Here is a 56386-nt window from a genome sequence, read left to right on the forward strand (position 1 = left end):
AAGGCGGGGGTGAGGAATTCCAGGAAGTCCATGCTCGTCTGTCTCTTTGTTCTCGAAGCGAAAGAGCCGATTGTCCGCGAGGAGCAATCGGCCCGGGGATGTGGAAAACCGCAGTCTTACAGCAGCGACTTCAGCAGCTTGCCCATCTCGGACGGGTTGCGCGTCACCTTGAAGCCCGATTCCTCCATGACCGCCAGCTTGGCGTCGGCCGTGTCGGCGCCGCCGGAGATCAGCGCGCCGGCGTGGCCCATGCGCTTGCCGGGGGGCGCCGTGACGCCGGCGATGAAGCCGACCACCGGCTTCTTCATGTTGGCCTTGCACCAGCGGGCGGCGTCCGCCTCGTCGGGGCCGCCGATCTCGCCGATCATGATCACGGCGTCGGTCTCGGGATCGTCGTTGAAGGCCTGCATCACGTCGATGTGCTTCAGGCCGTTGATCGGGTCGCCGCCGATGCCGACCGCGCTGGACTGGCCGAGGCCGATCTCGGTGAGCTGCGCCACGGCTTCATAGGTCAGCGTGCCGGAGCGCGAGACCACGCCGATGCGGCCCTTGCGGTGGATGTGGCCGGGCATGATGCCGATCTTGATCTCGTCGGGCGTGATCAGGCCGGGGCAGTTGGGGCCCAGCAGCAGCGTCTTCTTGCCGCCCTTGGCTTCCTTCTGCTTCATGCGGTTGCGCACTTCCAGCATGTCGCGCACGGGGATGCCTTCGGTGATGCAGATCGCCAGGTCCAGGTCGGCTTCCACCGCTTCCCAGATGGCGGCCGCGGCACCCGCGGGCGGCACGTAGATCACGGAGACCGTCGCGCCGGTCTGCTGCTTGGCTTCCTTCACCGACGCGTAGATCGGGATGTCGAAGATCTTCTCGCCCGCCTTCTTGGGGTTCACGCCGGCCACGAAGCAGTTCCTGCCGTTCGCGTACTCCTGGCACTTCTCGGTGTGGAACTGGCCGGTCTTGCCCGTGATGCCCTGGGTGATGACCTTGGTGTCCTTGTTGATGTAGATCGACATGTGTGTTCCTTATGCCTTCACCGCGGCCACGACTTTTTGCGCGGCTTCGGCCATCGTGTCCGCGCTGATGATCGGCAGGCCCGACTCGGCCAGCATCTTCTTGCCCAGTTCCTCGTTGGTGCCCTTCATGCGCACGACGAGCGGGACTTGCAGGTTCACGGCCTTGCAGGCGGTGATGATGCCCGTGGCGATGGTGTCGCACTTCATGATGCCGCCGAAGATGTTGACGAGGATCGCCTTCACCTTCTTGTTCTTCAGCATGATCTTGAAGGCCTCGGTCACCTTTTCCGGGGTGGCGCCGCCGCCCACGTCGAGGAAGTTGGCCGGCTCGGCGCCGAACAGCTTGATGGTGTCCATCGTCGCCATCGCGAGGCCCGCGCCGTTGACCAGGCAGCCGATGTTGCCGTCGAGGGAGATGTAGGCGAGGTCGAACTTGCTCGCTTCGATTTCGGCGGCGTCCTCTTCGTCCAGGTCACGCAGCGCCACGATCTCGGGGTGGCGGAACAGCGCGTTGCTGTCGAAGTTGAACTTCGAGTCCAGCGCCATGACCTTGCCCTTGCTGTCGCGGTTCAGCGGGTTGATTTCGACCAGCGAGGCATCCGTGTCCATGTAGCACTTGTAGAGCTTCTGGCAGATGTCGATGAACTGCGTCTGCGAGTCGGCCGGCATGCCGATGCCGCGCGCGATCTCCTCGCCCTGGGCCTGGGTCAGGCCCGCCAGCGGGTCGACGAACACGGTGATGATCTTCTCGGGGGTGGAATGCGCCACTTCCTCGATGTCCATGCCGCCTTCGCTGGAGGCGATGAACGCGATCTTCTGCGTGGCGCGGTCGGTCACGACGGAGAGGTAGTACTCCTGCTTGATGTCCGCGCCGTCCTCAATGTACAGGCGGCGGACCTTCTGGCCTTCGGGACCGGTCTGGTGGGTCTTGAGCTGCATGCCCAGGATCTCGCCGGCCAGGCGCTTGACGTCGTCGACGCTCTTGGCCACCTTGACGCCGCCGCCCTTGCCGCGGCCGCCGGCATGGATCTGCGCCTTGACCACCCACACCGGGCCGCCCAGCTTCTGCGCCGCCTCGACGGCCTCCTGCACGGTGAAGGCCGGGATGCCGCGCGGGACGGGCACGCCGAAGTTGCGCAAGATCTCCTTGCCCTGGTACTCGTGAATCTTCATGAGGTCTCTCTCGAGAATGGAATGACGGGGGGTTGCGTCACGGCAGGCAGGAATACGGCGGAGTAGGCCGGCTGCACGGAGCTGCGGTGAACTGTATCATGGTGCAATGCACCATTTTCGGCGTGCCGCTTACCATCACCATAAGCAACATCTATAGGACGAGAGATGCCCAAGGTCTTCATCGACGGCGAAGCCGGCACCACCGGCCTGCAGATCCGCGAGCGGCTCCTGAAGATGCCGCAAATCGAACTCGTGAGCATCGCGCCCGAGAAGCGCAAGGATGCCGCGGCCAAGCGCGAGCTGATGGCGGGCGTGGACCTGGTCATCTTCTGCCTGCATGACGATGCGGCGCGCGAATCGGCGGCGATGATCGAGGAGATCGGCAAGTCCGGCGGACGCAAGCCGCGCATCATCGACGCGTCGACGGCGCACCGCGTGGCCGAAGGCTGGGTGTTCGGCTTCCCCGAGCTGGCGCCCGGCCAGCGCGAGGCGGTGAAGAACGCCGACCGCGTGAGCAACCCCGGCTGCTACTCCACCGGCGCCATCGCGCTGCTGCGCCCGCTGGTGGACGCCGGCGTGCTGCCGACCGACTACCCGGTGGTGCTGCCGTCGGTGAGCGGCTATTCGGGTGGCGGCCGTTCGCTGATCGAGGCGCACGAAAGTGGCAACGCGCCGGCCTATGAGGTCTACGCGCTCGGGCTGAAGCACAAGCACCTGCCGGAGATCATGAAGTACACCGGCCTGGTGCGCCGGCCGATCTTCATCCCCGCGGTGGGCAACTTCAAGCAGGGCATGCTGGTGCAACTGCCCCTGCACCTGAACACCCTGCCCGGCAAGCCGACGCCGGACGACCTGGAGAACGTGCTCAGGCGCCACTACGAAGGCAGCGAATGGGTGACGGTGGAAGCACCGACGGAAGACGGCAAGCTGGAGCCGACCGCGCTGAACGACACCAACAAGATGGAGCTACGCGTCTACCGCAACATGGACTACGCCCATGCGGTGCTGGTCGCGCGCCTGGACAACCTGGGCAAGGGCGCCAGCGGCGCGGCGGTGCAGAACCTGAAGCTGATGCTGGGCATCTGACGCCGCGATGAAGACCCTGATCAAGAACCTGCTCGGGACCGAACGAAGGCAGAAGGAGACGCTCAGGGCAGCGATCGCAGCGGCAGACGCCGCCGGCCAGCCCGCGGAAGCCATCGCGGCGCGTCGCGCCTGGCTGGCCGTGGAGCCCTCCGATGCAGCGACCTGGCTCTCCCTGGCGGAGCGCCTGCGCCGCGAAGGGCAACGCACCGAAGCCGTCGACGCCTATGAGCGGGCCCTCGCGGCGGGCGCGGATGCCGTCCCCGTCCTGCTGTCCCTGGGCGCGCTCCAGACCGAACTCGAACGCTTTTCCGACGCCGAGCAGTCGTTCCGGCGCCTCGTCGCCATCGATCCGAAGCACGCGGACGCGTGGTGCATGCTTGGCGTCGTCACGAAGGAGCAGGCCCGCTACGAGGACGCGCTGCGCCATTTCGGCGAGGCCCTGGCATTGCAGCCCGCTTTCGCGGAGGCCCACTTCAACCTGGGCCTGGCGCAGTTCGAGCTGGGCCGGCTGCAGGAGGCCAGTGCCAGCTTCATGCGTTGCGCCGAACTGCGCCGCGGCAAGCCCTGGACCGGCGACCGTGCCGCGCTCCTGGGACACGATCCGCTGCCCCGGCTGGAGGCGATGGACATGGGCGTCAACGAGGTCAAGTTGCGACACGACTGCGAGCAGCTGGAATACCTGCTGCAGGGCGGCCACCTGCCCGCCGCCTTCACGCCGGTGCTGGACGACTACCGGGCGCTGTGGACGGAGATCCGCGGCAAGGTCGACGAGCACTCGCTGGTCCCGTTCGATCCCGGGCGGCACCCCCTCGTGGCGCGCACCTACAAGCGCCCGATCCACATCGCCCAGGTCGCCCCGCCGGACGTCCCGATCATCAATCCGGCGCTGGACTTCGAGGACATCCAGGACCGGTACCTCGCGGCGCAGCCGAACGTGCTGGCCATCGATGGCCTGCTCACACCCGAGGCGCTGCAGGCCATGCGGCGGTTCTGCCGGGAGAGCACGTTCTGGAACAACATCAAGTCCGGCTACCTCGGGGCCTACTTCTTCGACGGCTTCTGTTCCGAGCTGCTGCTGCGGCTGGCCGCCGAGCTGCGGCGCAGCATGCCGCGGGTGATCCGCGACCTGCCCCTGCAGATGATGTGGGGCTACAAGTGCGATTGCACGCTCCCGGGGCTGGGCCTGCATGCCGACGCGGCAGCGGTCAACGTGAACTTCTGGATCACCGAGGAAGAAGCCAATCTCGATCCGGAGGGCGGCGGCCTGCTCGTGTACGAGCACAACGCCCCCGAAGCCTGGGACTTCCGGAAGTTCAACCACGATTCGGGCCAGCTCGCCGAGTACCTCAGCTCCATCGGCAGCGTGCCGACGCGGTATCCCTATCGTGCCAACCGGGCCGTGATGTTCGACTCCGACCTGTTCCATGCCACCGACCATCCGCGCTTCCGCGAGGGTTACCTGAACCGCCGCATCAACATCACGCTGCTGTACGGCAACCGCCTGGGCTGAGGTACGGACGATGTTCCTGAAATGGCTTTCCCGCCGCGCTCCGGGCGCCGCGCCGGGTTCCGACCCGCTGCAGCAGGCGCGCGCGGCGCGCACCCGTGGCGACTACGACGCCGCGCGTGACGCGTGCATGGAAGTGCTGCGCGAGAGCCCGCAAGGGCAGGCCGATGCCATGGCGCTGCTGGGCGCGATCGCCGCCGACCAGGGCCAGCTGGAAAACGGACTGGAATGGGTGCGGCGCGCGCTCGCTGCGGACCGCAACTGCGTGGCGGCCCATTTCGCCCGGGGCCTGCTGCTGGAAGGGGCCGAGCGCATCCCGGAGGCCGAGGCGAGCTACCGCCAGGTGACGATGCTCGACCCCACGCACGCGAAGGCCCACACCAACCTGGGCTGCATGCTGCACCTGCAGGAGCGGCTGCCCGAAGCGGTGGCGTGCTACCGCCGGGCCCTCGCGCTCGAGCCCGGCCAGCCCGAGGCCTTGCGCAACTACGCGCTGATCGCGGGGTCCGTGGAGCAGCTCGGGGAGGCCGTGGCCGGCTTCGAATCGCACCTCGCGCGCCAGCCCGGCGACGCCTGGGCCCACTACCAGCTCGCGCATCTCCACTTGCGCCTGGGACAGCCCGAACGCGCGCTTGGCGGGTATGACCGGGCCATCGCGCTGCAGCCCGAACAGGCGGACTTCCATTTCGCGCGCGCGCAGGTGCTGCTCCTGCTGGGCCGCTACCCGGAGGGATGGCGCGAATACGAGTGGCGCTGGCGCATGGACCGCTTCAACGGCCCGATGCGCAGGTTCAGCCAACCGCGCTGGGACGGGCGGCCGCTGGAGAACGGGACGCTGCTCGTGCACGGCGAGACGGGACTGGGCGACACCCTCCAGTTCGTGCGGTACGCAGCCCTCGCCGCCGCCCGCGGTGTCCGCGTGGTGGTCGAGTGCCAGCCGGCCCTGACGACCCTCGTCGCCGGCGTGGAGGGGGTCGCGCAAGCGGTGTCGCAAGGCGAGCCCCTGCCTCCGTTCGACGCCCACCTGCCGCTCATCGCATTCCCTGGCCTGTTCGAGACCACCATCGACACCATTCCCTGGCGAGGACCGTACGTCCGTCCCGATCCGCTTCGCGAGCGCGAATGGGCGGCGCTGGTCGCCGGCAGCCGGCCGCTGCGCCGGAAAGTGGGGATCGTGTGGACCGGCAACCCGCAGAACCGCGGCAACCGCGAAAGATCGGTCACGCTGCAGCAGCTGGCGCCGCTGACGCAGGCGGGCGAGATCACCTTCTTCAGCCTGCAGAAGGGCGTCGCTGCGCAGGAGCGAGGACCGGTCCCGGAGGGCATGCACTTCGTCGACCTCACCCCCCAGATCCGCGACTTCGTCGACACGGCGGCGCTGATGGCGCAGCTCGACGGGGTCGTTGCCGTGGACACTTCGGTGCTGCACCTTGCCGGGGCCATGGGCCGGCGCACCTGGGCGCTCGTGCCGTACTCCCCCGACTGGCGCTACCACGCAGGGCGGCGGGACAACCCGTGGTATCCGACCATGCAGCTGTTCCGGCAGGAAACGGACGGGGACTGGAGCGCCCCGCTGGAAGCGTTGCGCAAGGATCTCGCCGCCTGGGCCGGGCAGTAGGCCGGAGGCGCCGGGGGCGTCGGTGCCGCGGCTAGAGCTGCAGCGTGAGCCACTCCGTCACCTGCTCGGCGTACTCGGGCGGCCAGCCGCCATCCTTCAGCTGCCAGAGGAAGGCGTTGGCGAGCTTCGACTTCTGGTAGACGTTCAAGCGGTGCGTGGCGCGAAATTCCTGGATCTTGCGCGTCGCCTTGACCATGACCTTGGTGGCACGCTTCGTCTGCTTGACGTTGAGGGCATCGAGTTCGCCGCGATGTTCCTGCACCATGAAGGCGGCCAGCTCCCTGCCGAAGGCTTCCGCTTCGCCCACCCGAAACCAGCTGAAGATCTGCATGCGCGGATTCTGCCTCATGGGCCAGGGCGGCCCGCGCCACGCCCGGCTGCCCGGCATGGCCGCGTCATTCGTCGTCCGGCGTGTTCAGCACCCGACGCACGACCTCCCCGCCGAAGCCGCGCGCCGCCAGGAAGCGCGCCTGCTTGCCGCGTTGCGCGGCGTCGACCGGCAAGGTGCCGAACTTGCGGCGCCACACTTCGCGGGCGCGCTCGTACTCGGTGGCGTTCAGGCTGGCGACGGCCACCGCCACCCGCTCGGCGTCGATGCCCTTGGCCTGCAATTCCTGCCGCACGCGCCCGGCACCGAGCCGTGGCCCGCGCCGGTGCAGCAGGGAGTCGACCACGCGCTGTTCGTCGAGGAAGCCCTTGGCCTGGAGTTCGTCCAGCGCCTTCTTCACTTCGGCGGGGTCGGGCTCCTTGGCCGCCAGCTTGCGTTCCAGCTCGACGCGGGAGTAGTCCCGCCCGGCCAGCAGCTTCAGCGCCCGCCCCTTGACCGACAGTTGCCCGAAGGCCATCGCGGGCCGGCCCTTATTCCGCCTCGGCGACGTCGGCGGGCAGCAGCGGGATCTCGAGCTGCTCGCGCACCTTGTTCTCGATCTCGCGGGCCAGCTCGGGGTTCTCGCGCAGGAACTCGCGGGCGTTGTCGCGGCCCTGGCCGATCTTCTCGCCGTTGTACGCGTACCAGGCGCCCGACTTCTCCAGCACCTGGTTGGCCACGCCCATGTCGATGACCTCGCCTTCGCGGCTGATGCCTTCGCCGAACAGGATGTCGAACTCCGCCGTCTTGAACGGGGGCGCGACCTTGTTCTTCACGACCTTCACCTTGGTCTCGTTGCCGATCGCTTCCTCGCCCTTCTTGATGGTGCCGGTGCGGCGGATGTCCAGGCGCACCGAGGCGTAGAACTTCAGCGCGTTGCCGCCGGTGGTGGTCTCGGGGCTGCCGAACATGACGCCGATCTTCATGCGGATCTGGTTGATGAAGATGACCATGCAGTTGGTCTTCTTGATCGTGGCGGTCAGCTTGCGCAGCGCCTGGCTCATCAGGCGGGCCTGCAGGCCGGGCAGCGAATCGCCCATCTCGCCTTCGATTTCCGCCTTGGGCACCAGGGCGGCGACGGAGTCGACGACGATCAGGTCGACGGCGCCGGAGCGCACCAGGCTGTCGACGATCTCGAGCGCCTGCTCGCCGGTGTCGGGCTGGGAGATCAGCAGGTCGGACACGTTCACGCCCAGCTTCTGGGCGTACTGCACGTCCAGCGCGTGCTCGGCGTCGACGAAGGCGCAGGTGCCGGCCTGGCGCTGCATCTCGGCGATGACCTGCAGGGTCAGCGTGGTCTTGCCGGACGATTCCGGCCCGTAGATCTCGATCACCCGGCCCCGCGGCAGGCCGCCGACGCCCAGGGCGATGTCCAGGCCCAGCGAGCCGGTGGAGACGACTTCGATGTCCTCGATCTTCTCGCCTTCGGCCAGGCGCATGATGGTGCCCTTGCCGAACTGCTTCTCGATCTGGGCCAGCGCGGCCTGCAGGGCCTTGGCCTTTTCGGTGTCCGCGGAGGGGGCGATCTTGGTACCTTTGACCTGGGCATCCATGGGTTTCTCCTTGCGCATCAATGACTTGGGTTGGTTGGCACCCACTGGTTCAACGAACAGGCTGGATGCATGGCCAGTAATGTAACGACCGAGGTGCCGCGCGGACAACAGGTTTTTTGGTCAGTTTGCCTTACGATCTGGCGATGACCACGGACGCCGGCTGGCGCCTCACCCACCTCGGCCGCCTGCTCGGCCACGCGATGCGCCGCTTCGACGACCGCGTGCTGCACCTCATGGCACACAACATCGACGTGCCGCTGGCCCTGTCCAACCTGGCCGCGCGGGCGCAGATCAGCGCCGCGCACATCCACATCACCCGCCACCTGGACCTGCAGGGCACGCGCCTGACGGACCTGGCGCAGAAGGCCGGCATGAGCAAGCAGGCGATGGGCGACCTGGTGGACCAGTGCGAGGCGTGGGGGCTGGTCACGCGCGAGCCCGACCCGCGCGACGCCCGTGCCCGTGTCGTGCAGTTCACGCCGACGGGCCTGCTGTGGCTGCAGGCTTTCCGCGAGGCGGTGGCGCAGGCGGAGCGCGAGTTCCGCGCGGAGGTCGGCGCCGACGTCGCCACGGTGGTCAAGATCGGCCTGGAAGCCTATGCCGGCGGTAACGCATGATGTGCGTCAGTCGGGCGTAGGTCGCCCGGCCTAGAATTTCCGCGAAGCGCCCGCCACGAAGGCGCCCCACCAGGAGACAAGCATGCGGATCCTCATCGCCGAAGACGACCAGGTGCTGGCCGACGGCCTGCTGCGCAGCCTGCGCGCGTCGGGCGCCGCCGTCGACCACGTGGGCAGCGGCTCCGAGGCCGATGCCGCGCTGATGACGAACAACGAGTTCGACCTCCTGATCCTGGACCTGGGCCTGCCGAAGATGCACGGCCACGAAGTGCTGCGCAAGCTGCGCGCGCGAGGGTCGACGATGCCGGTGCTGATCCTCACCGCGGCCGACGCGATCGAGGAACGCGTGAAGGGCCTCGACCTGGGCGCCGACGACTACATGGCCAAGCCCTTCGCGCTGTCCGAGCTGGAAGCGCGCGTGCGGGCGCTGACCCGCCGCGGCATGGGCGCGACCAGCAGCACCATCAAGCACGGCCCCCTGCAGTACGACCAGGCCGGCCGCGTCGCCACCATCGACGGCAAGATGGTGGAGCTCTCGGCGCGCGAACTCGGCTTGCTCGAGGTGCTGCTGCAGCGGGCTGGCCGGCTGGTGAGCAAGGACCAGCTCGTGGAGCGCCTGTGCGAATGGGGCGAGGAAGTGAGCAACAACGCGATCGAGGTCTACATCCACCGCCTGCGCAAGAAGATCGAGAAGGGCCCGATCCGCATTGCCACCGTGCGCGGGCTGGGCTACTGTCTGGAGAAGATCCCATAGGCAGCGCATGAAGATTTTCCAGCGCGAGCAGCGCTCGCTGTTCGGCGAGATCCTCGACTGGATGCTCACGCCGCTGCTGCTGCTGTGGCCCGTGAGCCTGGCGCTCACCTGGCTGGTGGCGCAGAGCATCGCCGGCAAGCCCTTCGACCGCGCGCTCGAATACAACGTGCAGGCGCTGGCGCAGCTGGTGACCGTGCAGAACCAGCGCGTCGCCTTCAACCTGCCGCAGCCGGCGCGCGAGATCCTGCGCGCCGACGATTCCGACCACCTCTACTACCAGGTGCTCGGCTCGCGCGGCGAACTGCTCTCCGGCGAACGCGACCTGCCGCAGCCGCCCGCCGGCGAAGCACCGGGACCCGGCGAGACACGCCTGCGCGACGACGAGATGCGCGGCCTCGACGTGCGCGTGGCCTACACCTGGGTGCGGCTGGACCTCCCGGGCGCCCAGCCGGCGCTGGTGCAGGTGGCCGAAACGCGCGAGAAGCGCTCCGTGCTGGCCACCGAGATCATCAAGGGCGTGATGCTGCCCCAGCTGGTGATCCTGCCGCTGGCGGTGCTGCTGGTCTGGCTGGCGCTGGTGCGCGGCATCAAGCCGCTGTCGGAGCTGGAGGAACGCATCCGCGCGCGCAAGCCCGACGACCTGAGCCCGCTGGACGAAAAGGTGGTGCCGCTCGAAGTCGCGCCGCTGGTGTCGTCAGTGAACGACCTGCTCACGCGCCTGAAGGGCTCGATCGCCACGCAGAAGCGCTTCCTCGCCGACGCCGCGCACCAGCTGAAGACGCCGCTCGCCGGGCTGCGCATGCAGGCGGACCTCGCGCAGCGCGAACACTTCAACGCGGAGGAGCTGAAGCAGTCGCTCAAGCAGATCGGCCGCTCCAGCATGCGGGCCACCCACACGGTCAACCAGTTGCTGTCGCTGGCGCGCGCCGAAAGCAGCGGCAAGGCCCTGGTGCGCCAGCCCTGCGACCTCGCCGCGCTGGCGGTGGAGGCGGTGCGCGACACGGTGCCGCGCGCGATGGAAAAGCACCTGGACCTGGGCTACGACGGCTCGCAGCCGGGTGCGCCCGGCGTCACGGTGCAGGGGAACGCGACGCTGCTCAAGGAGATGATCCGCAACCTGCTGGACAACGCGGTGAACTACACGCCTTCGACGCCGCAGCAGCCGGGCGTGGTGACCGCGCGCGTGCTGGCGGACCCGTTCGGCCAGGTGCTCCTGCTGCAGGTGGAGGACACCGGCCCGGGCATCCCGGTGTCCGAGCGCGAACTGGTGTTCCAGCCGTTCTACCGCACGCTGGGGACCAACGTCGACGGCTCCGGGCTGGGCCTGCCCATCGTTCTGGAGATCGCGCGCCAGCACGGAGCCTCCATCGAGCTGGACGACGCCCGGCCGGGGCAGGTGCCGCCCGGCACCCGCGTGACGGTGCGCTTCGACGCCGCGGCGGCGCAGACCACCGCGGACGAGGCCGCTCAGGCCGCCTTGTAGAGGTTGATCTGCAGGCGCTCGCGCTCGATCGCGCGGGCCACGCCGGGCAGCTGCGCGACCTTCTGCACGTGCGCCCAAAGCGCCGGATAGCCCTCGGGATCGATCTGCGCGAAGCCGCCCCAGCGCAGCAGGGTGAGCGCGTAGGCGTCGAGCGGGCCGAACTTGTCGCCGCCGAGGAAGGGCTGGCCTTTTTCCGCCGCCTTGCGCGCCATGTCCTCGATCTCCTGCAGCAGCCCCGCGTAAGTCTTGCCGTTGAAGGCTTTCAGCTCCGCCTGGGTGTCCGGGGTGCCGGCGAACTTGTGCGGCATGAACACGTGCGTGAAGGTCGGGTGCACGGTGTTGTTCATCCAGGCCAGGGTCTCCAGCACCTTGGCGCGCGCGAACGGGTCCTTCGGCAGGAACTGCTGCTCGGGGAACTTGGCGTCCAGCCAGGTGACGATGGCCACGATCTGCGTGATCGTGGCGTCGCCGTCGACCAGCACGGGCACCTGGCCCCGCGGATTGACCGCGCGGTAGGCAGGCTCGTTCTGCTCGCCCTTGTGCAGCTTGACCATCACCGGCTCGAACGCCGCGCCGGCCGTCTCCAGCAGGCTGTGCGGCACGAAGGAGCAGGCACCGGGGGAGAAATACAGCTTCATGGACATCACGGTCTCCAGGGTCAGCGGCAGGGCCGCAGGGGTTTCGTGCTCAGCACGGTCTTGAGTTCCTCCAGGCGCGGCCGCAGGGCATCGTCCACCGCCGGCAGCAGAAGGCGCACGCCGCGCTGCTCGGGGCGCTCCTGCACCACCCGCGCCGTGCGCACGCCGCGCTCGGCCAGCCCGGCCAGCTGCTGCTGCGCGGACGCCTCGCCGGTGTGGCTGCCGAGGGACAGCCCCGGCTCCAGCTGCGGATTGCCCACGGGCTCGAACGAGATCCCCAGCTGCCGCAGCTCCGCGCGCTTGCGGGCCACCTGCTCGACGCCGGCGTACGGCCCCATGTAGACGATCCAGCGGGCGGGTTCGCTGGCGGGCTCCAGCGACCAGCTGCCTTGGGGCCAGCCCTCGACGGTGGTCCGCACGACGCCCGCCATGGTTTCGTCCAGCGCCGGCGTCGCCAGGCATTCGGGCGGGCGCGGGGCCTGGGCCAGCTGCGCCTCGACCCGCCGCATGTCGTCGGCGGACAGCACCCGCACGGACTCGGGCCGGACCTGCTGCGCCACGCGCTGCGGCTCGGATTGCTGCGCCGGCCCCACGCCCCAGGCCTGCAGCAGGCCCTGCGACCAGGCGTAGAAACCGCCATTGGCCAACAGGAGGAGCAGGACGATGAGGCGCAGCATGGGTGGGACGTCAGGGCGCGGCCGGGCGCACGCTCACTTCCGAGCTGGCCACGGCCTGCAGGCCGGCCGCAGTATGCACCAGCAGGCTGCCGTCCTCGCCGACCCCGTGCGCGGTGCCGGCAGTGCCGTCGCTCAGCGTGACCGCGCGGTCGCGCAGCAGGTCGCGGGCGTCGAAGCGGGCGTGGAAGGCGCGGAAGCCGGCCTGCTCGAAGGCCTGGAGGTCGCGCACGAGCGCCGGGAACAGGCGCGCCAGGGCCGCCGGTGCGTCGGCCTGCGGCCACAGGTCCCGCAGGGCGGCCGGCGGCGTCGACAGGCCTTCCGCCGTCCGCGGCGCGAGGTTGAGGCCGATGCCGATGACGGCGTAGCGGGCGCCGGCGCCCTCGCCGAAGCTGGCGGTCTCGATCAGGATGCCGCCCAGCTTGCGGCCTTCGACCCACAGGTCGTTGGGCCACTTCAGCCGGACCTGGGGGTGCAAGCTCTCGGCGACGCTGGCGCCCACGGCCAGCGACAGCCCCGCCCAGTCCGCCGGCGCCAGCGGCAGGCCCAGCGAGAAGGTCAATGAATCCCCGGGCGCGCTCTGCCAGGCACGGCCCAGCCGGCCCCGGCCGGCGGTCTGCCGCTCGGCCACCAGCAGGACCGGTTCGGCCTGGCCGGCGCGCGCGCGCCGCATCAGCTCGGTGCTGGTCGAGTCGACCTCCGGCAGGACCTCCACCGTGAAGCCGGGCAGCAGCGGCGCCACGGCTTCCCAGATCGCTTCCGCCGGCCAGCGCATGGTCAACGCCGGCGCTTGGGTGCCAGCAGCGTGCCCCGGCAGTTCTTGCTGCCGCACCAGCAGGGGTACTCCGCCTTCAGCTTCTTGGTGTACGGCTCGTCGATGATCAGGCCGTAGTCGTAGTTCAGCTCCTCGCCGGCCCGGATGTTGCGCAGGCTCTTGATGAACACCCGGCCTTCTTCCTCGTCCGCCTCGCAGTTGGGGTTGCAGGAATGGTTGATCCAGCGGGAGGCATTGCCGCCGTGGGCGGCGTCGATCACCCGGCCGTCGTCGATGTGGAAGTAGAACGTATGGTTCGGGTCTTCCGGGTTCCAGGGGTGGCGGCGCTGGGCCTCCTTCCACGTGATGATCTCGCCCACATATTCGATGAGCGTCTCGCCCTCCGGGATGTCTTGCAGGGCGAACACGCCCTTGCCGTGCACGCCCGACTTGCGGACCTGGATGCGGCGGTTGGTCTTGGGAGGCGACTTTGCGGGCATTGAGAAATTTCTGTTAACTTGGATTCGTACGCGTACGCGCGTGTGCGCGTGCGCGTACACGCGCGAGGAACAGCGCCGATTGTAAGAACACCCAAGGAGGGGCCGCCGCAAGGGGGCCTGCTGGATCCGTGAGCAAAACATTGGTCATCGCCGAAAAGCCGTCCGTGGCCCAGGACATCGTCCGCGCGCTGACGCCCGTGGCCGGCAAGTTCGACAAGCACGACGAATACTTCGAGAACGAGAAGTACATCGTCACCAGCGCGGTCGGCCACCTGGTCGAGATCCACGCGCCGGAGGAATTCGACGTCAAGCGCGGCAAGTGGAGCTTCGCCCACCTGCCCGTCATCCCGCCCTATTTCGACCTGAAGCCGGTGGACAAGACCAAGTCGCGCCTGAACGCGGTGGTCAAGCTGGCCAAGCGCAAGGACGTGACGGACCTGGTGAACGCCTGCGACGCGGGCCGCGAGGGCGAACTGATCTTCCGCCTGATCGAGCAGTACGCCTTCGGCAACGAGGGCGAGCCGGCGGGCAAGAAGGCGGCACCGGCGCGCAAGCCGGTGCGCCGGCTATGGCTGCAGTCGATGACGCCGCAGGCCATCCGCGACGGCTTCGACAAGCTGCGCAGCGACCAGCAGATGGCCGGCCTGGCGCACGCCGCCCGGTCGCGTTCCGAAGCCGACTGGCTGGTCGGCATCAACGGCACGCGCGCGATGACGGCCTTCAACTCGCGCGATGGCGGCTTCTTCCTGACCACCGTGGGCCGGGTGCAGACGCCGACGCTGGCCATCGTGGTCGAGCGCGAGGAGCAGATCCGCAAGTTCGTCAGCCGCGACTACTGGGAGATCCACGGCTCCTTCCTGGCCGAGGCGGGCGAGTACCCCGGGAAGTGGTTCGACCCGAGCTGGAAGAAGGACCCGGAAGACCCGGAGAAGCGCGCCGACCGCATCTGGAACGAGAAGGATGCGCGCGCCATCGCCGATGCCGTGCGCGGCAAGGCGGCCACCGTCACCGAGGAATCCAAGCCGACGACGCAGGCCGCGCCCGGCCTGTTCGACCTGACGTCGCTGCAGCGCGAAGCCAACGGCCGCTTCGGCTACTCGGCCAAGACGACGCTGGCACTGGCGCAGTCGCTGTACGAACGCCACAAGGCGCTGACCTACCCCCGGACGGACTCGCGCCACCTGCCGCAGGACTACGTGAAGGTCGTGCACGACACCATGGGCATGCTGGCCGACAGCGGCATGCGCCACCTCGCGCCCTTCGCGGCGCAGGCGGTGAAGGAAGGCTACGTCAAGCCGATCAAGCGCGTGTTCGACGACAGCAAGGTGTCGGACCACTTCGCGATCATCCCGACGCTGCAGGCGCCCAGCGGCCTCTCGGACGCCGAACAGAAGCTCTACGACCTGGTGGTGCGGCGCTTCCTGGCGGTGTTCTTCCCGAGCGCCGAGTACCAGGTGACCACGCGCATCAGCGAAGTCGTGGGCCACAAGTTCAAGACCGAGGGCAAGGTGCTCGTCAAGCCGGGTTGGCTGGCGATCTACGGCAAGGAAGCGGCGGCCGAAGTCGAGGACGCCAAGGAAGGCGACAAGGGCCAGAACCTCGTGCCGGTGAAGCCGGGCGAGATGGTCCGCACCGAGACGGTCGAGGCCAAGGGCCTGAAGACGCGCCCGCCGGCGCGCTACAGCGAAGCGACGCTGCTCGGCGCCATGGAAGGCGCCGGCAAGTTCGTCGAGGACGACGAGCTGCGCGAGGCCATGCAGGAGAAGGGCCTCGGCACGCCGGCCACGCGCGCGGCCATCATCGAAGGCCTGATCAACGAGAAGTACATGCTGCGCGAAGGCCGCGAGCTGATCCCCACGGCCAAGGCCTTCCAGCTGATGACGCTGCTGCGCGGCCTGGGCGTGGAGGAGCTGAGCAAGCCCGAACTGACCGGCGAATGGGAGTACAAGCTCGCGCAGATGGAGCACGGCAAGCTGTCGCGCGACCAGTTCATGCACGAGATCGCCGACATGACGAAGCGCATCGTCATGAAGGCCAAGGAGTACGACCGCGACACGGTGCCGGGCGACTACGCGACGCTGAAGACCCCCTGCCCCAACTGCGGCGGCGTGGTGATGGAAACCTACCGCCGCTACAACTGCGTGGGCGGCAAGGGCAAGGAGCCCTGCGGCTTCTCGTTCACCAAGATCCCCGCCGGGCGCGCGTTCGAGCTCGACGAGGTCGAGACCTTCCTGCGCGACAAGCGCATCGGCCCGCTGCAGGGCTTCCGCTCCAAGGCGGGCTGGCCCTTCACCGCCGAACTGGCCCTGAAGTTCGACGAGGAAGAGAAGAACTGGAAGCTCGAGTTCGACTTCGGCAAGGAAGACAACCCCGCGGAGACCGGCGAGGTGGTCGACCTTTCCGCGCAGGAGCCGCTGGGGCCCTGCCCCAAGTGCGGCGCCCGCGTCTTCGAGTGGGGCAGCAACTACGTCTGCGAGCGTGCCGTGCCGACCCAGGAACATCCCACGCCCACCTGCGACTTCCGCAGCGGCAAGATCATCCTGCAGCAGCCGGTGGAGCGCGAGCAGATGGCCAAGCTGCTGGCCACCGGCAAGACCGACCTGCTGGACAAGTTCGTCTCCATGCGCACGCGCCGGCCCTTCAAGGCCTTCCTGGCCTGGGATGCCGACGCCGGCAAGGTGAACTTCGAGTTCGAGCCGCGCGCCAGCAAGTTCCCGCCGCGCAAAACGGCGGGCGCCGCGACGAAGACGACGGCGGCCTCCCGCGCCGCCGGCAAGAAGGGTCCGGCCGTGAAGGCGACGGCGAAGGCCGCCAAGGCGGTGGTCGCGAAGAAGGCCGCGCCCGCGAAGAAGGCGGCGGCGAAGAAGGCCGCCGCGCCACGCAAGACGGGGCCGGGCCTGAAGCCGAGCGCCGAGCTGGCGGCGGTGGTGGGCAGCGAGCCGCTGGCCCGCACCGAAGTGATCAAGAAGATCTGGGACTACATCAAGGCGCAGGGCCTGCAGGACGCAACCAACAAGCGCGCCATCAACGCCGACGCCAAGCTGCGCGCCGTGTTCGGCAAGGACCAGGTCACCATGTTCGAGCTGGCCGGCATCGTCGGCAAGCACCTGACTTCGGAGTAGCCGCATGCCGAGCGCCGCCACGCTGGAAAGCTTCATCGCGCGCGTCGAATCCAACGCGCACGTCGAGGCCATCGAGGAGTTCTACACCGAGGACGCCTCGATGCAGGAGAACAACGAGCCGCCACGCGTGGGCCGCGACAAGCTGGTGGCGAACGAGGCGAGGGCCTTGTCCCTCGCGGCTTCGGTGACGTCGCAATGCGTGCGTCCGGTGTTCGTGAACGGCGACCACGTGGTGATCCGCTGGATCTTCGAATTCACCGGCCACGACGGCAGCAAGCGGCGCATCGAGGAGCTCGCGTACCAGCGCTGGGAAGGCGAGCGCATTCGCGAAGAGAAGTTTTTCTACGACCCGAAGCAGTTCGTGCCCGTGCAGCCCTGAGCTGCCACGGCCGCCCGTCGGGACGGCTTGACGGGTGGCGAACGACAGATAAGCTATTAGCCAATTCGTTAATAGCTGAAATGTCCCTCGACCGCATCTTCGAAGCCCTTGCCTCGGGCCCCAGGCGGCAGATCCTCGCTTACCTCTCGGAAGCGGAACTCACCACGTCGGACCTGTCCGCGCGTTTCGCGATGAGCACACCCGCCGTCTCCCGCCACTTGTCCGTCCTCGAGCAGGCAGGGCTCGTCACCAGCGAGCGGCGGGGACAGTACGTCTATTACCGGCTGGAGCGCGACGCGCTCGTGAACAGCCTGGCCGGCTATGCCTTCGAAGTCTGCCCCACGGCGCGGCCCTTGAAGCGGGAATCGCGTGCGCTGGCGCGGGCACGCCAGGGCGGAACCACCTGAAGGAGAACGAGATGCACGGACTGCCTGAGAGCATGCAGCACCACAGGGTCCAGGCCCATCCCTCCGCGAGCGTCGTGCGGGGGACGGTGCGCTGGTCGCCCGGCAAGTCGCTCTGGTTCACGGGCATGGGTCTCATCGCGGTCGTCGGCGGGGCGGCCACCTTCTCGTGGACTGCGGTGGCCGTGTTCCTGATCGCCACCGGGACGGTGCTGCTGCTGGGCCATTCGCTGGGGAGCCACCGGAAGATGATCCACGACAGCTTCGGCTGTCCTCGCTGGCTCGAACGCACGCTCGTCTGGCTGGGCGTGCAAGTTGGGCTTGCCGGTCCCATCGGGCTCCTGCGCCAGCACGAGCTGCGCGACTTCGCGCAGCGCTTGCCCCACTGCCACCCGTATCTGCGGCACGGCAGCGGATTCTGGACGGATGCCTGGTGGCAGTTGCACTGCGAACTGGAGCTCGATGCGCCGCCCGACATCGCCGTCGAGGCGCGCATCGCCGACGACCCGTTCTACCGCTGGCTCGAGCGCACCTGGCGATGGCAGCAGCTTCCCCTGGCGGTGCTGCTTCTTGCGATCGGGGGCTGGTCCTTCGTGGTCTGGGGCGTTTGCGCCCGGATCACCGCGGGGGTGTTCGGCCACTGGCTGATAGGCTACTTCGCCCACAACCACGGTCCGATGCACCATGTGGTCGACGGCGCCGCGGTGCAGGGACACAACATCCGCTGGACCTCCCTGCTCACCATGGGCGAGAGCTGGCACAACAACCACCACGCCTTCCCCGGCTCAGCGCGCCTGGGCATAGGCCCCGGGGAGTGGGATCCTGGCTGGTGGGCGCTGGTGGCGCTGCAGAAATGCGGCTTGGCCTGGAATCTTCGGACGCCGGACCAGTTGCTCCCAAGAGTGGAACTGCGCGCACTCGATGCCGTCGGGGCCCGAACTGGCGACGACCAAGGCGCCGTTCCGACGTGGCGCGAGCTTTGGGCCTGGTCCGACGTGCGGCGTGTGCCGGAGCCACTGGTGTTGCGCGGTCCTTCGGTGACCGTGCCCGCGCGCGCTTTCGCGTGGCTGCTGGGCGGCGGGGGGAACTTCACCAGGGACCGGGCCGCACAGCGGCTGTCCGGGTGTCTCGGCGGATTCCGGATGTCCGGCCTGCCGGCGCTCTGGCTCGCGACGGCACGTCGCTCGCCGCTGCACCGGTATGCGGCACTCGCATGGCTGCCGGCGGCGACGGGCCTCGAGAGCCTGCGACGGTTCGCCAGCGTTCCGCGCTGAGGGAAGCGGCGCATTGACACGCCGCCGCGTCCGCGCGCCAATGGCGCTTCATCCCCCAACACACCAGAAGGAGACAAGGATGAAGATCCAGCGCAGGGGCATGCTGGCCGCGGGTGCCGTGGCCGGCGTCAGTGCCGTCACGGGTTGCGCCACGACGGCTGGCGCCGGCGGCACGGCCGCGTTCGAAGTGCCGCGGACCACGCTGCCGGTCGTCGGCAGCAGCGAAGTCTTCCCGGTCCGCCGCATCTATTGCATCGGCCGCAACTACGCGGCGCATGCACGCGAGATGGGTTCGGACCCGACGCGCGAGCCGCCGTTCTTCTTCCAGAAGCCGACCGACGCCATCCAGTACGTGGCACCCGGCACGACGGCGGACCACCCTTATCCGCCGCTGACCCGCAACTACCACTACGAGATCGAGCTGGTCGCCGCCCTGCACCGCGGCGGCGCCAAGGTGCCGGTGGAGCGCGCGCTGGAGCTGGTCTACGGCTACGCCGTGGGCCTGGACATGACGCGGCGCGACCTGCAGCGCGCGATGGGCGACGAGAAGAAGCCGTGGGAGATCGGCAAGAGCTTCGACCGCTCCGCCCCCATCGGCCCGATCCACCGCGTCGCCCAGGTCGGGCACTACACGCAGGGCCCGATCTCGCTGCGCGTGAACGGCCAGGTGAAGCAGAACGCCAACCTCAACCAGATGATCTGGAACGTCGCCGAGCAGATCAGCCGGCTGTCGATGGCCTTCGAGCTCCAGCCGGGCGACATCATCTTCTCCGGCACGCCGGAGAACGTCGGGCCGGTGGTGAAGGGCGACGTGATGGAAGGCGCGATCGCGGGGCTGCCCGTGCTGAGCGTGCGGGTGACCTGAGCTGCCGCCGGCCCTGCCGCTCAGGGCCGACGCAGATGCCAGGCCTTCGGCCGCGTGAACGCCTGGATCCCGTACTTCGACAGCGTGAGCCCAACACCGGAGTCACCGACGCCGCTCCAGGGCAGGCGCGGGCTGACGCGATCGCAGCAGTTCCAGTAGACGCTACCGGCGTGCACGCGCGACAGGATGCGCCGGGCGCGGTCCTCGTCCTTCGTGTAGACGCCGGCCGTGAGGCCGTATCGCGTGTCGTTCATCCAGTGCACGGCCTCCTCGTCGTCGCGCACCTTCTGGATGCCGATCACCGGGCCGAAGCTCTCCTCGCGCATGATCTCCATGTCGTGGTTCACGTTCACCAGCACGGTGGCGTCGAACCAGTTGCCGTCGCCGATGCGGCGCTCGCCGCCCACCAGCAGCGCGGCGCCGTTGGCGATGGCGTCGTCGACCTGCGCTTCCAGCACGTCGAGCTGCGGCGCGCGCGTGATGGCGCCGATGTAGGTGTCCTCGCGCATCGGGTCGCCCATGCGCATGCCCTTCACCGCATCGACGAAGGCATCGACGAAGTCGTCGTGGATCTTCTCGTGCACGTAGATGCGCTCGACCGAGCAGCAGCTCTGGCCGGTGTTGTACATGGCGCCGTCGGCCAGCGATTCGGCGGCGGCCTTCGGATCGGCGTCCTCGGCGACATACGTCGGGTCCTTGCCGCCGAGCTCCAGCTGGACCTTCACGAAGCGCTGGCCCACGGCCTGCGCGATGCGCTGCCCCGTGGCGTGCGAGCCGGTGAAGAACACGCCGTCGACCTTCTGCTCCAGCAGGGCCGCGCCGACCTCGCCGCCGCCCACCAGGCAGACCATCACGTCGCGCGGCACGCCGGCCTCGTGCAGCAGGCGCGCGATCTCCAGCCCGGTCAGCGTGGCGTACTCGGACGGCTTGTAGAGCACGGCGTTGCCCGTGAGCAGCGCCGGCAGGATCACGTTGCAGCCGACGAACCACGGGTAGTTCCAGGCCGAGATGTTGGCGACGAGCCCCAGGGGCTCGTGCTGGATCTGCTCGCGCATGCCGCCTTCGTCGAAGACGGTTTCGGCCGCGATCGCGGCCTCGGCTTCGGCCAGGAAGAAGTCGATGCGCGGCAGCAGGCCGTTCAGCTCGTTGCGCGACATCTTGATGGGCTTGCCGGTCTCGCGCGTCATCGTGGCGGCCAGCGGCTCGAGGTCCCGCGTGACGCCCGCGCGGAAGCGCTCGATGCAGGCCTTGCGCTCGGCGAAGGGACGCGCGGCCCAGGCGGGCTGCGCCGCGCGCGCGATCTTGGCCTTGGCGGCCACCGCGGCGGCATCGTCGGCCGGCAAGGCGATGACCAGTTCGCCCGTCGCCGGGTTGTGGATGTTCAAGGTGCTCATCGGATGTTGCGGGCCGCGCGCGCGGCCTCGAGGAAGTCGCGCAGCAGGGGCGTGTCGTCGACGACCCCCAGTTCGGGGCGGTGGAATTCCGGGTGCCATTGCACGCCGGCGATCCAGGGTCCGCCGGTGTGGCGGATGGCCTCGACCACGCCGTCGTCCGGCGAGACCGCCTCCACCTGGAAGCCGGGGGCCAGGTCTTTGATGCCCTGGTGGTGCACGCTGTTGATGCGGTGCCGGCCCGGCTGCAGCAGCTGCGCCAGGCGCGTGCCGGGCAGGATGTCCACCTCGTGGAAGTTCAGGTCGTAGGCCGCGGCGTCGCGGTGCACGCGCGCGCCCGGCTTCTGCGTGGTGATGTCCTGGAACAGCGTGCCGCCGTGCGCCACGTTCAGCAGCTGCACGCCCCGGCAGATGCCGAACACCGGCTTGCCTGCGGCAGAGAAGGCCTTCACCAGCGCGATCTCGTACTCGTCGCGCACGCGGTCGCCGTGCCACTCGGGCTTCAGCGGCTGCTCGCCGTAGGTGCCGGGCCAGACGTCGGCGCCGCCGTGCATCACGAGGCCGTCGAGCCAGGACGCATAGTCTTCCACCCGCACCTCGCCGCGGAAGGTCTCGCCGGCGAACGAAGGCACCATCACCGGCAGCGCGCCCTGCGACATCACCCAGTGCGCCGTCGACTGCTCGATCCACAGCAGCGTCTTGGACGGCGCCGCCTTGCGTTCCCCGTCGGGGTGGAAGAAGCAGGCGCTGATGCCGATCTTCAGCCGGCCGTCCATCACAGCGCGGCGGCGAACAGCCGCTCGAAATCCTGCGCCGTGACCGGGCGGGGGTTGGTCTGGTGGCAGATGTCCTTCACCGCGATGTCGACCAGCTGCGGGATGTGTTCGCGCTTCACGCCGTGGCTGCCCAGCGTCCCCTTGATGCCGATGCTTTCCTTCAGCGTGCGCAGCCAGGGCACGAAGGCCGGGCCGCCGCCGGGCACCTTGCAGACGTGCGCCAGTTCGTCGAACTTCTCCGGCACCGTCTCGTGGTTCCACTCCAGCACCGCATCGATCATCAACGCGTTCGCCAGCCCGTGGTGGAGGTCGCACACGGCACCCAGCGCATGGGCGCACGAGTGCACCGCCCCCAGGTCCTTCTGGAAGGCGATGGCGCCCATCATCGAGCTCATCATCATGTCGCTGCGCGCGGCGATGTCGCCCGGCACGTGCACGGCGCGATGCAGCGAGCGTGCCGCCAGCCGCGCCCCTTCGAGCGCGATGCCGTCGCACAGCGGGTGGTAGGCCGGCGAGAGGTAGCTCTCGATGTTGTGCGTGAGAGCGTCCATGCCGGTGGCCGCCGTGACGTGCGGCGGCAAGGCCAGCGTGAGTTCGGGGTCCGCGAACACCTTGCGGGCCAGGATCTTCGGGCTGAACACCACGCGCTTGAGGTGCGTGGCGTCTTCGCTCACGACCGAGGAGCGGCCCACCTCCGAACCGGTGCCCGCGGTCGTCGGCAACGCGACGAAGTACGGCAGTTCGCGCGTGATCGGCCGCACCTGGGGGTGGTCCCACACGTACTCGATGATGTCGCCCTCGTGCGTCGCCGCCAGCCCGACCACCTTGGCGACATCCAGCGCCGCGCCACCCCCGAAGCCGATGACGCAGTCCGCACCGTGCGCCTTGTACGCCGCCGCCCCGGCCATCACCTGGCTGGCGGTCGGGTTGCCGAACACGCCGGAGAACACGGCGACTTCCAGCCCCTGCAGGTGCGACTGGAACTCCGCCAGCACCGGCAGCGCGGCCAGCGCGCGGTCGGTGACGACCAGCGGCCGCTTCAGCCCCTGTTCGCGCAGGTGGGCCGCGACCTCCTTGCGGGCGCCGGGCCCGAACTGGATGGCGGTGGGAAAGGAGAAGCTCGAAAGGCTCATGGGGTGCGGCTCAGGTCCAGGTGCATGTGGTTCTTGGCATAGGGGCGGCCCGCCACGCGGATCGCATCGGGCTCGACGCCGAAGGAGCGGAAGCCGGCCGACGCGTACAGCCGCTGCGCGTGCGCGTTGCCCTCCGTCACGGTGAGCACCAGCGACTCCAGCCCGTTGAGCCGGGCGTGGGCGACGAGCGCCTCGAGCAGCTTGCGCGCGACCCCTTGCCCGCCGACCTCGGGAGCGACGTACATGCCGACCACCGTGGCCTTGTGGCGGTTCTTCGGCCGGTGCTCCCGCTCCAGCCCGACGAAGCCGTACAGCTCGGCGTGCTGGTAAGCACCCCAGAAGGCGTGCGTGGCCAGGCGCTGCGCCGCCGCCTCCACCGGCTGCTGGCGGTCGTCCTCGTAGCTGGACGTGAACGCATCCGGATGCTCGCGCAGGGCACGCAGCCGCAGCGCGCGGTACAGCGTGGCGTCGGCGGGCCCGAGCATGCGGATCAGCATCAGATGATCTCGAAGTAGCGTTTCAATTCCCAGCTGGTCACCGCATCCTGCCACTGGCGCCACTCCCAGTCGCGCGTGGCGGCGAAGTGGTCGACGAACGTGTCGCCCAACCAGTCGCGCGCGATCTCCGACTGCTGGAAGATCTTCGTCGTTTCCAGCAGCGAGCGTGGCGCCCGCGGCACGTTCTCGCTGCCCTGGTTGGTGCCGGTGATCGGCGGCGCGGTGAGCTTGAGCCCCTTCTCCACGCCGTGCATGCCCGCCGCGATCACGGCCGCCATCGCCAGGTACGGGTTCACGTCCGAGCCCGGGCAGCGCGTCTCCAGCCGGGTGGACTTGGCGGAGCCCGCCAGCACACGGAAGCTGGCCGTGCGGTTGTCGATGCCCCAGGTGGGCTTCACCGGCGCCCAGAAGCCGTCCACCAGCCGCTTGTAGCTGTTGATCGTGGGCCAGAACATCGGCCCGAACTCCATCAGGCAGGCGACCTGACCGGCCAGGTAGCTTTCGAACAGCGGGCTCATCCTGCGCGCCGCATTGCCGTCGAAGAACAGGTTGGTCTTGCCGTCCGACAGGCTCTGGTGGATGTGGCCGCTGCAGCCCGGGTAGTCCTGGCTCCACTTGGCCATGAAGCTGGGCATGATGCCGAAGCGCTTGCCGATCTCGCGCGCGCCGGTCTTGAACAGGATGGCGCGATCGGCCTGCTCCAGCGCGGTGGAAAAGCCGATCGCCACTTCCATGACGCCGGGCCCGGTCTCGGTGTGCAGGCCCTCGATCGGCACGCCGAACGCCAGCATCTCGTCCATGAGCGCGTTGAAGAAGCCGGGGTTGTCCGCCATGCGCAGCAGCGAGTAGCCGAACATGCCGGGGGTGATGGGCGTCGGCGGCACGCCGTTCTTCTCCGCCCACGTGTGCGGCGTCTCGCGGAAGTTGAACCACTCGAACTCCATGCCGCACATGGGCTGGAAGCCGAGCTTCTCCGCCCGCGCCAGCACGCGCTTGAGCACCTGCCGCGGGCACACCGGGTGCGGTGAGCCGTCGGCATTGACGAACTCGCCCAGGAAGAAGGGCACGCCGTTGTCCCAGGGCACGTTGCGCGCCGTGCCCAGGTCGACCTGCGCCAGCGCATCGGGAAAGCCGTGCTGCCAGCCGGTGACCTGCGTGTTGTCGTAGGTCGTGTCGAGCATGTCCCAGCCGAACACCACGTCGCAGAAGCCGAAGCCGCCGCTGGCGGCGCCCTCGAACTTGTCGATGTGCAGGTACTTGCCGCGCAGCACGCCGTCGATGTCGCTCACCGCCACCTTGACCTTGGTGGCGCCGGCCTTCTTCAGCTTGTCGAGTGCGGGATGGTTCTGGCTGGACACTGGCGCTGGCTCCCTGCCGGCGACGCGTGCCGGCGGTCCTCATCTTGACAGCGTTCCCGGCCGTCGTGGGGTGACACGGCCGTGGCGCGTTGTCGGCGGATGCCGACGAGCTGCGTCCTGCTGCTGAGCTCGATGGCTCCACGGGGCGCCGGCATTGCGGCGCGTGCGCGCCATGCGTAGGATGGTCCTCCCGGTTATCGTTGCAGGAGGGTCTGGTGGCTACCCATCGCGACATCGCCTCGAGGCGCACCGTGGCCCTCGTGGGCCCCAGCGCCGCAGGCAAGACCAGCCTGGCGGAAGCCTTGCTGTGGAAGGCCGGGGCGGTGGGCGCGCCCGGCAGCGTGGAACGGGGCACGACCGTGTCCGACCACGACCCCCTCGAGAAGAAGGCGCAGCGTTCGCTCAACGCCACGCTGCTGCACTTCACGCACCGGGGCATCACCACGCACCTCGTCGACACGCCCGGCGCGGCCGACTGCCTCGGGCAATCGCTGCCGGCGCTGGAGGCGGTGGAGACCGCAGCCATCGTCATCAACGCCGCCACCGGCATCGAACCGATGGCGGTGCGGATGATGGAGTGGGCGAAGCAGCGCGAGCGCGACCGCATCGTCATCGTCAACAAGATCGACGGCCAGGGCGTCAACCTGCAGTCGCTCGTGCAGGAGATCCAGGCGGCGTTCGGCCGCGAGTGCCTGCCGCTCAACCTGCCTTCACAGCGGGGCGAGCGGGTGCTGGACTGCTTCTGGAAGATGAAGGACGAAGGGCCGCCGCCGGACTTCTCCTCGGTCGAGCAGGCGCACCGCGCGCTCGTCGAACAGGTGGTCGAAGTGGACGCGGCTTTCGTCGAGCGCTACCTCAACGAGGGCGACGTCGAGCCGGCGGAGCTGCACGCGCCGCTGGAGCAGGCCCTGCGCGAAGGCCACCTGGTGCCGATCTGCTTCGTCTCCTCGCGCACCGGCGCCGGCGTGCCGGAGCTGCTGGACGTGATCGAGCGGCTGCTGCCGGACCCGGCGGAGAGCAACCCGCCGGCCTTCCTGGAAGGCGAGGGCGAGGCGGCGCGCCCGATCCAGGCGGCGGTGGACCCCGACAGGCACGTCCTGGCCCATGTCTTCAAGATCACGCAGGACCCCTACGTCGGCAAGATGGGCGTGATCCGCGTGCACCAGGGGACGATCACGCGCGACAGCCAGCTCTACGTGGGCGACGGCCGGCGCCCTTTCAAGGTGGGCCACCTCTTCATGCTGCAGGGCAAGGAGCTGAGGGAGGTGGCGAAGGCGGTGCCCGGCGACGTCTGCGCGATCGCGAAGGTGGAGGAGCTCCACTACGACGCGGTGCTGCACGATGCGGCCGAGGACGCGCACATCCACCTGAAGCCGCTGGAGTTCCCCGTCCCGGTGCACGGCCTGGCCATCGCACCCCGGCGGCGCGGCGACGAGCAGCGCCTGCACGACATCCTGCAGAAGCTGGTGAGCGAAGACCCGTGCCTGCGGGTGGACCACGTGGCCAGCACCAACGAGACCGTCGTGTACGGCCTGGGCGAACTGCACCTGCGCACGCTGCTGGAGCGGCTGACCGAGGTGCACAACTGCCAGGTCGAGACGCGGCCGCCGCGCATCGCCTACCGCGAGACGATCACCGCGCCCGCGCAAGGCCACCACCGCCACAAGAAGCAGACCGGCGGTGCCGGCCAGTTCGGCGAGGTGTTCCTGCGCGTGGAGCCGCTGCCGCGCGGGGCGGGCTTCCAGTTCGTCGACGAGGTCAAGGGGGGCGCGATCCCGCACAACTTCATGCCCGCCGTGGAGAAAGGCGTGCGCCTGGCGACGGAGCAGGGCGTGGTCGCCGGCTATCCGGTGGTGGACCTGAAGGTGACGGTGTACGACGGCAAGCACCACACCGTGGACAGCAAGGAGATCGCCTTCGTCACGGCCGGCCGGAAGGCGCTCGTCGCGGCGGTGCAGGCGGCGCGGCCCTGCGTGCTGGAGCCCATCGTCGACGTCGAGATCGCGGCACCCGAGCAGCACATGGGCGACATCACGGGCGACCTCGCCGCGCGGCGGGGCCAGGTCAGCGGCACCCAGTCGGCGACCGCGGGCGCGCTGACGGTGCTGGCCCAGGCTCCGCTGTCGGAGCTGGCCAGCTACCAGTCACGGCTGAATTCGCTCACCGGCGGGCAGGGCCGGTACACGCTGGCCTTCAGCCACTATGAACCGGTGCCGCCGGCCGTGCAGGCGGAGCTTGCCTCGCAGTACAAGGTGCGGGACGAATAGCGCCGCGGTCCTAGCGCTGCTGCCACCCGCGGCCACGGCCGTCCCCGTCGTCGCGCTCCCAACGGCCCTCGCCGCGGCCCGACCCGCGTCGCCCATCCTCGCGCTGGAGCGGCGCCTGCGGCTGGTACCGCGGCTGCGGCGCGCTCTGCAGCGGGCGGACGCGGTCGTCCCGCTGGTGCCAGCCATCGCGGTCGCGCGGCTGGCGGATCGGCGCATCCTGCTGCGGGCGCACCGACTGCTCGTACTGGAAGCGCGGGTCCTGCTGGCGGCGTACCTGCTCGGCCTCGCGGATCTGCCAGCGCGCGTCGCGTTCGGCATCGCGCTGCAGCCTCTCCTGTTCACGGTGGGCACGGTACTGCTCCTGCACCGCCGGCGGCAGTTCGCGCCGCCCTTCGGGCCGTGCCGGGGCGACGCCGAACTCGGCGCGATGGATGCCTTGCGGCGCCACCGGCTGCCAGTGGCGGTGCACCGGGCGGCCGCGGCGGAAGTCTTCCTCGCGCACCGCCGTGATGGCGTGCGGACGCTGCCGCCACACGTGGTTGCCGTAGTGGCGCGGGTAGGCGTCGAGGTTGATGTTGAAGTTGGCGAAGTTCACGTAGCGCGGGGACGTGCGGTACGCGGGCCACCACGCCTCGCCGGGTGCCAGCGGATACCAGGCCACGGCCGGCCCGGTGCCGATGCTGAACTGGGCGCCACCCCCCGCGAACACCACCAGCGCCGGCGCATAGACCGGCCGGCTCGTCATGCGGCCGGGCACCCACGCCCAGCGGTCGGCGATCATCGTCCAGCGGCCATAGTGGAACGGCGCGAAGCCCCAGGGCGCGTCGTCGATCCAGGTCCAGCCCCAGGGCTGGATCCATTCCCACCGGCCATGGCGGTAGGGGGCCCAGTCCTGCACCGTCACCTGCGGGAACCAGACGGGGCCCAGCCCCGGGTCCTGGCTCCAGGTGCCGTGGCCGTCGAGCGCCGTGGCGCCGACCACGCCGCGCGGGACATAGCGGGTGGCGATCGCCTGGTCTTCGGCACGGTTGCGCGCTGCGGCCCACGCACCGAAGGCGTCCTGCGCCTGGCGGGGAACGTTCACGTGCTGCAGGGCGCGTCCGGTGAAGGCCGCCTGTTGCCCGGCCGAGAGCTGCACCGACTGGCCGCCTTCGCCGAACACCTGCGCCGTGCCGCTGAGCACCGTCACGCGCGTGTCGCGGCCATCCGCCGCGACGTCGAGACGGTATTCCCCGGGGTGCAGCGCCCGCAGCGCGAGGTTGGGCGTGCCGACCTCGAAGTTCTCGCCCTGGGTCAGCTCGCGCACGCGGGCGCTCAGCGATCCCTGCTGCAGCAGGAATTGCGCGACCCGCTCGTCCAGGGCGCTGAAGCCCAGGTGGCTCTGGTTGCCGATGTGCACCGTCGCGGACCCGAGCTGGAGCTCGGCCCGGGCGCCGCGATCGGTCCACAGGCGGTCGCCGGTGGTGAGCGGCCGGTTCTGGGGCAGCTCGATCCAGTCTTCCTCCCCCTGCGGAGCGAAGACCACGCTGCCTTCGCGGGCACCGAGGTGCGCGACCCGCGCCGGAGGGTCCGCATCCTGCTGCGCGAAGGCGGACGCGGCAACCCAGAACAGCAGCAGCGCAGCGGCCCAGGGCAGGCTGCGCACGAAACGGCGGTAGGCTGTGGAGTGCATGGGGCTCATGTGGCGGGACTTCATCGTCCCTCAACGCGCGAGCGTGGACCGGCGCGGTAAACCCATCGTAAATTGCGCAACGCCGCACCGCCAGGCTTGGCCGCCGCGTGACGAATTAACGAAGCCCGCGCGACCCGCCCGGGACCGGCGGGTTCCGGCCCACTCCGTCCATTTCAGGCAAAACCGTTTCACCTTGGCGCCGGCCCGCCCGGGGCGTACCGTGGCGCCCGGTCGCGGCCGAATCGTTGGCATGCCACCACCGGAGGAGACGAAGACATGAGCAAGATCCTGATCCTGGGCGCCTCGTACGGCTCCCTTCTCGCGTCGAAGCTGCTGTTCGCCGGCCACGAGGTGACGCTCGTGTGCCTGCCGGCGGAAGCCGACCTCATCAATGCCGAGGGTTTCCGCGTGCGCATGCCGGTGCGCGGGCGTGCCGAACCGGTGGAGATCGACTCGCGCAAGCTGCCCGGCAAGGTGTCCGCCGCCGGCACCGGCGACGTGAGCCCCGCGGACTTCGACCTCGTCGGCCTGGCCATGCAGGAGCCGCAGTACCGGTCGCCCGGCGTGCGGGAGCTGCTGGAGCAGGTGGCGCGCTCGCGCGTGCCCTGCATGTCGATCATGAACATGCCGCCCCTGCCCTACCTGCGCCGCATCCCCGGCCTGGACGCGGACGCACTGAAGCCGGCGTACACCGATGCGAGCGTCTGGGACGCCTTCGACCCGCGCCTGCTCACCCTCTGCAGCCCCGACCCGCAGGCCGTGCGGCCGCCGGACCAGCCGGTGAACGTGCTGCAGGTGACGCTGCCCACGAACTTCAAGGTGGCGCGCTTCGACGATCCGAAGCACACGGCGCTGCTGCGCCAGCTGGAGCGCGACGTCGATGCCGTGCGCTTCGCGGCGCCCGAAGGCCCGATCGAGCTGCCCGTGAAGCTGCGCCTGTCCGAGTCCATCTTCGTGCCGCTGGCCAAGTGGTCGATGCTGCTGGCCGGCAACTACCGCTGCATCACGCCCGACGGCATGCGCACCGCGCAGGAGGCGGTGCACACGGACCTGGCCGAGTCGAAATCGGTCTACGACTTCGTCTACGACGTCTGCGTGCGGCTGGGCGCCCGCGACGAGGACCTCGTGCCTTTCGAGAAATACGCCGCGGCCGCGGCCAGCCTGACGCGCCCTGCCTCGGCGGCGCGCGCTCTCCAGAACGGCGCGCCGTACATCGAGCGCGCCGACAAGCTGGTGCAGCTGGTCGCCCGGCAGCTGGGCCTGCGGCACCCGGTCATCGACCGCATCGTCGACCTGGTGGACACCCGGCTTCACGCCAACCGTGCCGAGGCCAAGTAGCATCGACGCTCCACTCCGGGAGCTCCCATGAACCGCCAGGTCGCCAGCGTCGCTGCCGCCTTGCTGCAGGCACGCCGGCAGCAGCAGCCCGTCGACGCCGCGCCGCTGGAGGCGCTGCTCCAGTCCGCCGACGAGGCCTATGCGGTCCAGGCCGAGGTGGCGCGGGGCAGCGGGTGGTTCGGCGAGGACGTGCCGCGGCACTGGAAATCGGGCGGGCCGTCGCGCGCGGCGGTGCTCACCCATGCACCGCTGCCACCGCAGCACGTGCTGCGCAGCCCGGCGGACATGCGCGGCATCCCCTTCAACGTGCGCTGGATCGAAGCCGAAGTGGCCCTGTGCCTGGCGCGCGACGTGAGCCCCGCGCACGCGGCGCGACTGCCGCCGGGCCCTGCCGGCGCGCTGGTGGAGGCGATGGCGGTCTCCATCGAGATCGTCGACTCGCGCTGGAGGCAGGCGCGCTCGGCCGCGCCGCTGCTCAAGCTGGCGGACCTGCAGTCGCACGGGGCGCTGGTGCTGGGTGCCTGGACACCGTACGAGGCCCGGGACTGGGCCGCGCAGCGCTGCGAAGTCCGCATCGGCGACGGCCCGCCGCAAACCTTCACCGGCACGCACTCGCTGGCCGACCCCGCGTGGCTGCTGCCGCAGTGGCTGCAGCACGTCACGCGCCATGGCGCGACGGTGCCGCAGGGCACCGTGGTGAGCACCGGCACCTGGTGTGGCCTGCTGGAGGCGCGCCCAGGGGACACGGTGCGGGTGGCGTTCGACGGCATCGGCGAAGCCGAGGTCCGGCTGTAGCACCCTCCATCGTCGCGGCGGGGACCGTGCGGCCCGCTGCGTCCCGGTGCAAGGCCGCCTAAACTCGGCCGTTCCTGAAATCCACCGGCCCCTTCCCTGCCATGTCCAACCCGCAGCGCACCGCGTGGCTGATGCTGCTGGTGCTGATCTCCGGCTTCGCCCTCAGCCAGGCCTTCCGCACCGCTGCCGCCATCATGGCGCCGCCGCTGCAGCAGGCCTTCGGCCTCTCGCCGCAGCAGCTCGGCCTGTTCGCGGGCGCCTTCCACTTCGCCTTCGGCGCACTGCAGCTGTTCATGGGCATGGGCATCGACGTCTACGGCGTGCGCAAGACCGTGCTGGCCGTGTTCCCGCTGACGGTGGTGGGCGCGCTGGTCACGGCCAGCGCCGACAGCTACGCCGGACTGATCGCCGGGCAGGCCCTCACCGGCATCGGCTGCGCGCCGGCCTTCCTGGTCTGCACCGTCTTCATCGCGCGCCGCTTCCCCGCGGGTGACTACGCCAAGGTGAACGGCGCGGCGCTGGGCATCGGATCGGTGGGCCTGCTGCTGACCGGCACGCCGCTGGCCTGGATCATCGAGGCCTGGAGCTGGCGGGCGGGCTTCGTCGCGCTGGCCGCATGCGCCTCCCTCGCGTGGCTGGCGATCCTGCTGCTGGTGCGGGAGGACTCCGCGGCACCCGCCGGCGAACGCATCAAGGTCATGGCGGCGCTGCGCGGCTACGGCGAGCTGTTCCGGCTGCCGCACACGTTGGGCATCATCGGCCTCGCGCTCTTCACCTATGCCTCCTTCCTGTCGCTGCGCGGCCTCTGGCTGGGGCCGCTGCTGATCGACCGCTACGGCTTCAGCCTGGTGGGCAGCGGCCACGTGGCCGTCGCCCTGTCGGTGCTGGGCATCGTCGGGCCGCCGCTGTTCGGCCGGCTGGACCCGGGCGACGTGCGGCGCCGCCGCTGGATCACCGGCTTCACGCTGGCCTGCATCGCTCTCTTCGCGCTGATGGCGCTGCCCCTGTCCGCGGTGCCGGAGGTGGCGCTGGCGCTCGGCATCGGCATCGTCTCCGGCTACATGGTCATGCAGTACGCGGACGTGCGCGCGGCCTACCCGGCGCACATGACGGGACGGGCCATGGCGGTCTTCACGATGGCGATGTTCCTCGGCGTCGCCTTGATGCAGTGGCTGACCGGGCTGGCCGCGTCCGCGGCCGCCGCGCTGCGCATCGAGACGTACACCGCCGTGTTCGGTGCCATCGCCTCCTTCCTCCTGCTCGGCCTGGCGCTGTTCCGCTTCCTGCCGGGTCCGCCGCCGGCCAGCAGGGCCGCGGGCGAAGCGTCACAATCGGCGGCATGAAAATCGCGAAAGACACCGTCGTCACCCTGCAATACAAGGTGGCGGAAGCCAACGGCCGGCTGATCGAGCAGAGCAAGGCCCCCATGGTCTACCTGCACGGCGGCTACAACAACACCCTGCCCAAGATCGAGGAAGCGCTGGAAGGACACGAGGCCGGCTACGAGACCACGCTGGACCTGCAGCCGGCCGACGCCTTCGGCGAGCGCGACGAAGCGCTCGTGCGCGTCATCCCCAAGAGCGAGTTCCCGCCGGGCGTGAAGGTCGGCGGCCAGCTCGAAGGCCGCACCGACGACGGCCAGCCGCACGTGTTCCACGTCATGAAGATCAAGGGCGCCGAAGTCCACCTCGATGGCAACCACCCGCTCGCCGGCAAGGCACTCAAGTTCACGCTGAAGGTCACCGGCGTGCGCATGGCCAGCGGCGAAGAGATCCAGCACGGCCACGTGCACGGCGAGCACGGCCACCACCACTAGGAACCGCCCTTGTGAACCGCGGCGGCGCCGCCATCTGACGACGATGAACACCTCTCCCGTCCTCGCCGTGCGGCCGCTCGGCTTCCCCTGGGAAACGGCCGACCCCTTCCTGTTCTGCGCGTACCACGACGACGCGTACCCGAAGGGCAACCCCGACATGGGGCCCGCGGCTTCGCTGGCCGGGCGCGACATCGGGCAGGACTTCAGCCGCAAGGACGGCTGGAGCATGTACCACGGCGACAAGGTGCCGGGCTTTCCGGCGCACCCGCACCGCGGCTTCGAGACGGTGACCATCGTGCGCAAGGGCCTGATCGACCACAGCGACTCGCTGGGCGCCAGCGCGCGCTTCGGCGGCGGCGACGTGCAATGGGTGACCGCGGGCCGCGGCATCGTGCATGCGGAGATGTTCCCGCTGCTGGCAGGCGAGGCGGAGAACCCGCTGGAGCTGTTCCAGATCTGGCTGAACCTGCCGGCCCGCAACAAGATGGCCCAGCCCCACTTCACCATGTTCTGGAACGAACAGGTGCCGCGCCGCGTGCTGGCCGACGCCGCCGGCCGCCACACGGAAGTCGCGGTGATCGCCGGACGCTTCGGCGACACCGCGCCGCTGGCGCCGCCCCCGGACTCCTGGGCCGCGCAGGCCGACGCCGACGTCGCGATCTGGACGCTGCGCATGGAAGCCGGTGCCACGTTCTCGCTGCCGCCGGCCGCCCTGGCGGGCACGCAGCGCACGCTGTATTTCTTCAAGGGCGGGTCGGCGATGGTGGGCGACCGCCAGGTGCAGGGCCCGGCCGCGGTCAGCGTGCAGGCGGACGTCGAGGTGGCGATCGCCGCCGGCGAGGACACCTGCGAGTTCCTGCTGCTGCAAGGCCGCCCGATCGGCGAGCCGGTGGTGAACTACGGCCCGTTCGTGATGAACACGCAACAGGAGATCGCGCAGGCGATGCAGGACTACCGCCGCACGCAGTTCGGCGGCTGGAAGTTCGGCGACAGCGCGCCCGTGCACGGGCGCGAGACGCCGCGCTTCGCGCGCTATCCGGACGGCCGCGAGGAGCGGCCGGGCGTGGCGCCAACGCCCGCTTAGGCATTTCGCTGATGGCTGCCCCGGCAGCCCGACGATAGAACTCCACCTTTCACACGGAAGGGGAGATCGTGATCCAGCGGAAGTTCATTTCGGCGGTGGTTTTGGCCGCCGCCTGCACCGGCGCACTCGCACAGGCACCGGCCTCCGGCATGCAGGGCAAGGCCGGCATGCCGGCCGCCGCCGGCAAGACGGCCCCGGCCGCACAGGCCAAGGTGCCGGACTGGCCGACCAAGCCGGTGCGCCTGCTGATCGGCTTTCCGCCCGGCTCGGTGCAGGATCTCTCCGCGCGCTCCATCGCCGAACCGCTGTCGCGCGCGCTCGGCCAGCCGGTGATCGTCGAGAACAAGGCCGGCGCCTCCGGCACGATCGCGGCCGACCAGGTGGCGAAGAGCACGGACCTGCACACCTTCGGCGTGATGAACAACAGCCAGCTCACCATCGCCAAGATGCTGAACCCGGCGGTGGCCTACGACCCGGAACGCGACCTCGCGCCGGTGGCGCTGATCGGCACCACGCCGATGGTGCTGGTGGTCAGCGCACAGGCGTCCGGCACGAAGCCGTCCGACTGGCTGGGTTGGCTGCGCGGGCTGGGCAACAAGGCCAGCTACGGTTCGCCCGGTACCGGCACGCCGGGACACCTGGGCATGGAACTGCTCAAGAGCCGCGGGGGCTTCGACGCCGTGCACGTGCCCTACCAGGGCAACCCGCAGATCATCACGGCCCTGCTCGGCGGGCAATTGCATGCCGCCCTGTTGCCGCCGGGACTCGCGCTGCAGCAGGTCAAGGCCGGCAAGCTCAAGGCCGTGGGTGTCACCGCCGAGCGCCGTAGCGTGCTGGCCAGCGACATCCCGACCCTGCGCGAAGCCGGCGTGCTCGGCTCCGACGTCGAACTCTGGACCGCGCTCGCCGGCCCGGCCTCGCTGCCGCCCCACGTGCGCGAGAAGATGGGCGCGATGCTGATCGACGTGGTGAAGTCGGAAGAGGCGCGCAACCGCCTGATCACCGTCGGCTGGCAGCCGACCCCGTCGACCGCCGAAGGCCTGCGCATGCGCATGAAAAGCGACGTGCGCAATTTCGGCGGCATCATCATGATGCGCAACATCCGCTCCGAGAGCTGAGCGGCGCACGCGCGGTCGGTCGCCAACCCGGCCGTGCCTGGCATGTAGGAGCCGGCGCGAGGCCACGCGCCGGCCGACTCCTACGCATGCGGTGGGCGCGCCTCGCCAAGCTGCGCCGCATGAAGAAGCTGCTGACCCTCCTGCTCGGCTGTGCCAGCATCCTGCCGGCCTTCGCGGCCTCCGACCTGTTCGCCCGCACCGACGCCAACCGCGACCGGCGTGTCACGGCCACCGAACACGTCGCGGCGGCCCGCGCCATGTTCGCGGCCATGGATGCCGACGGCGACCGCAAGGTCACGGCGGCAGAGATGAGCGCGGCGCAGCGGCGCATCAACGGGCGGGGCAAGCCGGGGCTGAGCTCCGCGGAAAAGATCCGCGTGATCGACAGCAACCAGGATGGCGTGCTGTCGGCCGACGAGCACGAAGCCGGCGCCGAAGTGATGTTCGCCGTCATGGACCGCAACAAGGACGGCCGGCTCACCCGCAAGGAATACGCGGCCGGCCACGCCAAGCTGCTGGCCAGGCGCTAGCGGCGCCGCCCCGGGCCGAGAAAACCCGCAGCGGCCGGCCGGGTCCGCTGCCTATACTGCGGCATGCCCGGTTCCGCCACGCTCCGCCCCGAAGAGCGCAAGCTCGTCGAGGGCGCCCGCGAACGCGCGGTGCGCCTGCTGCGCGACGGCGCGCCGCTGCGGGAAGTGCTCGCGCAGCTGACCACCGCGGTGGAAACCCTCGGCAAGAACCGGACGGTCGCTTCCATCCTGCTGCTCGACCGGGACGGGCTGCTGCGCAACGGCGCTTCGCCCAACCTGCCGGCCGACTACCTGGACGCCATCGACCGGCTCAAGCCCGACCCCAACCTGGGCACCTGCGCCGCCGCCGCCGCCACCGGCGAGGTGGTGGAGACCCCCAGCTTCTACGCCGACCAGCGCTGGGCCGAACTGCGGCACCTGCCGATGGCGCTGGGCTTCGTCGGGGCATGGAGCCGGCCGATCAAGGACCCCCAGGGCCAGGTGCTGGGCACCTTCGGCACCTACTTCCGCGAAGAGCGTCTGCCCACGCCCGCGGAGCGCGAAGCGGTCGAGGAGCTGGCGGCCGCGGCGGCCGTGGCCATCCGCGCGCACGCGCTCGGCTGAAGCTGCAGCGCCTGTCGCGGCGCCAGCGACAGGCATGAAAAAGGCGCCCCGCAGGGCGCCTTGCCGGTCCGCGAGTCAGCTCACTTGCCGGCCACGACCCGCACCATCTCCAGGCACTTGTTCGAGTAGCCCCACTCGTTGTCGTACCAGCTCACCAGCTTGACGAAGGTGCCGTCGAGCGCGATGCCGGCGTCCGCGTCGAAGATCGACGTGCGCGCATCGCCGCGGAAGTCGGTCGCCACGACCTTGTCTTCGGTGTAGCCCAGCACGCCCTTGAGCGGGCCCTCGCTCTGCGCCTTCATCTCGGCGCAGATCTCGGCGTACGTGGCCGGCTTCTCGAGTTCCACCGTGAGGTCGACCACCGACACGTCGGAGGTCGGCACGCGGAAGGACATGCCCGTGAGCTTCTTGTTCAGCTCGGGAATCACCACGCCCACCGCCTTGGCCGCGCCGGTCGACGAGGGGATGATGTTTTCCAGGATGCCGCGGCCGCCGCGCCAGTCCTTGTTGGACGGGCCGTCGACCGTCTTCTGCGTCGCCGTGGCGGCGTGCACCGTGGTCATCAGGCCCCGCTTGATGCCCCACTTGTCGTTCATCACCTTGGCGATGGGCGCCAGGCAGTTGGTGGTGCACGAGGCGTTGGAGATGATGTCCTCGCCCTTGTACTTCTGGTGGTTCACGCCGAAGACGAACATGGGCGTGTCGTCCTTCGACGGCGCCGACATGATCACCTTCTTCGCGCCGGCCTGCAGGTGCTTCTGGGCGCCGTCCTTCGAGAGGAAGATGCCGGTGGACTCGATGACGACGTCGGCGCCGATCTCGCCCCACTTCAGCGCGGCGGGGTCCTTCTCCTGCGTCAGGCGGATCTTCTTGCCGTTGACGACCAGCGTGTTGCCCTCGACGGCGATCGTGCCCTTGAAGCGGCCGTGCACCGAGTCGTACTGCAGCATGTAGGCCAGGTAGTCCGGCTCCAGCAGGTCGTTGATGCCCACGACCTCGATGTCCGGAAAGTTCTGCACCGCCGAGCGCAGCACGTTGCGGCCGATGCGGCCGAAGCCGTTGATGCCCACCTTGATAGCCATAGCGTTTACTCCTTGGATGACGAAAGGGTCTCAGCCGCGCTGCAGCACCGCGCGCACGGTCTCGGCCACGTTCTCGGGCGTGAAGCCGAAGTGCTTGAACAGGACATTAGCAGGAGCCGACTCGCCGAAGGTGTCGATGCCCACGACGGCCGCACAGCCGTATTTCCACCAGAAATCGCTGACGCCGGCCTCGACGGCGACGCGCGGCACGCCGTTGGGCAGCACGCTCTCCTTGTACGCGCGGTCCTGGCGGTCGAAGGTGGTGGTGCTGGGCATGGAGACCACGCGCACGGCGATGCCCTGCTGCGCCAGCTGCTCCTGCGCCTTCAGCGCCAGCTGCACTTCGGAGCCGGTGGCGATGATCACGGCCTGCGCGCGGCCGGCGCCGACCTCGCTGGGCTCGGCCAGCACGTAGGCGCCGCGGCTGATCTCGTCGAGGCCGGCCTTCGGCGCGTAGGGCAGGTTCTGCCGCGACAGCAGCAGCGCGGTCGGTCGGTTGGCGTTCGTTTGCAGCGCGACCGTCCAGGCCACCACGGTCTCCGCGGTGTCGCACGGACGCCAGACGTCCAGCTGCGGGATCAGGCGCAGGCTGGCGGCGTGCTCGACCGACTGGTGCGTCGGGCCGTCCTCGCCAAGGCCGATGGAGTCGTGCGTGAAGACGTGGACCACGCGGCGCTTCATCAGTGCGGCCATGCGGATGGCGTTGCGGCTGTAGTCGCTGAAGGTCAGGAAGGTGCCGCCGTAGGGGATGAAGCCGCCGTGCAGCGCGACGCCGTTCATGATCGCGGCCATGCCGAACTCGCGCACGCCGTAATTGACGTGGCGGCCGATCCTGCCTTCGGCCATCACCACGTCGCCGGACTGGTCGAAGCGCAGCGGCGGCGTGCTCCTGGTGTTGGTGAGGTTGGAGCCGGTCAGGTCGGCCGAGCCGCCCAGCAGTTCGGGCAGGGCGGCGGTGAAGGCCTCCAGCGCGATCTGCGAGGCCTTGCGCGAGGCGACCGTCTCGGCCTTGGCGTGCGCGGCGATGGCGGCGTCGACGGCGACCTGGGTGAAGTTCTTCGGCAGCTCGCCCTTCATGCGGCGCAGGAACTCGGCCGCCAGCTCCGGGTACTTCGCGCGGTAGGCGGCGAAGCGCTTGTCCCACTCCGACTCCAGCGCGTCGCCCTTGGCGCGCGCGTCCCACTCGTCGTACACGCCCTTGGGCAGGTCGAAGGGCGTGTGCTCCCAGGCCAGCGCCGTGCGCGTCAGCGCGATCTCCTCGGCGCCCAGCGGCTCGCCGTGCGCCTTGGCCGTGTTGGCGCGGTTGGGCGAGCCCTTGCCGATGTGCGTCTTGGCGACGATGAGCGTCGGCTTCTCGGCGCTGTGCTTCGCGCTCTCGATCGCGCGGCTCACGGCCTCGACGTCGTGGCCGTCCACCGGCCCGATGACGTTCCAGCCATAGGCCTTGAAGCGCGCCGGCGTGTCGTCGATGAACCAGGGCGTGACCTGGCCGTCGATGGAAATGCCGTTGTCGTCGTAGACCGCGACCAGCTTGTTCAGCTTCCAGGCACCGGCCAGCGCGCACGCTTCGTGGCTGATGCCTTCCATCAGGCAGCCGTCGCCCAGGAACACGTAGGTGTGGTGGTCCACGATGGCGTGGCCTTCGCGGTTGAACTCCGCCGCCAGCAACTTCTCGGCCAGCGCCATGCCGACCGCGTTGGTGATGCCCTGGCCCAGCGGGCCGGTGGTGGTTTCCACGCCCGGCGTCACGTCGACTTCGGGGTGGCCGGGGGTCTTGCTGTGCAGCTGGCGGAAGCCCTTGAGCTCTCCCACCGGCAGCGCGTAGCCGGTCAGGTGCAGCAGCGCGTAGACCAGCATGGAAGCGTGGCCGTTGGACAGCACGAAGCGGTCGCGGTCGAACCACTGCGGGTTCTTCGGGTTGTGCCGCAGGTGGCGGTGCCAGAGCGCGACGGCGATGTCGGCCATGCCCATGGGCGCGCCCGGATGGCCCGAGTTCGCTTGTTGCACGGCATCCATGGCCAACGCGCGGATCGCGTTCGCCATCAGGGAATCATTGGCCATCGGGGGCAGCTCCGGGGAGGAAGGGGGGAGAGGTCAGGGGAAACCCGGCATTTTAGATGACGAGCCAGCAGGCGGATCCCGCAGGTACATTCGGGGCATGAAGGGCCTGCACCTCACCGCCGACCTCTACCGCTGCCGCTGCGCGGCCGAATGGCTCACGGACGCCACGCAGCTGGGCGAGTGGTGCGTGGAAGCCGTCGAAGCCGTCGGCCTGCAGGTGGTCGGCCGCCTGTTCCATGCCTTTCCGGCGACGGAGCGCGGCCCCGGCGGCGTGACGGCCACCGTGCTGCTGGCCGAATCCCACGTCTGCCTGCACACCTGGCCGGAGGAACGGGCCGTGACCTGCGACGTCTACGTCTGCAACTTCAGCGGCGACCATTCGGCCAAGGCGCGCGGCCTGATGTTCGCGCTCGTCAACCGCTTCCAGCCGGAATGGACGGAGCAACGGTCGCTGGACCGGGGAGAGGAAGCATGAGCCTGGCACAGGCGATGGTGCTGGCCGCGGGCCGCGGCGAACGCATGCGGCCGCTGACCGACACCTGCCCCAAGCCGCTGCTGAAGGTGCAGGGCAAGCCGCTGATGGAATGGCACCTGGACGCGCTCGGCCGCGGGGGCTTCCGCGACGTGGTGGTCAACACGGCCTGGCTGGGCGAACAGATCGAGGACCGCTACGGCCACGAGACGGCCGAGGGCGTGCGCCTGGCGTATTCGCACGAAGGCCGGGATTTCGGCGGTGCGCTCGAGACCGCCGGCGGCATCGCGCGGGCGCTGCCGCAGCTGGCCGAGGTGTTCTGGATCGTCGCCGGCGACGTGTACATGCCCGGGTTCCTCTTCACGCGCGCGGCCTACGATCGCTTCGCCGACAGCGGCAAGCTGGCGCACCTGTGGCTGGTGCCTAACCCGGAACACAACCCCGGCGGCGATTTCGGCCTGTCGCCCGCGGGTCTCGCGCTCAACGCCACCGGCGAGCGGTACACCTATTCCACCTGCGCGCTGCTGCGCGCCGGGCTGTTCGAAGGCCTCCCGGCCGGCAACCCGCAGGGCGAGAAGGCCAAGCTGGCGCCGCTGCTGCGCGCGGCCATGGACCGCGGCCAGGTCAGCGCCGAGCTTTACCACGGGCCCTGGACGGATGTCGGCACGCCCGAACGCCTCGCGGCGCTGAACCACGCAAAATGAAGCCATGAACACCACCGTTCCCACCTCGCTCTACGCCCAGCGCCGCGCGCGCATGGCCGCGCAGCTCGGCCCCAACGGCATCGCGATCATCCCGACCGCTCCGGAGCGTCCGCGCAACCGCGACTCCGACTTCCTGTACCGGCACGACAGCTATTTCTATTACCTCACCGGCTTCACGGAACCGAACGCCTGGCTCGTGGTGACGGGCGAGGGCCGGAGCACGCTGTTCTGCCAGCCGAAGGACCTGGAACGCGAGATCTGGGACGGCTACCGGCTGGGCCCCGAGGCGGCGGTCGGCGCGCTCGCCGTGGACGCGGCGCTGGCGGTGACCGAGCTCGACGCGCAGCTGCCCAAGCTGCTGGAGAACCGTGGCACCGTCTGGTACCCCTTCGCCATCCACGAAGGTCTGGAGCAGCGCGTGGCCGGGTGGCTCAACCGGGTGCGCGCGCGCGTGCGCTACGGCGCGCTGTGCCCCGAGCAGCAGCGCGACCTGTGCGCGGTGCTCGACGAGATGCGCCTCGTGAAGGACGCCCACGAGCAGGACATCATGCGCCGTGCCGCAGCGATCAGCGCGCAGGCGCACGTGCGCACCATGAAGGCCTGCGCGCGCATGCTGCGCGAAGGCCGGGACGTGCGCGAGTTCCACCTCGACGCCGAGCTGATGCACGAATTCCGCATGGGCGGCTCGCAGTACCCGGCCTACAGCTCCATCGTGGCGGCGGGGCCCAATGCCTGCGTGCTGCACTACCGCGCGGACGTCGCCCCGGTGCGCGCCGGCGAGCTGGTGCTGATCGACGCCGGCTGCGAACTCGACGGCTACGCCAGCGACATCACGCGCACCTTCCCCGCCGACGGCAGGTTCACCGGGCCGCAGCGGGCGCTCTACGACATCGTGCTGGCGTCGCAGGAGGCATCGGTCGCCGCGACGAAGCCGGGGGCGCGCTTCACCGATCCGCACGACGCCGCGGTGCGCGTGCTCTCCCAGGGCATGCTCGACGTCGGCCTGCTGGACCGCAACAAGGTCGGCTCGGTCGACGACATCATCGAGCAGCGCGCGTATTTCGCCTTCTACATGCACCGCACGGGCCACTGGCTCGGCATGGACGTGCACGATTGCGGCAGCTACGTCGAGCCGTCCGAGGTGGGCTCCGTCAGCGAACGCAAGGACCCGCTTTCGGGCGAGACGATCCAGAACCGCCCCAGCCGCATCCTGCGGCCCGGCATGGTGCTCACGATCGAGCCCGGCCTCTACGTCCGGCCCGGCGAGGGCGTGCCGGAGGCGTTCCACCACGTCGGCATCCGCATCGAGGACGACGCGATCGTCACGGCGCAGGGCTGCGAGCTGATCACGCGCGGCGTGCCGGTGAAGGCCGACGAGATCGAAGCGCTGATGCGCGGCTGATCCGGTTCAGGCCCGCTGCCCGGCGGCGTGGCCGAGGGTGAAGGCCTCCTCGAAGACGGAGTAGCCGGCCCAGTCCGCGTGCGCGAAGTCCAGCCTGCCGCCGCTCGGCAGCGGCGCCGGGCGCGACAGGCTGCCGGGGATGGGCACCGCCATCGCATGCCCGAAGCGGGCCACCTGCACCTCGGTGACCAGGTCCCGCAGCCTGGGGTGGGCACCGGCGAGTTCGCGCAGCACGCGGTCGCGCCAGTGCGTCCACGGTTGCCGCAGGACCTCGCCGCGGGCCTGCAGGCCGGGAGCGCAGTACCAGCTGAGCACCGTCGGCCGCGGCCGGGGGTCCAGGTCCTGGTGCGAGGCCACCACGTACCCGAGGCTGCCCGCCTGGCCGTACACCACGTTGTCCCACGCCAGCGGCATGCCTTCGCCGCCTCGCGGTGCCCGCCGCACGTGCAGGTTCGCCACGACCCACGGCGCGTGCACGGTCCGCGCGGCCAGGTCATGCACCGCGGACGCGCCTTCCACCACGCGGGCGGCGACGAAGGCCGGCAACGCCACGATGCAGCGGGCGGCGTGCCAGCGTTCCACCTGTTGCGACCGCACGTTCCATGCATCGAGCTCCACGCCATGACGCTGCTCGGCGACGCGCAGCACGACGCGGCCGGCATGGAAGCGCTCGCCCAGCGGCGCGGCCAGCGCCTGCGCGAGGAAGCCGTTGCCTTGCGGCCAGGTGAGCAGGGCATCGCGTTCGTCCCCGCCCTCGAAGCCCGGCGGATGGAATCCGTGGCGCGCCGCGAAGTAGTGCAGCCCGGCGGCGGCGGACACCACGCTGGCACCGGCGCCGTAGTCGTCGCGGCAGCAGTAGTCGAGGTACCAGCGCAGGCGTTCGTCGCGCAGCCCCCGCGCGTCCAGCCACTGCGCGAAGGTCTCGCCGTCCCATGGCGCCAGCCCTGCGGGCCGTCGCAGCGGGATGCGGAACGCGCCCGTGCGGCGCGCCGCGTCGACCTCGCGGGCGAAGCGCACGTACTGCGCCAGGGTGGTGGCACCCGCGCCGTGCAGCGGCAGCAACCCCTCCTGCCACTGGCCTTCGAGGAACAGGCGTTCCTGCGGCGCGTGGCAGAGGTGGCGCTCGTCGTAGGTCCAGCGGCCCGCCACGCGGCGGCGCAGCCCCAGTTCCTCCAGCAGCTCCTGCACCTCGCGCGCATCGTCGCCGGGCACCGGCAGGTAGTGCGCGCCGAGCGGACACGCCACGCCGCCGACCCGGCTGCCGCGGCTGTTGCCGCCCGCGGTGTCCTCCAGGTCCAGCAGCGCGAAGTCCTCGATGCCGCGGCGGCGCAGCGCGCGGGCCGCGGCGAGTCCGGCGATGCCCGCGCCGGCGATGACGACCTGCGTGCGCCGCTGCACGGCAGGCGCCGGCCAGGCGCGCCGGTCGCGCAACAGGTGGCCCCGTTCTTCCGAGGCGCCACTGAAGCCGCCGGCGATCTCCGGCACGCGCGCGCATCCGGCCACGGCGGCCGCCGCGCCCGCGGCCAGGACCGCGCGCCGCCGGATCATGGCTGCAGCTTGCCCCACTCGCGCTCGTAGGTGGTCACCAGCGCCTGGTTGGACAGCCGGTTCACCTCCGCGGGAACGCGCGCCATGTCGCGCGGGAAGTCGAACAACGCCGGGACCCCGGCCACGGTGAGGAAGCGCAGTCCCTCCGGCAGCGCGTCTGGCCAGCGCCAGGGCCGGCGGCCGGCGAGGATGAAGCCCCATTCGCCGAAGCTCGGCACGTGCGCGTGGTACGGATGCGTGCGCAGGCCCACCGATTCGATCGTGGCCGCCACCGTCCAGAAGCTCTGGCGCGCGATCAGCGGCGAGGTCGTCTGCACCACCGCATAGCCGCTGGCGGCGAGGCGCTGGTCGAGCAATGCGTAGAACGCGTTGGTGTACAGCTTGCCGATGGAGAAGTTCGTCGGGTCCGGGAAGTCGACCACGATCACGTCGAAGGTCTCCGTGGACTGCTGCAGCCACTGGAACGCGTCGGCGCTCACCACGCGCACCTTGGGCGAGGCCAGCGCGCCGCCGTTCAGCGCCACCAGCTCGGGCTGGGTGGCGAACAGGCGCGTCATGTTCGGGTCGAGTTCGACCAGCGTGACGCTCTCCACCTGCGGATAGCGCAGGATCTCGCGCACCGCCAGGCCGTCGCCGCCGCCCAGCACGGCCACCTTGCGCGGCGCGCCGTGCGCGGCCATCGCGGGGTGCACCAGCGCCTCGTGGTAGCGGTACTCGTCGGCCTCCGCGAACTGCAGGTTGCCGTTGAGGAACAGGCGCTTGCCGCCGCGGCCCTGCGTGAGCACGATGCGCTGCCAGGGTGAGCTCTCCGCCAGCACGATGCGGTCGGGGTAGAAGCGGTCCTCCGCCAGCGAAGTGATGCGCTGCGACCCGGCGAAGGCCGCCCCAAGCACGCCGACCGTGAGCACGCAGGCCGCCGCATGCGCGGCGAAGCGGCGCAATTCGCCGCGGAACAGCCACAGGGCCCAGAACGCCACCAGCGCGTTCAGCAGCCCGAACAGCAGCCCGGTGCGGATCAGCCCCAGCTGCGGCACCAGGACCAGCGGGAAGGCCACGGCGACGGCGAGCGCGCCGAGGTAGTCGAAGGTGAGCACTTGCGACACCAGCTCGCGCAGGCCCACGTTGCGCTTGAGGATGCGCATCACCAGCGGGATCTCCAGCCCCACGAGCATGCCGACCAGCAGCACCAGGCCGTAGAGGAGCACGCGGAAGGCACCGGGCTGCCACGCGTGCGCGAGGAACAGCAGGGCGGGCAGGCCGCCGCCGACCAGCGCCACCAGCAGCTCGATGCGCAGGAAGTGCGCCGGCAGCTGCCGTTCGAAGAAGCGCGAGAGCCAGGAACCCACGCCCATGGCGAACAGGTAGGTGCCGATGATGGTGGAGAACTGCAGCACCGAGTCGCCCAGCACGTACGAGGCCAGCGCGCCGGCGGCCAGCTCGTACACCAGCCCGCACGCGGCGACGACGAAGACGGAAGCGAGCAGCGCCACCTCCAGCGGGCGCGGCCCCGGCGCGCTCATCCCACCACCGCGGCCGCGATGATCACCGACAGCCCCAGCGCCATCGCGCCGACCACGATGGCCAGCGCCATGTTCTGCTTCTCCACCAGTTCCTGCCAGAGGTCATAGGGCGTGAGCTTGTCGATCACGACGAAGCTGACCCAGAACACCAGCACGCCGACCAGCGCATACAGGATCGACCCGAAGAAGGCACTCGGCTTCAACCACTCCAGACCCATGATGACCTCCGTTGAAATTACTTGTGGGACCCGCCGTAGCTGCCCCGATAGCTCGAACCACCCGAACTTCCACCGCCGCCGTCGCGGTCTTCGTCGCAGGACTCCAGGATCGCCAGCAGCACCAGGATCACGAGAACGGTGAGCACGATGGTGCCGCAACCGGAGCCGCCACCGCCGCCCGAGGGGGTGGTCGGCCCGGCGTCGCTGCGCGCGAACAGCTCCTGCTTCTTCTCCAGCCCGAAGGCCGCCGCCACCGTCGCGGCCTTGACCTGCGCGCCGGCCGACCAGGTGCGCTCCCGCGGCGTCTCTTCCATCGACAACAGCTTGCCGCCGCTGGCGTAGTCGCGGTTGAAGGTGACCTGCCCGCGTTCGACCGGCCAGTAGAACTCGCCTTCGACGAAATTGGTTTCCGCGCGGTACGCGAACTGCTGCCGGTAAACGGTGCCCAGGTAGGTCGCGCTGAGCATGTCGTTCGACAGCTTGGGCGCGCCGGTGACCGGCTTGACGAGGCTCCAGCCGTCCGTCGCGTCCACCAGGAAGCAGAAGCCGCGCTGCCGGTTGTACAGGAGGTATTCGTCCCAGCCGAAGTGCTCGTCGGGATCGTCCGGCTCGGTGCCCATCCGGTGCTGGTAGCCGACCACCTGCCAGTGCACGCCCTGCAGGCGGCCGGTGCTGCCCAGCGGGATGAGCGGCTCGACCGGTTCGTGCTGCTCGGCGTGCCGCAGTTCGCCGCCGAGGCCCTGCGTCAGGTCGATGAGGCTGCGGCACGCACGGCAGGTGATGCTCTTGCTGTCGTCGAGACGGACCTCGACCGGCGCGCCGCAGTTCGGGCACGCGAACTGGCGTCCCTTCTCGACCTTCGCGCTTTCCTCGCGCAAGCCGGTGAAGCGCAGTTCCTCCAGCGCCACGGGCCGGCCGCGGGTGAGCCGCGGCGGCTCGCTGCCGTAGTCGACCGACAGCACCTCGTTGTCGGCGCTGCGCAGTTCGACCAGCGCGAAGGTCGCCTCCAGCGGCGGCAGGCGCGGCAGCTCGCCCTGCGCGGACACCAGCGCGGCCTGCTCGTTCGAAGCCACCGTGTAGGAGCGGCCATTGACGCTGGTGGTGGCGCCGATGCGGAAATGCTCCGGCCGCGGGACCTCGCGCTGCGTCGTCGCCGGCACGGCCATGACATACGCGCCGTTGTCCTCCGCCAGCCACGCCGCGCCGCCGTCCTCGAACAGGCAGTTCCATTCGGTCCAGGTGCCGCTGCCGCTGCGGTACTGCAGCCGGCCGATCACCGTGAAGGGACGCTGCTCCCAGGTGCCGCGCGCCAGCAGCTGCACCGGGCTGTGGTCGTCGAACAGTTCGGCCATGCGGCCGACGCGCGCCAGCGTGTCGCCGTCGCGCACCACGGTGCTGCGGCAGAAGCTGCATACGGCGTGCGTCGATTGCGCGCTGCGGAACTCGACCGGGGCGCCGCACCCCGGACAGGGCGCGGTGTAGCTACGCTGCGATGCCAAGGCTGGTCAGACCAGCTTCTTCAGGAGCTCCGCCTTCTTGGCGTCGAACTCCTCCTGCGTGAGGATGCCCTTGGCCTTGAGCTCGCCGAGCTTTTCCAGCGTGGCCATGACGTCCTCGGGCCGCACCGCGGCGGCGGCCGCGGCAGGCGGCACGGCCTGCTGCGCTTCGCCGCCCTGCAGGCCCTTCTGCAGGTTCTGCGCGAGCACCTGGCCCATGGCCACGCCGGCCCCCAGGCCCATCGCGTCGCCCGCGATGCCCCCGCCGCCCTGGCCCGCGGCCTTGGCGAACTCGGGAATGGACTGCGCCGTCTGGTACTGCATGAAGCGGCCCATGTCGTTGCCCACCATGCCCATGCCGATGCGCTGGTCCAGGAGCTTCTGCAGCTCCTCCGGCAGCGACACGTTCTGCACCGTCATGCCTTCGAGGCGCAGGCCGATCGCCTCCATCGCGGGCGCGAGCTCCTTCTCGAGGGCGCGGGCGAACTCGATCTGGTTCGCCGCCAGGTCCAGGAAGGGCACGCCGCTCTGCGCGATCGCATCGGAGAGGTGCTGCAGGATCAGGCCGCGCAGCTGCCCGTCGAGGTCGCCCACCGTGTAGCGCTCGCGGGTGCCGGAGATCTTGGTGTGGAACAGCTTCGGGTCCGCCACGCTGTAGCTGTAGTTGCCGAAGGCGCGCAGGCGCACCGCGCCGAAGTCCTTGTCGCGGATCGTGATGGGCTGCGGCGTGCCCCAGCGCTGGTCCACCTGCTGGCGCGTGCTGAAGAAGTAGACGTCGCTCTTGAACGGGGACTCGAACAGCTTGTCCCAGTTGCGCAGGTAGGTGAGCACCGGGATGGTCTGCGTCGTCAGCTTGTACATGCCGGGGCCGAACACGTCGGCGACCTGGCCCTCGTTGACGAAGACGGCCATCTGCGACTCGCGCACGGTGAGCGAGGCGCCGTACTGGATCTCCATGCCCGCCATCGGGAAGCGCCAGGCGAGCGTGCCGTCGCCCTCCTCCGTCCACTGGATGACGTCAATGAACTGCTTGCGGATGAAGTCCATCAAGGCCATGGTGCTGCCCTCCGGGTGTTGGTTCCGGGGAATGATAGCCCGGGCCCATGGCGGGCCGGGGGAGCCCGACCGGGGGATGGCGCGTGCCGCTCACACGAGGTTGCGCAGCTCCCGCAAGGCCACCGAGAGCATCGCCAGGTCGCTGCCCGGGCTGTCCTGCAGTTCGGCCAGCAACCGCTGCGCGCGCGCCAGCGCCTGCCGGTTCCCGGCTTCCCAGCGGTCCAGGATCTCTCCGGCGCCGCCGTCGGGATGGCCGATCGCCTCCAGCGCGATCGCCCGCTGCAGGTCGGCCAGGTCGTCGTTCAGCGCCAGCTTCGCCAGGCCGTGCCAGAAGCTGTCGGCGGGCAGCAGCTCGATCTGCTGGCGCATGCGCACGAGGCCGAGGCGTTCACCGACGCCCGCATGGACCTGCGCGGTGAGTTCCAGCGGCCGGCGGCTGGCTTCGGCGATCTCCGCGATGTCCAGGGCGAGGAAGGAAGCCTCTGCGGCGTCGACCTGCCCGGCCAGCGCCTCGGGCACGCCGGCCCGCAGCCACCGCGCGGCGCGCGGCGACGCGCCCGCGCGGCCGTCCGCCTGCGCGCGCAGGGCCCGCACCGCCGGCGCGAACCGGCTCACCTGCTGCTCGGTGGGTTCGAACAGGCGACGCGAACGCAGGAACCAGGTGGTGGCGCGCGTGACCAGCGCGCGCAGCGCGATCACCATGTCCGCCTGCACTTCGTCGGCCACGACGTTGTCCAGCGCCTCGATCTGCTGCCACAGCGGCACCAGCCCGAACACCTCGCGGCTGGCCAGGTAGGCACGCACCACCTGCGGCGGCGTGGCTCCGGTGATCTCGCCGAGCCGGTGGACGAAGGTCGGGCCCACCCGGTTGACCATGCTGTTCAGGACGTGCGTGGCGATGATCTCGCGCCTGAGCGGATGGCGCGGGATGAAGGCGGCGAAGCGCTCCTTCAGCTGCGTCGGGAAGTAGCGGTCCAGCGCGGTCGCGACCCACGGGTCCTCCGGCAGGTCCGAGGCCACCAGTTCGTCGTTGAGCCACATCTTGCTGTACGCCAGCAGCACCGCCTGTTCGGGGCGCGTCAGGCCGATGCCCCGCGCCTTGCGTTCCGCCAGGGCCTCGTCGTCCGGCAGGTACTCGATCGCCCGGTTCAGCTCGCCCTTCTTCTCCAGGAAGCGGATGAAGCGGGCCTGCTCCTCCAGCTGCGCGGCCGCCAGCCGCTGCCCGATCGACAGGGCCTGCGACTGGAAGTAGTTGTCGCGCAGCACCAGCGCCGCGACCTGCTCCGTCATCTGCGGCAGCAGCGTGTTGCGCTGCTTGTCCGTCAGCTCGCCGTCGGCCTGCGCGATCCCGAGCAGGATCTTGATGTTCACCTCGTGGTCGGAGGTGTCGACGCCGGCGGAGTTGTCGATGGCGTCGGTGTTCAGGCGCACGCCGGCCAGCGCCGCCTCGATGCGGCCGCGCTGCGTGAACCCGAGGTTGCCGCCTTCGCCCACGACCTTGCAGCGCAACTGGCCACCGTCGATGCGCACCGCGTCGTTGGCGCGGTCGCCCACCTGCGCGTGCGACTCGCCCGCGGCCTTGACGTAGGTGCCGATGCCGCCGTTGTACAGGAGGTCCACGGGGGCGCGCAGGATCGCCGAGATGAGTTCGGCGGGCGTCAGCTGCTCCGCGTCGATGCCGAGCACCGCGCGCGCCTGCGGGGACAAGGGCACCGATTTTTCCGAGCGCGACCAGACCCCGCCGCCCTGCGATACCAGCCTGGCGTCGTAGTCGGCCCAGGACGAGCGCGGCAGCTGGAACAGGCGTTGGCGTTCGGCGAACGAGGCTGCCGTGTCCGGCGCGGGGTCGATGAACACGTGGCGGTGGTCGAAGGCCGCCACCAAGCGGATGTGGGGCGACAGCAGCATGCCGTTGCCGAACACGTCGCCGGACATGTCGCCGATGCCGGCGACGGTGAAGTCGGTCGACTGCGTGTCGATGCCGAGCTCGCGGAAGTGCCGCTGGACGCTTTCCCACGCGCCGCGCGCGGTGATGCCCATCTCCTTGTGGTCGTAGCCCTGGCTGCCGCCCGACGCGAAAGCGTCGCCCAGCCAGTGGCCGTACTCCGCGCTCACCGCATTGGCATGGTCGGAGAAGCTGGCGGTGCCCTTGTCGGCGGCCACCACCAGGTAGGGATCGTCGCCGTCGATGCGCACCACCTGCGGCGGCGGCACCGTGCGGCCGGCCACCAGGTTGTCGGTCAGGTCCAGCAGGCCGCGCAGGTAGTCCTGGTAGCAGGCGATGCCTTCCTTCAGGTAGGCGTCCCGGTCGCTCGCCGGCGGCGCCTTCTTCAGCACGAAGCCGCCCTTGGAGCCGACCGGCACGATGACGGTGTTCTTCACCATCTGCGCCTTCACCAGCCCCAGCACCTCGGTGCGGAAATCGTCGGGCCGGTCCGACCAGCGCAGCCCGCCGCGCGCCACCTTGCCGCCGCGCAGGTGGATGCCCTCGAAGCGCGGGGAGTAGACCCAGATCTCGTACAGCGGCCTCGGGTCGGGCAGGCCCGGCACCTTGGCCGAATCGAGCTTCAGGCTCAGGAACGGCCGGCGCGGCCCCGCGGCGCCGCTGGTGCCCACGCCCGTGCGCCAGAAGTTCGTGCGCAGCGTGGCCTGCACCAGCGCCAGCAGCTGCCGCAGCACGCGGTCCTCGGACAGGTTGCTCACCTTCTCCAGCGCGAGTTCGAGCGCATGGACCTGCGACGCGGCCGCCGCCGCATCGTGCGACTGCGGATCGAAGCGCAGCCTGAACAGCGCCACCAGCATGCGCGCGATGGCAGGATGGGCCGCGAGCGTCGCGGCCACGGTCGCCTGCGACTGCGGAAAGCCGATCTGCTGCAGGTACTTCGCGTAGGCCCGCAGCACCACCACGTCCTCCGCCGCCAGGCCCGCCAGCAGCACGAGCCGGTTGAAGTCGTCGTTCTCCACCTCGCCGCGGAACACCCGCGCGAAGGCGTCCTCGAACAGGCGCGCGAGTGCCTGCGGCTCGCCCTCGGCGCTGGCCTGCGCTTCGAGCGCGAAGTCGTGCAGGAACACCGGGACGCCGCCCGGCACGTCGAGCCGGTGGTTGTCCTCGGTTAGCACCCGCAGTCCCATGTGTTCCAGCATGGGCAGGCTCTCGGAAAGGATGACCGGTGCACCGCGCCGGTAGACCTTGAGGCCGACGCGGCGCTCCGGCGCGCCGAGGGGCCAGTAGAACGCCAGGCCCAGCGGCGCCTCCGCCGTGAGCCCCTCGAGCTTGCGGATGTCGTGCACCGCGGTGCGCGCCGGCACGCGGTCCCGGTAGCCGGCGGGGAAGGACGCGCCCCAGCGGCGCTCCAGCGTCAGCCCCGCGGCTTCGCCTTCCGTGTCCACCAGCGCGTCGCGCAGGTCGTCGTCCCAGCGCCGCGCCGCGGCCGCCAGCTTGCGCTCCAGCGCCTTGCGGTCCACCTGCGGCATCGGTTTGGGCGCCACCCGCACGGTGAAGTGGATGCGCGCCAGCTGCGTGCCGGAGAGCAGCACGTCGAAATCGACGTGCGTGCCGCCCAGCGCCTCCAGCAGGATGCGCTGGAACTTCAGGCGCAGCTGCGTGGAGAAAGCCTCGCGCGGCACGAACAGCAGGCAGGAGACGAAGCGGTCGAACGGGTCCTGCCACGTGAACAGCCGCAGCCGGTGCCGCTCGCCCAGCGCGAGGATGCCGGTGGCGGTGTCGTACAGGTCCTCGGGCGCGATCTGGAACAGGTCGTCGCGCGGGAAGGTCTCCAGCGTGTGCTGCAGCGCCTTCGAAAGGTGGCCTCCGGGCGGGAAGCCCGCGCGCTGCGCCACCGCCGCCACCTTGCGGCGCAGCAGCGGCGTGTCGCCGACCGGCGTGGAATAGGCCGTGGACGTGAAGAGGCCGATGAAGCGGTGCTCGCCCACCACGCGTCCTTCGGCATCGAAGCGCTTGACGCCCACGTAGTCGGTGTAGCCGTCGCGGTGCACCGTGGACCGCGTGTTGGCCTTGGTGACGACCAGCTGCGGCGACACGGCGCGCGCCTGGGCGCGGGCCGACGGCGGCAGCGCGGCGAAGCTGGCCGACGCGGCCTCCTCGCCTTCGCGCAGCAGGCCCAGGCCGCTGCCCGCCACCGGCTGCAGCGCCAGCGCGCCGTCCTGCTCCACCAGGTCGTGGCAACGGTACCCGAGCAGCGTGAAATGCTCGTCCGCCAGCCACTGCAGGAAGGCGCGGCTCTCCTGCGCTTCCTCGCGCGGCACCGCGGCGGGCGCCTGCCCCAGTTCCGCGCCTGCCTGCTGCAGCCGGTCCACCATCGGCTTCCAGTCGCTGACCGCGGCGCGCACGTCCCGGAGCACCGCTTCGATGCCGCGGCACAGGGCGGCGCGCTGCTCGGTGTCCACCATGCGGTCCACTTCGATGTACATCCAGGATTCGCGGGCGGCCTGCGGCGCCTCGGCGGGAGGCTGCATCGATTGCAGCACGCCGGCGGCGTCGCGCTCCACCGCCAGGATCGGGTGCACGACGAGGTGCAGCGACAGGCCATGGCGCGTGATCTCGAGCGAGACGGAGTCGACGAGGAAGGGCATGTCGTCGTTGACGACCTGGACGACGCTGTGGCGCGAGCCCCAGCCGTCCTCGCCGTGGACGGGGCTGAACACGCGCACCCGCGGCTGGCCGGGGCGGCGTTGCGCCGCCAGCTGCCGGTGCGAGAGCACGGCGCCCAGCAGGTCCTCGGGGGAGCGCTCCTCGAGGTCGTCGGCGTCGACCTGGCGGAAGTATTCGCGCACCAGGCGCGTGGGCGCCTCGCGCGCGGCCGGGGCGGGATGCGCCTGCGCGGCGGCGAGGATGGCGGCGATGCGCTCGGCGCGGCGGTCGTTTTCGGGGGCAGCCATGTTGGTTTTCTCCTGTGGCCCGGGCGACTGTAGGCGCGCGGGGTGGCGCACGGCCAATGCCCTTTGGAGGCGCGCGGATGCACATGATGCATGGGGCGGCACGGGCGGGTGCGGCAACACGGCATGCCCGATACGCATAGTTCCGTACTAGGGTTTTCCCAAAGGGCGAGGTCTACAATCCGTTTCCCTTCGCCAAGAACAAGGGGCGCCCGTCCTGACCCGCGCCCCCAGGAGACCGGATTCCATGTCCATGCCCGCCCCGGCCAGCAAAGACAAGCGCGCGGAACTGCGCCAGGCCGCCCTCGAATACCACGAGCATCCCACCCCCGGCAAGATCGCGATCGCCGCCACCAAGCAGCTGATCAACCAGCACGACCTGTCGCTGGCCTATTCGCCCGGCGTCGCCTCGCCCTGCGAGGAGATCGTCAAGGACCCGACCGCCGCCTTCCGCTACACCGCGCGCGGCAACCTGGTGGCCGTGATCACCAACGGCACCGCGGTGCTGGGCCTGGGCGACATCGGCCCGCTGGCCGCCAAGCCGGTGATGGAAGGCAAGGGCGTCCTGTTCAAGAAGTTCGCCGGCATCGACGTCTTCGACATCGAGATCAACGAGAAGGACAACCTCGACAAGCTGGTCGACGTGATCGCCGCGCTCGAGCCCACCTTCGGCGGCATCAACCTCGAGGACATCAAGGCGCCGGACTGCTTCTACGTCGAGCGCAAGCTGCGCGAGCGCATGAAGATCCCGGTCTTCCACGACGACCAGCACGGCACCGCCATCGTGGTGGGCGCGGCCATCATCAACGGCCTGAAGGTCGTGGGCAAGAAGCTCGAGGACGTGAAGCTGGTCACCTCCGGCGCCGGCGCCGCGGCGCTCGCGTGCCTGGGCCTGCTGGTCAAGCTGGGCCTGCCGCGCAAGAACATCTTCGTCACCGACCTGGCCGGCGTGGTGTACGAGGGCCGCAAGGAGCTGATGGACGAGGACAAGATCCAGTTCGCCCAGCCCACCAGCGCGCGCACGCTGACCGAGGTGATGGACGACGCCGACGTGTTCCTCGGCCTGTCGGCCGGCGGCGTGCTCAAGCCGGAGATGGTCAAGAAGATGGCGGCCAACCCGCTGATCCTCGCGCTGGCCAACCCGAACCCCGAGATCTCGCCGGAAGACGCGAAGGCGGCGCGCGCCGACTGCATCATCGCCACCGGCCGCACCGACTACCCGAACCAGGTCAACAACGTCCTGTGCTTCCCCTACATCTTCCGCGGCGCGCTCGATTCCGGCGCGACCACGATCACGATGGAGATGGAGATCGCGGCGGTGTACGCCATCGCCGAACTGGCGCAGGCGGAGCAGAGCGAAGTCGTGGCCGCGGCCTACGCGGGCCAGCAGCTGTCCTTCGGGCCGGACTACCTGATCCCCAAGCCCTTCGATCCGCGGCTGATGATCAAGATCGCGCCCGCGGTGGCCAAGGCCGCGGAGGAAAGCGGCGTCGCGCTGCGGCCGATCAAGGACATGGACGCCTACCGCGACAAGCTGCAAAGCTTCGTCTACGCGTCCGGCACGATCATGAAGCCGATCTTCACCGCGGCCAAGACGGCGGCGAAGAAGAAGGTCGTGTACTGCGAAGGCGAGGAAGAGCGCGTGCTGCGCGCGGCGCAGATCGTGGTGGACGAGAACGTCGCCCGGCCGACGCTGATCGGCCGGCCGAAGATCATCGCCCAGCGCGTGGAGAAGTTTGGCCTGCGCCTGCAGGAAGGGCGCGACTACGACGTGGTGAACACCGACCAGGACGAGCGTTACCGCGACTTCTGGCAGACCTACCACCGCATGACCGACCGCAAGGGCGTGACGGCGCAGATGGCCAAGATCGAGATGCGCCGCCGCCTGACCCTGATCGGCGCGATGCTGCTGCACAAGGAGCAGGTCGACGGGATGATCTGCGGCACCTGGGGCACGACCGACATCCACCTGCGCTACATCGACCAGGTGATCGGCAAGCGGCCCGGCGTCAATACCTATGCCGCCATGAACGGGCTGATGCTGCCGAACCGGCAGGTCTTCCTGGTCGACACCCACGTCAACTACGACCCGGACGCGGCGCAGCTGTGCGAGATCACGCTGCTGGCGGCCGAGGAGCTGCTGCGCTTCGGCCTCAAGCCCAAGGTCGCCCTCCTGAGCCACTCCAATTTCGGCAGCAGCAACCACCCCAGCGCGCACAAGATGCGCCAGACGCTGGACCTGCTGCGGGAACAGGCGCCCTGGCTGGAGGTGGACGGCGAGATGCACGGCGACATCGCCCTGGACGGCCACGCCCGCGACGTCCTGATGCCGCACTCCACCCTGTCCGGCGACGCCAACCTGCTGGTCCTGCCGAACATCGACGCCGCCAACATCTCCTACAACCTGCTCAAGACGGCGGCGGGCGGCAACATCGCGATCGGGCCGGTCCTGCTCGGGGCGGCCAAGCCGGTGCATATCCTGACGGCGAGCACCACGGTGCGGCGCATCGTCAACATGACTGCGCTCACTGTCGCGGACGCCAACGCGGCGCGATAAGGCTTCATTAGACAGCTGGCACTAACTTAAGAGTGCCGCGAACGCCCCCGAATGGCCTTGCCGCCTGCCCAATGAATGGGCAGGCGGCTTGCCTTTTGGGGCCGCTTCCGTCACACTAGCTCGCTTGAAGTTTCCGGGTTTACCCGGGTACTGAAGAAGTTTTCCGGGCCCGCAAGGGCCGGTTGGTGTCCCTTGAAGATCTCCCCAGAAGGTCCCGTCCATGGCTCGCATCGCGGCAATCAAGTTAGCGCTGACTAGCGCTCTCCTGGCCGCCGCGGTGACCGCGGTTCCCCAGGCGCAATCCCGGGGCAGCGTGGACGAGGCGCTTTTCGGCAAGACGGCCACGGTGCGTGTCACCGAGCTGCCGCGCCAGGGCCGGGAGACCTACGAACTGATCCGCCAGGGCGGACCGTTCCCGTTCGACAAGGATGGTTCGGTGTTCGGCAACCGGGAGCGCCTGCTCCCGATCGAGAAGCGCGGCTACTACCGCGAATACACCGTCAAGACACCTGGATCACGCGACCGGGGCGCCCGGCGCATCGTGTGCGGAGGCCCGAAGCGGATGCCGCATGCCTGTTATTACACCGCCGACCACTACGCCAGTTTTCGCCAGATCGTGGAGTGACCCCAATGAAGCGGGACCTGTTTTTGACTACCGAGAAAGAAACGGAGATGGAAAAACCACTTCGTCCTGAACCCTCCGAGACGCCCATCAAGGGCGTCCGCAGCAACATCGTGCAGTCCATCCGGGCCTTCCGGGTCCAGGACCTGCAGGAGACCGCGACGGCGCTCGGCCACCACTTCCTGTATGCCAACCTGGCCACCGCCCAGAGCAAGCAGGACGTGCTGGACATGATCGCCCAGCAGTTCACCTTCCCGCAGCACTTCGGGAAGAACTTCGACGCGCTGTACGACTGCATGACCGACCCGCTGCACAAGTCGGGCCCGCAGCCGGGCTTCATCGTGGTGCTGGAGCACATCCCGGCCAACGGCAAGTTCGACAAGGAAGCGCGCGAGCAGCTGCTCGACATCTTCCGCGACACGGCGGACTACTGGGCAGACAGGAAGGTCCCCTTCCGCTGTTTCTATTCTTTTCGGTAGCCCGTTCCGCGCAACAAGGCCAAGCGGAACGGGCGAACGAGGCCCAGGGCGAGACCGTGCAGCAGCCGGCCGCCCCCACCACCACGACCGAAGGTGAAAAGATGCCCACGGACAAGA

Annotated in this window: 49 protein-coding genes and 1 pseudogene (1 of these 50 running past the window's edge); 26 read left to right on the top strand and 24 right to left on the bottom strand. The window is 69.8% G+C overall.

Annotated elements, in window-relative coordinates:
• The 3 genes from IM787_RS07565 to sucC form a co-directional block, all read right to left on the bottom strand.
• Positions 1 to 32: the beginning of a TerC family protein gene (locus IM787_RS07565; RefSeq protein WP_193676025.1), read on the bottom strand. The gene continues 682 nt to the left of window position 1, outside the view; the window shows 32 of its 714 coding nt (coding positions 1-32); it begins with the start codon at positions 30 to 32; the stop codon falls past the left edge of the window.
• 84 nt (positions 33 to 116) lie between these two features.
• Positions 117 to 1010, bottom strand: coding sequence for a succinate--CoA ligase subunit alpha (sucD, locus tag IM787_RS07570; RefSeq protein ID WP_193676026.1), 894 nt, complete (start codon positions 1008 to 1010; stop codon positions 117 to 119).
• A 9-nt stretch (positions 1011 to 1019) separates the two neighbouring features.
• Entirely contained in the window at positions 1020 to 2183 is a 1164-nt protein-coding gene (sucC, locus tag IM787_RS07575) for an ADP-forming succinate--CoA ligase subunit beta (protein WP_193676027.1), read from the bottom strand.
• 165 nt (positions 2184 to 2348) lie between these two features.
• Here sucC and argC point away from each other — a divergent pair, with 165 nt between their 5' ends.
• The 3 genes from argC to IM787_RS07590 are packed head-to-tail and all read left to right on the top strand — an operon-like array spanning position 2349 to position 6394.
• On the top strand, positions 2349 to 3269 hold the full coding sequence (gene argC, locus IM787_RS07580) for an N-acetyl-gamma-glutamyl-phosphate reductase (RefSeq protein ID WP_193676028.1): 921 nt from the start codon (positions 2349 to 2351) through the stop codon (positions 3267 to 3269).
• Positions 3270 to 3276: 7 nt separating this feature from the next.
• Complete coding sequence (locus tag IM787_RS07585) at positions 3277 to 4779, top strand: tetratricopeptide repeat protein (protein WP_193676029.1); 1503 nt, start codon at positions 3277 to 3279, stop codon at positions 4777 to 4779.
• Positions 4780 to 4789: 10 nt separating this feature from the next.
• Positions 4790 to 6394, top strand: coding sequence for a tetratricopeptide repeat protein (locus IM787_RS07590; protein WP_193676030.1), 1605 nt, complete (start codon positions 4790 to 4792; stop codon positions 6392 to 6394).
• Positions 6395 to 6425: 31 nt separating this feature from the next.
• Here IM787_RS07590 and IM787_RS07595 read toward each other — a convergent pair whose 3' ends face one another.
• The 3 genes from IM787_RS07595 to recA all read right to left on the bottom strand — a co-directional run bounded on the left by IM787_RS07595 (position 6426) and on the right by recA (position 8314).
• Entirely contained in the window at positions 6426 to 6725 is a 300-nt protein-coding gene (locus IM787_RS07595; RefSeq protein WP_193676031.1) for a hypothetical protein, read from the bottom strand.
• 64 nt (positions 6726 to 6789) lie between these two features.
• Positions 6790 to 7239 carry a recombination regulator RecX gene (recX, locus tag IM787_RS07600; RefSeq protein ID WP_193676032.1) on the bottom strand — a complete coding sequence of 150 codons (450 nt, stop codon included), beginning with the start codon at positions 7237 to 7239 and terminating at the stop codon, positions 6790 to 6792.
• A gap of 13 nt (positions 7240 to 7252) precedes the next feature.
• Positions 7253 to 8314, bottom strand: coding sequence for a recombinase RecA (recA, locus tag IM787_RS07605; RefSeq protein WP_193676033.1), 1062 nt, complete (start codon positions 8312 to 8314; stop codon positions 7253 to 7255).
• Positions 8315 to 8457: 143 nt separating this feature from the next.
• Here recA and IM787_RS07610 point away from each other — a divergent pair, with 143 nt between their 5' ends.
• The 3 genes from IM787_RS07610 (at position 8458) to IM787_RS07620 (ending at position 11168) form a co-directional block, all read left to right on the top strand.
• Positions 8458 to 8931, top strand: a complete 474-nt coding sequence (locus IM787_RS07610) for a MarR family winged helix-turn-helix transcriptional regulator (protein WP_193676034.1) — start codon at positions 8458 to 8460, stop codon at positions 8929 to 8931.
• A gap of 82 nt (positions 8932 to 9013) precedes the next feature.
• Positions 9014 to 9685, top strand: coding sequence for a response regulator (locus IM787_RS07615; RefSeq protein ID WP_193676035.1), 672 nt, complete (start codon positions 9014 to 9016; stop codon positions 9683 to 9685).
• A 7-nt stretch (positions 9686 to 9692) separates the two neighbouring features.
• The gene (locus IM787_RS07620; protein ID WP_193676036.1) at positions 9693 to 11168 is read left to right on the top strand and encodes a sensor histidine kinase; all 1476 of its coding nucleotides are present in this window, start codon (positions 9693 to 9695) and stop codon (positions 11166 to 11168) included.
• Here the strand turns inward: IM787_RS07620 and IM787_RS07625 are convergent.
• From IM787_RS07625 to IM787_RS07640, 4 genes and pseudogenes are all read right to left on the bottom strand, one after another.
• Positions 11153 to 11812, bottom strand: a complete 660-nt coding sequence (locus IM787_RS07625; protein ID WP_193676037.1) for a glutathione S-transferase family protein — start codon at positions 11810 to 11812, stop codon at positions 11153 to 11155. The two genes, IM787_RS07620 and IM787_RS07625, sit on opposite strands and share 16 nt — an antisense overlap.
• Before the next feature lie 14 nt (positions 11813 to 11826).
• Positions 11827 to 12483, bottom strand: a complete 657-nt coding sequence (locus IM787_RS07630; protein ID WP_193676038.1) for an SPOR domain-containing protein — start codon at positions 12481 to 12483, stop codon at positions 11827 to 11829.
• A 10-nt stretch (positions 12484 to 12493) separates the two neighbouring features.
• Complete coding sequence (locus tag IM787_RS07635; protein WP_193676039.1) at positions 12494 to 13255, bottom strand: biotin--[acetyl-CoA-carboxylase] ligase; 762 nt, start codon at positions 13253 to 13255, stop codon at positions 12494 to 12496.
• Between the two features lie 11 nt (positions 13256 to 13266).
• Positions 13267 to 13734 (bottom strand): annotated as a pseudogene (locus IM787_RS07640) (SET domain-containing protein); the annotation flags it as partial.
• A gap of 128 nt (positions 13735 to 13862) precedes the next feature.
• Between IM787_RS07640 and IM787_RS07645 the strand changes: the two are divergent.
• The 5 genes from IM787_RS07645 to IM787_RS07665 all read left to right on the top strand — a co-directional run bounded on the left by IM787_RS07645 (position 13863) and on the right by IM787_RS07665 (position 19778).
• Complete coding sequence (locus tag IM787_RS07645; protein ID WP_193676041.1) at positions 13863 to 16856, top strand: DNA topoisomerase III; 2994 nt, start codon at positions 13863 to 13865, stop codon at positions 16854 to 16856.
• A gap of 4 nt (positions 16857 to 16860) precedes the next feature.
• A complete protein-coding gene (locus IM787_RS07650; RefSeq protein ID WP_193676042.1) occupies positions 16861 to 17235 on the top strand; it encodes a nuclear transport factor 2 family protein in 375 nt (124 codons plus the stop codon).
• Between the two features lie 80 nt (positions 17236 to 17315).
• Positions 17316 to 17642: a metalloregulator ArsR/SmtB family transcription factor gene (locus tag IM787_RS07655; RefSeq protein WP_193676043.1), complete on the top strand. Its 327-nt coding sequence runs from the start codon at positions 17316 to 17318 to the stop codon at positions 17640 to 17642.
• 11 nt (positions 17643 to 17653) lie between these two features.
• Positions 17654 to 18913, top strand: a complete 1260-nt coding sequence (locus IM787_RS07660; protein WP_227494161.1) for an acyl-CoA desaturase — start codon at positions 17654 to 17656, stop codon at positions 18911 to 18913.
• A 79-nt stretch (positions 18914 to 18992) separates the two neighbouring features.
• Positions 18993 to 19778, top strand: coding sequence for a fumarylacetoacetate hydrolase family protein (locus IM787_RS07665; RefSeq protein ID WP_193676044.1), 786 nt, complete (start codon positions 18993 to 18995; stop codon positions 19776 to 19778).
• Positions 19779 to 19798: 20 nt separating this feature from the next.
• On the opposite strand, the gene IM787_RS07670 is transcribed toward IM787_RS07665, so the two are convergent.
• From IM787_RS07670 to IM787_RS07690, 5 genes are read right to left on the bottom strand one after another with little or no spacing between them, the layout of a single operon-like run.
• Positions 19799 to 21172, bottom strand: a complete 1374-nt coding sequence (locus IM787_RS07670; RefSeq protein ID WP_193676045.1) for an aldehyde dehydrogenase family protein — start codon at positions 21170 to 21172, stop codon at positions 19799 to 19801.
• Complete coding sequence (locus IM787_RS07675) at positions 21169 to 21945, bottom strand: gamma-glutamyl-gamma-aminobutyrate hydrolase family protein (protein WP_193676046.1); 777 nt, start codon at positions 21943 to 21945, stop codon at positions 21169 to 21171. The genes IM787_RS07670 and IM787_RS07675 overlap by 4 nt, the downstream gene beginning before the upstream one ends.
• Entirely contained in the window at positions 21945 to 23078 is a 1134-nt protein-coding gene (locus tag IM787_RS07680) for an iron-containing alcohol dehydrogenase (protein WP_193676047.1), read from the bottom strand. Before IM787_RS07680 ends, IM787_RS07675 begins: the two co-directional genes overlap by 1 nt.
• Positions 23075 to 23575: a GNAT family N-acetyltransferase gene (locus IM787_RS07685; protein WP_193676048.1), complete on the bottom strand. Its 501-nt coding sequence runs from the start codon at positions 23573 to 23575 to the stop codon at positions 23075 to 23077. The genes IM787_RS07680 and IM787_RS07685 overlap by 4 nt, the downstream gene beginning before the upstream one ends.
• Positions 23575 to 24933, bottom strand: a complete 1359-nt coding sequence (locus tag IM787_RS07690) for a glutamine synthetase family protein (protein WP_193676049.1) — start codon at positions 24931 to 24933, stop codon at positions 23575 to 23577. Before IM787_RS07690 ends, IM787_RS07685 begins: the two co-directional genes overlap by 1 nt.
• Before the next feature lie 215 nt (positions 24934 to 25148).
• On the opposite strand from IM787_RS07690, the gene fusA reads away from it, so the two are divergent.
• Positions 25149 to 27200 (top strand): elongation factor G, encoded by a 2052-nt coding sequence (gene fusA / locus IM787_RS07695; RefSeq protein WP_354004370.1) that lies wholly within the window; start codon positions 25149 to 25151, stop codon positions 27198 to 27200.
• A 10-nt stretch (positions 27201 to 27210) separates the two neighbouring features.
• Here the strand turns inward: fusA and IM787_RS07700 are convergent, their stop codons facing one another.
• On the bottom strand, positions 27211 to 28872 hold the full coding sequence (locus tag IM787_RS07700) for a DUF6600 domain-containing protein (protein WP_193676051.1): 1662 nt from the start codon (positions 28870 to 28872) through the stop codon (positions 27211 to 27213).
• A 276-nt stretch (positions 28873 to 29148) separates the two neighbouring features.
• Between IM787_RS07700 and IM787_RS07705 the strand changes: the two genes are divergently transcribed.
• From IM787_RS07705 to IM787_RS07740, 8 genes are all read left to right on the top strand, one after another.
• Positions 29149 to 30210, top strand: a complete 1062-nt coding sequence (locus IM787_RS07705) for a ketopantoate reductase family protein (protein ID WP_193676052.1) — start codon at positions 29149 to 29151, stop codon at positions 30208 to 30210.
• 27 nt (positions 30211 to 30237) lie between these two features.
• Entirely contained in the window at positions 30238 to 31005 is a 768-nt protein-coding gene (locus IM787_RS07710; RefSeq protein ID WP_193676053.1) for a fumarylacetoacetate hydrolase family protein, read from the top strand.
• Positions 31006 to 31106: 101 nt separating this feature from the next.
• Positions 31107 to 32348, top strand: coding sequence for an MFS transporter (locus IM787_RS07715; RefSeq protein WP_227494162.1), 1242 nt, complete (start codon positions 31107 to 31109; stop codon positions 32346 to 32348).
• Positions 32345 to 32821: an FKBP-type peptidyl-prolyl cis-trans isomerase gene (locus IM787_RS07720; protein WP_193676054.1), complete on the top strand. Its 477-nt coding sequence runs from the start codon at positions 32345 to 32347 to the stop codon at positions 32819 to 32821. The genes IM787_RS07715 and IM787_RS07720 overlap by 4 nt, the downstream gene beginning before the upstream one ends.
• Before the next feature lie 43 nt (positions 32822 to 32864).
• On the top strand, positions 32865 to 33905 hold the full coding sequence (locus tag IM787_RS07725) for a pirin family protein (protein WP_193676055.1): 1041 nt from the start codon (positions 32865 to 32867) through the stop codon (positions 33903 to 33905).
• Positions 33906 to 33973: 68 nt separating this feature from the next.
• Positions 33974 to 35023, top strand: coding sequence for a Bug family tripartite tricarboxylate transporter substrate binding protein (locus IM787_RS07730; RefSeq protein WP_354004371.1), 1050 nt, complete (start codon positions 33974 to 33976; stop codon positions 35021 to 35023).
• 86 nt (positions 35024 to 35109) lie between these two features.
• The gene (locus IM787_RS07735; RefSeq protein WP_193676056.1) at positions 35110 to 35553 is read left to right on the top strand and encodes an EF-hand domain-containing protein; all 444 of its coding nucleotides are present in this window, start codon (positions 35110 to 35112) and stop codon (positions 35551 to 35553) included.
• A 63-nt stretch (positions 35554 to 35616) separates the two neighbouring features.
• Positions 35617 to 36156, top strand: a complete 540-nt coding sequence (locus IM787_RS07740; protein WP_193676057.1) for a GAF domain-containing protein — start codon at positions 35617 to 35619, stop codon at positions 36154 to 36156.
• A gap of 80 nt (positions 36157 to 36236) precedes the next feature.
• Here IM787_RS07740 and gap read toward each other — a convergent pair whose 3' ends face one another.
• On the bottom strand, positions 36237 to 37238 hold the full coding sequence (gene gap, locus IM787_RS07745) for a type I glyceraldehyde-3-phosphate dehydrogenase (protein WP_193676058.1): 1002 nt from the start codon (positions 37236 to 37238) through the stop codon (positions 36237 to 36239).
• 30 nt (positions 37239 to 37268) lie between these two features.
• On the bottom strand, positions 37269 to 39299 hold the full coding sequence (tkt, locus tag IM787_RS07750) for a transketolase (RefSeq protein WP_193676059.1): 2031 nt from the start codon (positions 39297 to 39299) through the stop codon (positions 37269 to 37271).
• A gap of 97 nt (positions 39300 to 39396) precedes the next feature.
• Between tkt and IM787_RS07755 the strand changes: the two genes are divergently transcribed.
• From IM787_RS07755 to IM787_RS07765, 3 genes are read left to right on the top strand one after another with little or no spacing between them, the layout of a single operon-like run.
• Positions 39397 to 39774 (top strand): S-adenosylmethionine decarboxylase family protein, encoded by a 378-nt coding sequence (locus IM787_RS07755; RefSeq protein ID WP_193676060.1) that lies wholly within the window; start codon positions 39397 to 39399, stop codon positions 39772 to 39774.
• Positions 39771 to 40475 (top strand): N-acetylmuramate alpha-1-phosphate uridylyltransferase MurU, encoded by a 705-nt coding sequence (gene murU / locus IM787_RS07760; RefSeq protein WP_227494163.1) that lies wholly within the window; start codon positions 39771 to 39773, stop codon positions 40473 to 40475. The genes IM787_RS07755 and murU overlap by 4 nt, the downstream gene beginning before the upstream one ends.
• 4 nt (positions 40476 to 40479) lie before the next feature.
• Entirely contained in the window at positions 40480 to 41877 is a 1398-nt protein-coding gene (locus IM787_RS07765) for an aminopeptidase P N-terminal domain-containing protein (RefSeq protein ID WP_193676061.1), read from the top strand.
• Positions 41878 to 41883: 6 nt separating this feature from the next.
• Here IM787_RS07765 and IM787_RS07770 read toward each other — a convergent pair whose 3' ends face one another.
• From IM787_RS07770 to IM787_RS07795, 6 genes are all read right to left on the bottom strand, one after another.
• Complete coding sequence (locus IM787_RS07770; RefSeq protein WP_193676062.1) at positions 41884 to 43425, bottom strand: FAD-dependent oxidoreductase; 1542 nt, start codon at positions 43423 to 43425, stop codon at positions 41884 to 41886.
• The gene (locus IM787_RS07775) at positions 43422 to 44945 is read right to left on the bottom strand and encodes a polyamine aminopropyltransferase (RefSeq protein WP_193676063.1); all 1524 of its coding nucleotides are present in this window, start codon (positions 44943 to 44945) and stop codon (positions 43422 to 43424) included. The genes IM787_RS07770 and IM787_RS07775 overlap by 4 nt, the downstream gene beginning before the upstream one ends.
• Complete coding sequence (locus IM787_RS07780) at positions 44942 to 45163, bottom strand: DUF350 domain-containing protein (protein WP_193676064.1); 222 nt, start codon at positions 45161 to 45163, stop codon at positions 44942 to 44944. Before IM787_RS07780 ends, IM787_RS07775 begins: the two co-directional genes overlap by 4 nt.
• Positions 45164 to 45180: 17 nt before the next feature.
• Positions 45181 to 46662: a DUF4178 domain-containing protein gene (locus IM787_RS07785; protein WP_193676065.1), complete on the bottom strand. Its 1482-nt coding sequence runs from the start codon at positions 46660 to 46662 to the stop codon at positions 45181 to 45183.
• 6 nt (positions 46663 to 46668) lie between these two features.
• Positions 46669 to 47715, bottom strand: coding sequence for an SPFH domain-containing protein (locus tag IM787_RS07790; protein WP_193676066.1), 1047 nt, complete (start codon positions 47713 to 47715; stop codon positions 46669 to 46671).
• Between the two features lie 90 nt (positions 47716 to 47805).
• Positions 47806 to 52614 carry an NAD-glutamate dehydrogenase gene (locus IM787_RS07795; protein WP_193676067.1) on the bottom strand — a complete coding sequence of 1603 codons (4809 nt, stop codon included), beginning with the start codon at positions 52612 to 52614 and terminating at the stop codon, positions 47806 to 47808.
• 244 nt (positions 52615 to 52858) lie between these two features.
• On the opposite strand from IM787_RS07795, the gene IM787_RS07800 reads away from it, so the two are divergent.
• The 3 genes from IM787_RS07800 (at position 52859) to IM787_RS07810 (ending at position 56269) form a co-directional block, all read left to right on the top strand.
• A complete protein-coding gene (locus tag IM787_RS07800) occupies positions 52859 to 55168 on the top strand; it encodes an NADP-dependent malic enzyme (RefSeq protein WP_435531147.1) in 2310 nt (769 codons plus the stop codon).
• Positions 55169 to 55388: 220 nt separating this feature from the next.
• Entirely contained in the window at positions 55389 to 55793 is a 405-nt protein-coding gene (locus IM787_RS07805) for a guanyl-specific ribonuclease (protein ID WP_193676068.1), read from the top strand.
• Positions 55794 to 55840: 47 nt separating this feature from the next.
• Positions 55841 to 56269: a barstar family protein gene (locus tag IM787_RS07810; RefSeq protein WP_193676069.1), complete on the top strand. Its 429-nt coding sequence runs from the start codon at positions 55841 to 55843 to the stop codon at positions 56267 to 56269.
• Positions 56270 to 56386: the final 117 nt, after the last annotated feature.

Origin of the sequence: Ramlibacter pallidus, from assembly GCF_015070875.1 — a bacterium.
Classification (GTDB): Bacteria; Pseudomonadota; Gammaproteobacteria; order Burkholderiales; family Burkholderiaceae_C; genus Ramlibacter; species Ramlibacter pallidus.

Coding starts and splice junctions, on each gene's coding strand:
- IM787_RS07585 (WP_193676029.1), top strand. CDS start 3,277: ATGAAGACCCTGATCAAGAACCTGCTCGGGACCGAACGAAGGCAGAAG.
- IM787_RS07630 (WP_193676038.1), bottom strand. CDS start 12,483: ATGCTGCGCCTCATCGTCCTGCTCCTCCTGTTGGCCAATGGCGGTTTC.
- IM787_RS07725 (WP_193676055.1), top strand. CDS start 32,865: ATGAACACCTCTCCCGTCCTCGCCGTGCGGCCGCTCGGCTTCCCCTGG.
- IM787_RS07675 (WP_193676046.1), bottom strand. CDS start 21,945: ATGGACGGCCGGCTGAAGATCGGCATCAGCGCCTGCTTCTTCCACCCC.
- IM787_RS07720 (WP_193676054.1), top strand. CDS start 32,345: ATGAAAATCGCGAAAGACACCGTCGTCACCCTGCAATACAAGGTGGCG.
- IM787_RS07650 (WP_193676042.1), top strand. CDS start 16,861: ATGCCGAGCGCCGCCACGCTGGAAAGCTTCATCGCGCGCGTCGAATCC.
- IM787_RS07615 (WP_193676035.1), top strand. CDS start 9,014: ATGCGGATCCTCATCGCCGAAGACGACCAGGTGCTGGCCGACGGCCTG.
- recA (WP_193676033.1), bottom strand. CDS start 8,314: ATGGATGCCCAGGTCAAAGGTACCAAGATCGCCCCCTCCGCGGACACC.
- sucC (WP_193676027.1), bottom strand. CDS start 2,183: ATGAAGATTCACGAGTACCAGGGCAAGGAGATCTTGCGCAACTTCGGC.
- IM787_RS07660 (WP_227494161.1), top strand. CDS start 17,654: ATGCACGGACTGCCTGAGAGCATGCAGCACCACAGGGTCCAGGCCCAT.
- IM787_RS07810 (WP_193676069.1), top strand. CDS start 55,841: ATGGAAAAACCACTTCGTCCTGAACCCTCCGAGACGCCCATCAAGGGC.
- IM787_RS07775 (WP_193676063.1), bottom strand. CDS start 44,945: ATGAGCGCGCCGGGGCCGCGCCCGCTGGAGGTGGCGCTGCTCGCTTCC.
- tkt (WP_193676059.1), bottom strand. CDS start 39,299: ATGGCCAATGATTCCCTGATGGCGAACGCGATCCGCGCGTTGGCCATG.
- murU (WP_227494163.1), top strand. CDS start 39,771: ATGAGCCTGGCACAGGCGATGGTGCTGGCCGCGGGCCGCGGCGAACGC.
- sucD (WP_193676026.1), bottom strand. CDS start 1,010: ATGTCGATCTACATCAACAAGGACACCAAGGTCATCACCCAGGGCATC.
- argC (WP_193676028.1), top strand. CDS start 2,349: ATGCCCAAGGTCTTCATCGACGGCGAAGCCGGCACCACCGGCCTGCAG.
- IM787_RS07740 (WP_193676057.1), top strand. CDS start 35,617: ATGCCCGGTTCCGCCACGCTCCGCCCCGAAGAGCGCAAGCTCGTCGAG.
- IM787_RS07665 (WP_193676044.1), top strand. CDS start 18,993: ATGAAGATCCAGCGCAGGGGCATGCTGGCCGCGGGTGCCGTGGCCGGC.
- IM787_RS07705 (WP_193676052.1), top strand. CDS start 29,149: ATGAGCAAGATCCTGATCCTGGGCGCCTCGTACGGCTCCCTTCTCGCG.
- IM787_RS07595 (WP_193676031.1), bottom strand. CDS start 6,725: ATGCAGATCTTCAGCTGGTTTCGGGTGGGCGAAGCGGAAGCCTTCGGC.
- gap (WP_193676058.1), bottom strand. CDS start 37,238: ATGGCTATCAAGGTGGGCATCAACGGCTTCGGCCGCATCGGCCGCAAC.
- IM787_RS07635 (WP_193676039.1), bottom strand. CDS start 13,255: ATGCGCTGGCCGGCGGAAGCGATCTGGGAAGCCGTGGCGCCGCTGCTG.
- IM787_RS07680 (WP_193676047.1), bottom strand. CDS start 23,078: ATGAGCCTTTCGAGCTTCTCCTTTCCCACCGCCATCCAGTTCGGGCCC.
- IM787_RS07770 (WP_193676062.1), bottom strand. CDS start 43,425: ATGATCCGGCGGCGCGCGGTCCTGGCCGCGGGCGCGGCGGCCGCCGTG.
- IM787_RS07625 (WP_193676037.1), bottom strand. CDS start 11,812: ATGTCCATGAAGCTGTATTTCTCCCCCGGTGCCTGCTCCTTCGTGCCG.
- IM787_RS07765 (WP_193676061.1), top strand. CDS start 40,480: ATGAACACCACCGTTCCCACCTCGCTCTACGCCCAGCGCCGCGCGCGC.
- IM787_RS07670 (WP_193676045.1), bottom strand. CDS start 21,172: ATGAGCACCTTGAACATCCACAACCCGGCGACGGGCGAACTGGTCATC.
- recX (WP_193676032.1), bottom strand. CDS start 7,239: ATGGCCTTCGGGCAACTGTCGGTCAAGGGGCGGGCGCTGAAGCTGCTG.
- IM787_RS07715 (WP_227494162.1), top strand. CDS start 31,107: ATGTCCAACCCGCAGCGCACCGCGTGGCTGATGCTGCTGGTGCTGATC.
- IM787_RS07795 (WP_193676067.1), bottom strand. CDS start 52,614: ATGGCTGCCCCCGAAAACGACCGCCGCGCCGAGCGCATCGCCGCCATC.
- IM787_RS07620 (WP_193676036.1), top strand. CDS start 9,693: ATGAAGATTTTCCAGCGCGAGCAGCGCTCGCTGTTCGGCGAGATCCTC.
- IM787_RS07805 (WP_193676068.1), top strand. CDS start 55,389: ATGGCTCGCATCGCGGCAATCAAGTTAGCGCTGACTAGCGCTCTCCTG.
- IM787_RS07655 (WP_193676043.1), top strand. CDS start 17,316: ATGTCCCTCGACCGCATCTTCGAAGCCCTTGCCTCGGGCCCCAGGCGG.
- IM787_RS07800 (WP_435531147.1), top strand. CDS start 52,859: ATGTCCATGCCCGCCCCGGCCAGCAAAGACAAGCGCGCGGAACTGCGC.
- IM787_RS07780 (WP_193676064.1), bottom strand. CDS start 45,163: ATGGGTCTGGAGTGGTTGAAGCCGAGTGCCTTCTTCGGGTCGATCCTG.
- IM787_RS07790 (WP_193676066.1), bottom strand. CDS start 47,715: ATGGCCTTGATGGACTTCATCCGCAAGCAGTTCATTGACGTCATCCAG.
- IM787_RS07610 (WP_193676034.1), top strand. CDS start 8,458: ATGACCACGGACGCCGGCTGGCGCCTCACCCACCTCGGCCGCCTGCTC.
- IM787_RS07685 (WP_193676048.1), bottom strand. CDS start 23,575: ATGCTGATCCGCATGCTCGGGCCCGCCGACGCCACGCTGTACCGCGCG.
- IM787_RS07700 (WP_193676051.1), bottom strand. CDS start 28,872: ATGCACTCCACAGCCTACCGCCGTTTCGTGCGCAGCCTGCCCTGGGCC.
- IM787_RS07710 (WP_193676053.1), top strand. CDS start 30,238: ATGAACCGCCAGGTCGCCAGCGTCGCTGCCGCCTTGCTGCAGGCACGC.
- IM787_RS07735 (WP_193676056.1), top strand. CDS start 35,110: ATGCGGTGGGCGCGCCTCGCCAAGCTGCGCCGCATGAAGAAGCTGCTG.
- IM787_RS07755 (WP_193676060.1), top strand. CDS start 39,397: ATGAAGGGCCTGCACCTCACCGCCGACCTCTACCGCTGCCGCTGCGCG.
- IM787_RS07590 (WP_193676030.1), top strand. CDS start 4,790: ATGTTCCTGAAATGGCTTTCCCGCCGCGCTCCGGGCGCCGCGCCGGGT.